The organism is Klebsiella sp. MBT K-1 (assembly GCF_002556465.1).
Classification (GTDB): domain Bacteria; phylum Pseudomonadota; class Gammaproteobacteria; order Enterobacterales; family Enterobacteriaceae; genus Klebsiella; species Klebsiella grimontii.
Window position 1 is genome coordinate 170,318 of record NZ_PDEL01000009.1, and the last position, 57,671, is coordinate 227,988.

A 57,671-nucleotide genomic window follows, 5' to 3' on the forward strand; every position below is an offset into this window, starting at 1 on the left:
CATGCCCGGGTCAGCAGCTGCAACAGGGTTGATTTACCGCAGCCTGTGCGCCCCAGAATGGCGATATGCTCCCCGGCCTTGACCTGCAATGAAATTTTCTCCAGCGCAGGGGAGGGCTGCTGAGGATAGCTGAAGCTAACCTGATTTAAGTTCAACGCGACGCGCTCCAGCTTCCGCTCTTCGCCCTGAGTGAAGGAGACTTCCGGCTCTTGCTCGGTTATTTGCGTGATGCGTTTTGCAGAAGCGATCACCTGCCCGAGATGCTGAAATGCGCCGGTAACCGGCGCCAGCGCTTCGAACGCCGCCAGCGCGCAAAAAACAAACAGCGCAATCAGCGCCCCTGGCTGAGTATCGCCGCCAACCCCCGCGGAGGCGAGCCACAGCATAGCAATAACTGCAATACCGCCAATCAGTAGCATCAGCGCCTGAGAGAGGGCGGTCAGTTCCGCCTGGCGACGCTGTGCATCCAGCCAATGCGCTTCCGTTTTTTCCATTTGCCGCCGGTAGCGATCGCTGGCGTTGAACAGCATCAGCTCCGCCTGTCCCTGCAGCCAGGAGGTCAACTGCTGGCGATACTGCCCGCGAAGCCGGGTCATGCTTTCACCAGCGGGTTTGCCGGCGCGATAGAACAGCGGCGGCATCACCAGCAGGGTGAGCAGCATAATACCGCCGAGGGTCAGGGCCAGCGTGACGTCCAGTACGCTCAGCCCCACGGTGACGACCAGGATCACCACCAGCGCCCCTACCAGCGGCGATATAACGCGCAGATAGAGATGATCCAGGGTATCGACATCGGCAACCACCCGGTTGAGCAGCTCGCCCTGACGAAAACGCGCCAGCCCGGCTGGGGAGAGCGGCAGCAGCTTGCTGAAGGTAAAGACCCGCAGGTGCTGCAGGACGCGGAAGGTGGCATCATGGCTAACCAGACGCTCAAAGTAGCGGCCTGCGGTGCGAATAATCGCCGCGCCGCGTACGCCGGCGGCAGGCAGCATATAGTTAAAGCTGTAGATGCCCGCTACGCCAACCACGGCGGATGCCGACAGGAACCAGCCCGACAGCGTTAATAGGCCAATACTGGCCAGCAGCGTCACGATCGCCAGCACGATTCCGAGCAGCAACAGCCATTTGTGTCGTTTGTAGAGCGCCAGGTAAGGCCACAACGCGCGCATTTAAATCTCCTCCTGACGATGGGCGAGTAGGGTCGCGAACGGGCCGCCTGCGGCCGCCAGTTGCGAATAACTGCCTTGCTCAACAATTTGACCATCCTGCATAACCCAGACGGCATCCCAGTTTGCCAGGCCTTCCAACTGGTGGGTAACCATTAGCGTGGTTTGCTGCGTTGACGCATTGGTCAGCGCCTGCATCACCCGCTGTTCGCTATGCGCGTCAAGGCTGGCCGCTGGCTCGTCCAATAGCAGCAGACGACAGGGCACCAGCAGCGCCCGGGCGACGGCGACGCGCTGGGCCTGCCCGACCGACAGATGACCGGCCTGATCGCCAACAGGGGTATTGATACCCTGCGGCAGAAGGGAGAGGAACTCGCTGACCCAGGCTTTATCCAGCGCAAGCTGCAGCTGGGCTTCAGTAGCATCAGGGCAGGAGAGCAGGACGTTTTCGCGCAGCGTCGCCGCGGGCAGCTGCGGATTTTGCCCAACCCAGCTCAGGAGACGGCGCCAGCGGTCGGCGTCCAGGCTCTTTAACTCAACGCCATTGACCCTGAGAGAGCCATCATAAGGAAGAAAACCGGTTAACGTATTCAGCAGCGAGCTCTTGCCCGAGCCGCTTTGCCCAACCAGCACCACACGTTCCCCGGCGCGTAAGGAAAAACTCAGCGGCCCGGCCAGCACTTTTCCTTCGGGAGACTTAATTAGCAGGTCGCGAGCTTCAATGCTTATCATTTCATTATCGCTTAATGCCTTTTCTCCACGCTCTGCCTGCGCCAGCGGCGTTTCCATAAAGGTCTTCAGGCTATCAGCGGCGCCAATAGCCTGCGCTTTAGCATGATAAAAGGTACCTAAATCGCGCAGCGGTTGGAAAAACTCGGGGGCCAGAATTAGAGCGAGGAAACCGGACATCAACGTCACCCCGGCGCCGTAATGGCCAAAGTTGAGTTCTCCCAAATAGGAGAAGCCAAAGTAAACGGCGACCAGCGCAATAGAGAGCGAGGTGAAAAATTCCAGGACCCCGGAGGAGAGAAACGCCAGGCGCAGCACTTCCATGGTCCGCTGGCGGAAATCCTGCGAGGCTTCGCGTATGTTGTCGGTCTCTGCTTCACCGCGATGAAAAATTCGCAGCGTTTCCATACCGCGCAGACGATCGAGAAAATGGCCGCTTAACCGCGCCAGAGCGAGAAAGTTGCGTCGGTTGGCATCGGCCGCGCCCATCCCAACCAGCGCCATAAACAGCGGAATAAGCGGGGCGGTGCCCAGCAAAATAAGCGCGGCAGCCCAGTTGACCGGGAAAATAGTGATGACAATCAGCAAAGGGATAGAGGCCGCCAGCGTCATCTGCGGCAAATAGCGAGCATAGTAATCATGCATATCGTCGATCTGCTCAAGGATCAGCGTGGCCCAGCTACCGGCGGGTTTCCCCTGTATCCAGGCCGGCCCCGCCTGCTGTAAGCGATCAAGAACCTGACGGCGGATCTCCAGGCGGATATGTTGACCTGCCTGAAAACCCACTCTTTCACGCAGCCAGACCACCCAGGCGCGAAGCACGAAGACCAGCACCAGTAACGTAAAGGGCAGCAGCAGCGCCGTCGCGGGGATATTTTCCATAATCATGCGGTGAAGGATCCTCGCCAGGAACCAGGCCTGAGCAACGATCAACAGGCCGCTAACGACGCCCAATACACGGGAAATCATCAACCAGCGACGGGAGATAATGCTTTGATCTTTTAACCAACGGGTTAACTCTTGTTGACGGGTTTTATTCATTGCGCGCTTAGCAGGTGTAGTTATGAGTTTTTTGGGCACGGCAATGTTACAACGGGGCAAAAATAAAGGCGACTTTTCGTCGCCTTCTTTACCTTTGTTACTGACTTGTAAAGATTATTTGCAAGCGTCGGCTAAACCATCCAGATAACGCTCTGCGTCCAGCGCCGCCATGCAGCCTGTACCGGCAGAAGTAATCGCCTGACGATAGATATGATCCATCACGTCGCCGGCGGCGAAAACGCCCGGAACGCTGGTCTGGGTGGCGTTGCCGTGGATGCCGGACTGAACTTTAATGTAGCCGTTTTCCAGCTCCAGCTGACCGGCGAAAATTGCCGTGTTCGGGCTGTGGCCGATTGCCACGAATAGCCCCGCAACTTCGAGGGATTCCACGTTGTCAGCATTTTGCGTATCGCGCAGACGCAACCCGCTCACACCCATCTGGTCGCCGGTCACTTCTTCCAGCGTACGGTGGGTGTGCAGCACGATGTTACCGCTCTCCACTTTGTCCATCAGGCGTTTGATAAGGATCTTTTCCGCGCGGAAGCTATCACGACGGTGGATCAAATGGACTTCGGAAGCGATGTTAGACAGGTACAGCGCCTCTTCTACAGCCGTATTGCCGCCGCCGATCACCGCGACCTTCTGGTTACGATAGAAGAAACCGTCGCAGGTCGCGCAGGCAGAAACGCCGCGGCCTTTAAACGCGTCTTCCGATGGCAGACCCAGATAGCGCGCTGATGCGCCGGTAGCGATAATCAGGGCATCGCAAGTGTACTCACCGCTGTCGCCAACCAGGCGGAACGGACGGTTTTGCAGATCGACGCTGTTGATATGATCGAAAATAATTTCGGTTTCAAACTTGGTGGCATGTTCGTGCATGCGCTCCATCAGCAGCGGTCCGGTCAGATCGTTAGGATCGCCTGGCCAGTTTTCCACTTCAGTGGTGGTGGTCAGCTGACCGCCTTTTTCCATTCCGGTAATCAGTACCGGCTGCAGATTTGCGCGCGCTGCGTAGACCGCAGCGGTGTATCCCGCAGGTCCAGAACCAAGAATAAGCAGTTTACTGTGTTTGGCCGTGCCCATGAGATCCTCATAATTTATTGGCATACATGAGCTGGATTGTAGGGAATTTGTTGACGTAAAAAAAGAGCGCGGCGGTTTTGTTAACGATATGTGCAATAGAAGATGCCGATTAATTGGCGATTTAACGAACGAAGAATATAACTAATTCTACTGTTAGCGGGACAATTATAAGAGGAAAACATGAGAATCAACCGGGGAGGATAATGAATATCTGGCATCTTGTACTAAAAATCGATGTTTTGCTTTGACAATCCCCTGTGCTTTTGCGAAAACATTCATGGAAGAAGAAAAGCAGTGTTTGGCGTGTGGCGAATTTTCATGCACGCAAATGCCATTTTTATCCGGGTTAGCGAAATCTACGCATGGTGTGGACAGACGCCATGCGTGATGTCGGTGGCTGCCGTCAGGCAACGGGCTTCTCACGTACCCCTGGGTTACCCAACGTCGTACGGGTGATAACAGGATGGACTCTGGCAGTGAAGGCTCAGAGTCGGAACAGGAGTAGGGAAGGAATACAGAGAGACAATAATAATGGTAGATAGCAAGAAGCGCCCTGGCAAAGATCTCGACCGCATTGATCGTAATATTTTGAATGAATTGCAAAAAGACGGGCGTATTTCCAACGTCGAGCTTTCTAAACGGGTGGGACTTTCTCCGACGCCTTGCCTTGAGCGCGTGCGTCGACTGGAAAGACAGGGTTTTATTCAGGGCTATACAGCGCTGCTCAACCCGCATTATCTGGATGCATCACTTCTGGTATTTGTTGAGATTACTCTGAATCGTGGCGCGCCGGATGTGTTTGAGCAATTTAACTCCGCTGTGCAAAAACTTGAAGAAATTCAAGAGTGTCATCTGGTTTCCGGGGATTTCGACTATCTGTTGAAAACTCGCGTGCCGGATATGTCAGCGTATCGTAAATTACTGGGCGAGACCTTGCTGCGCCTGCCGGGCGTAAATGACACCCGTACCTATGTGGTAATGGAAGAAGTCAAGCAAAGTAATCGTTTGGTAATCAAGACGCGCTAACACGGAACAGGTGCAAAATCGATGTAGTTTGATTACACTCCTGTTAATCCATACAGCAACAGTGCCGGGGAGACCCGGCACTGTTGTCCGTTTTAGCCGAAGGCAGGAAACAGCCTGATACCTGGAGAGCCTTTCTTGAGCCAGGAATACACCGAAGACAAAGAAGTCAAATTCACAAAGCTAAGTAGCGGGCGCCGACTCCTTGAGGCGTTACTCATTCTTTGCTCCCTTTTTGCCATCTGGTTGATGGCGGCCTTACTCAGCTTTAATCCCTCGGATCCTAGCTGGTCACAAACGGCGTGGCATGAGCCTATTCACAACTTAGGCGGGACGCCGGGAGCCTGGCTCGCCGATACGCTATTTTTTATTTTTGGCGTAATGGCCTATACCATTCCGGTCATCATTATCGGCGGCTGCTGGTTTGCCTGGCGTCATCAGGAAAACGACGAGTACATCGACTATTTCGCCGTCTCGCTGCGTTTGATTGGCGCGCTGGCGCTGATCCTCACGTCCTGCGGTCTGGCGGCGATTAACGCGGATGATATCTGGTACTTCGCTTCGGGCGGGGTGATCGGCAGCCTACTGAGCACGACCCTGCAACCGCTGCTGCACAGCAGCGGCGGTACAATCGCGCTGCTCTGCATCTGGGCGGCAGGACTGACGCTGTTTACCGGCTGGTCCTGGGTTAGCATTGCTGAAAAACTCGGCGGCGCGATCCTTTCTATTCTCACTTTCGCCAGCAACCGTACCCGTCGTGACGACACCTGGGTCGATGAAGGGGAATATGAAGAAGATGAAGAAGAATATGAAGACGATGAATCCACTAAACCGCAAGGTTCTCGTCGGGCGCGGATTCTACGCAGCGCCTTAGCACGCCGCCAGCGCCTGGCTGAGAAGTTTGCCAATCCGCTGGGGCGTAAGACCGATGCCGCGTTGTTCTCCGGTAAACGGATGGACGACGCCGAGGGCGAGGTTCAGTACAGCGCCAGCGGCGCGCCTGTTGCCGCAGACGATGTGCTTTTTTCTGGTTCTAGCGCAGCGCGTCAGGCGAACGCCGATGATGTTCTGTTCTCCGGAGCCAGCGCGGCGCGCCCCGGCGATTTTGACCCCTACGATCCTCTGTTGAACGGGCATAGCATTGCCGATCCGGTGGCTTTGGCCGCGCAGGATACCGCGGCGCCGCAGGCATGGTCTGAACCGCTGCCTGGGTATGACGCTCAGCCAGTTTATCAGCCTGAACCAGCTTACCCGCCGCAGCAGGCCTATCAGCCGGCGCAGGCCCCTGTTCAGCAGCCTGCTTATCAGCCTGAACCGGCTTACCCGCCGCAGCAGGCCTATCAGCCGGCGCAGGCCCCTGTTCAGCCGCCTGCTTATCAGCCTGAAGCGGCTTACCCGCCGCAGCATGCCTATCAGCCGGAGCAGGCTCCTGTTCAGCCGCCTGCTTATCAGCCTGAACCGGCCTACCCGCCGCAGCAGGCCTATCAGCCTGCGCAGGCTCCAGTTCAGCAGCCCGCTTATCAGTCTGAACCAGCTTACCCGCCGCAGCAGGCCCCTATCCAGCAGCCTGAACCTTACGTTCCTGCTTCTGCCGTAGAGCCTGAGCCAGCAGAGGAAGTGAAACCACAGCGTCCGCCGATGTACTACTTCGAAGAAGTGGAAGAGAAACGCGCGCGTGAACGCGAGCAGCTTGCCGCGTGGTATCAGCCAATTCCAGAACCGGTCAGTCCAGTTGCGACAAAACCGATCTCGCCTCCGCCTGCTCCGGCGGCTGATGTTGCCGCGGTGAGCGCGCTGGCGGCCGGCGTCCATCAGGCCACCGGGGCAAGCGCCGCGGCGGCCTCCGTCGCATCCAGCGCCGCGCCGCTGTTTAGCCCGGCGTCTGGCGGCCCGCGTGCGCAGGTAAAAGAGGGCATAGGCCCGAAATTGCCTCGTCCAAATCGCGTTCGTGTTCCAACGCGACGTGAGCTGGCATCCTATGGCATTAAGCTGCCTTCGCAGCGGTTGGCTGAAGAACGCGCGCGTCAGGCAGAACATCAGCACTATGATGATGATGCGCTGACGGACGAGGAAGTTGCAGAGTTTGAGCAGGGCGAGCTGGCGCGTCAGTTCGCGGCTGCGCAAAATCAGCGCTATGGCGATAGCTACGCTGCGGAAGAGGATAATGTAGACGAGGATTCCGCCGCTGAAGCCGAACTTGCCCGTCAGTTTGCCGCTTCCCAGCAGCAGCGTTACGCCAGCGAGCAGCCGCCGGGATCGCATCCGTTCTCTGCGGCTGATTATGAATTCTCGCCAATGAAAACGTTAGTTGATGATACGCCGAGCGAGCCTGTCTTCACGCCGATGCCGGAAGTGCAGCAGCCTGCCCCGCAGCCGACCCAGCATTCGCAGCCCGTACAGCAGCCGATGCCGCACCAGCAGATGCATCAGCAGCCGCAAAGTGCGCAGCCTCAGGCCTATCAGCCAGTACAGCAGCAGCCGGTTCAACAGCCGCAGATGCCACAGCAGGCTCCTGGCGGTTATCCGCAGCAGCAGGCTTCGCAGCAGCAGCAACCGATCCCGCAGCCGCAGGAAAGCCTGATTCACCCGCTGTTGATGCGCAATGGCGACAGTCGCCCGTTGCAGAAACCCACGACGCTGCTGCCTTCGCTTGATCTGCTCACGCCGCCGCCGGCTGAGGTTGAGCCGATCGATACCTTTGCCCTCGAGCAGATGGCGCGTTTGGTTGAAGCTCGTCTGGCCGATTTCCGCATTAAAGCCGACGTGGTGAACTACTCACCAGGCCCGGTCATCACCCGCTTTGAGCTAAACCTGGCTCCAGGGGTGAAAGCGGCGCGGATTTCCAACCTGTCGCGAGATCTGGCGCGTTCACTGTCCACGGCGGCGGTTCGTGTGGTGGAAGTTATTCCGGGTAAACCTTACGTTGGCCTGGAGTTGCCTAACAAAAAGCGCCAGACCGTTTACCTGCGCGAAGTTCTGGATAATGCGAAATTTCGCGACAATCCTTCACCGCTCACGGTGGTCCTCGGTAAAGACATCGCGGGCGAACCTGTGACCGCCGATCTGGCGAAGATGCCGCACCTGCTGGTGGCGGGTACCACCGGCTCCGGTAAGTCCGTTGGGGTCAACGCCATGATCCTCAGCATGCTCTACAAAGCGCAGCCGGAAGATGTGAAATTCATCATGATTGACCCGAAAATGCTCGAACTGTCGGTCTATGAGGGAATACCGCATCTGTTGACGGAAGTCGTGACGGATATGAAAGACGCGGCCAACGCTTTGCGCTGGAGCGTTAACGAGATGGAGCGCCGGTATAAACTCATGTCCGCGCTGGGCGTACGTAATCTCGCAGGCTATAACGAGAAGATTGCCGAAGCCGCGCGTATGGGACGACCCATTCCGGATCCTTACTGGAAGCCTGGCGACAGTATGGATGCGACGCATCCGGTACTGAAAAAAGAGCCTTATATCGTGGTGCTGGTCGACGAATTTGCCGATCTGATGATGACCGTCGGCAAGAAAGTGGAAGAGCTGATCGCGCGTCTGGCGCAGAAAGCGCGCGCCGCGGGGATCCACCTGGTGCTGGCGACCCAGCGACCGTCGGTTGACGTTATCACCGGCCTGATTAAAGCCAACATCCCGACGCGTATCGCCTTTACCGTATCGAGTAAAATTGACTCGCGGACCATCCTTGACCAGGGCGGTGCGGAGTCTCTGTTGGGAATGGGCGATATGCTCTACTCCGCGCCTAACTCCACGATCCCGGTGCGCGTGCACGGCGCTTTTGTACGCGACGAGGAAGTTCACGCCGTCGTTCAGGACTGGAAGGCGCGCGGGCGTCCGCAGTATGTCGATGGCATCACCTCCGATAGCGAAAGCGAAGGCGGCGGCGGTGGCTACGAGGGCGGTGAAGAGCTCGATCCGCTGTTCGATCAGGCCGTCAACTTTGTGACGGAGAAACGCAAGGCTTCCATATCAGGGGTGCAGCGTCAGTTCCGTATTGGCTATAACCGCGCCGCGCGTATCATTGAGCAAATGGAAGCTCAGGGTATCGTGAGCGAGCAGGGTCATAACGGTAACCGTGAGGTGCTGGCTCCGCCGCCTTTTGAGTAACCGCAAAGTTGGGTAAATAAGTGAAAATCAGCCTGTTCTGCTGTTTAACCGCCGTTGGCCGTTCTACATTAGCAGCAGATCAGGCTCCCGCGTCGGGAGTGACGCACATTAAGGAATAACAATGAAAAAACTCGCAATCACCTGTGCATTACTGTCCAGTTTTGTCGTCAGTCAGGTATGGGCGGACGCCGCCAGCGATTTAAAAAGCCGCCTTGATAAAGTGAGCAGCTTCCACTCCAGCTTTACGCAGAAAGTGACGGACGGCAGCGGCAACGCCGTGCAGGACGGGCAGGGCGACCTGTGGGTCAAACGACCAAATCTGTTCAACTGGCATATGACCCAGCCGGATGAAAGCGTGCTGGTTTCCGACGGCAAAACGCTGTGGTTCTATAACCCGTTTGTTGAGCAGGCTACCGCCACCTGGCTGAAAGATGCGACCAGCAACACGCCGTTTATGCTGATTGCCCGCAACCAGGCCAGCGACTGGCAGAACTACAATATTAAGCAAAACGGCGATGATTTTGTTCTGACCCCGAAAAACGGTAGCGGTAATCTGAAGCAGTTCACCATTAACGTGGGTCGTGACGGCACGATTCATCAGTTCAGCGCCGTGGAACAGGACGATCAACGCAGCAGCTATCAGCTGAAGTCGCAACAAAATGGCGCCGTCGACGCATCTAAGTTCACCTTTACGCCGCCGCAAGGGGTTACGGTGGACGATCAACGTAAGTAGAGGCGAACGTGAGCAATCTGTCGCTCGATTTTTCCGACAACGCGTTTCAACCCCTGGCCGCACGCATGCGGCCAGAAAATTTAGCGCAGTACATTGGCCAGCAGCATCTGCTGGCGCCGGGTAAACCCTTACCACGGGCGATTGAAGCCGGTCATCTGCACTCCATGATCCTTTGGGGGCCGCCGGGGACGGGGAAAACCACGTTGGCCGAGGTGATTGCGCGCTATGCCAGCGCCGACGTTGAACGTATTTCAGCGGTGACCTCCGGGGTGAAAGAGATCCGCGAGGCCATTGAACGCGCGCGACAAAACCGCAACGCGGGTCGCCGCACAATTCTGTTTGTCGATGAAGTTCACCGTTTCAATAAAAGCCAGCAGGATGCCTTTCTGCCGCATATCGAAGACGGAACCATCACCTTTATCGGCGCGACGACGGAAAACCCCTCCTTTGAACTCAATTCCGCACTGTTATCCCGCGCGCGCGTCTATCTGCTGAAATCGCTGACCAGCGACGACATCGAACAGGTGCTCAGCCAGGCGATGAGCGATAAAACACGCGGCTACGGCGGGCAAAATATCGTTCTGCCGGACGAGACGCGCAAGGCCATCGCCGACCTGGTCAACGGTGACGCGCGGCGGGCGCTGAATACCCTGGAAATGATGGCCGATATGGCCGAGTCCGACGCCTCCGGCAATCGCGTGCTGAAAGTTGAGCTGCTGACCGAAATCGCCGGCGAGCGCAGCGCGCGTTTCGACAACAAAGGCGATCGTTTTTACGATTTAATCTCCGCGCTGCATAAATCGGTTCGCGGTAGCGCACCGGATGCCGCCCTCTACTGGTACGCGCGGATTATTACCGCCGGCGGCGATCCGCTCTACGTCGCGCGCCGTTGTCTGGCAATCGCGTCGGAAGATGTCGGTAATGCCGATCCGCGCGCGATGCAGGTTGCGATCTCCGCCTGGGATTGCTTTACTCGTGTCGGACCGGCGGAAGGCGAGCGGGCGATTGCCCAGGCCATTGTTTATCTTGCCTGCGCGCCGAAAAGCAACGCGGTCTATACCGCGTTTAAAGCGGCGATGGCCGATGCCCGCGAACGCCCCGATTACGACGTACCAGTACATTTACGCAATGCCCCAACGAAGCTAATGAAGGAGATGGGCTACGGGCAGGAGTATCGCTATGCTCATGATGAACCAAATGCCTATGCCGCTGGAGAGCAGTACTTCCCGCAGGAAATGGCGCAAACGCGCTATTATAAGCCGACAAACCGGGGGCTGGAGGGCAAAATAGGCGAAAAGCTCGCCTGGTTAACCGAACAGGATCAAAATAGCCCGATAAAACGCTACCGATAATTGAGGCGTTGCGGTAAGGTTGTCACACTATTTCCGTGGTCGCGCTCTGCGGCCATTTTTCTTTATTAATTCGATAAGCACAGGATAAGCATGCTCGATCCCAATCTGCTGCGTACCGAGCCAGACGCAGTCGCAGAAAAACTGGCACGCCGGGGCTTTAAGCTGGATGTAGATAAACTTCGCGCTCTGGAAGAGCGTCGTAAAGTTCTGCAGGTTCAAACTGAAAACCTGCAGGCGGAGCGCAACTCCCGATCGAAATCCATTGGCCAGGCGAAAGCGCGCGGGGAAGATATTGAGCCATTACGCCTGGAAGTGAACAAACTCGGCGAGCAGCTTGATGCCGCTAAGACCGAACTGGACGCGCTGCTGGCGGAAATCCGCGATATCGCGCTGACCATCCCTAATATTCCGCACGATGACGTTCCGGCCGGCCGCGACGAAAATGACAACGTTGAAGTCAGCCGCTGGGGTACGCCGCGCGAGTTTGATTTTGACGTTCGCGATCACGTGACGCTGGGCGAAATGCACGGGGGGCTGGATTTTGCCGCCGCCGTGAAGCTGACCGGTTCTCGCTTTGTGGTCATGAAGGGCCAACTGGCGCGTCTGCACCGCGCGCTGGCGCAGTTTATGCTGGATCTGCATACTGAACAGCACGGCTACAGCGAAAACTACGTCCCGTATCTGGTTAACCAGGACACGCTGTACGGTACCGGTCAGTTGCCAAAATTCGCCGGCGACCTGTTCCATACCCGTCCGCTGGAAGAAGAAGCTGACAGCAGCAACTACGCGCTGATCCCGACGGCGGAAGTCCCGCTGACCAACCTGGTGCGCGATGAGATCATCGACGAAGACGATCTGCCGATCAAAATGACCGCGCATACGCCGTGCTTCCGTTCTGAAGCCGGATCCTATGGCCGCGATACCCGCGGCTTGATCCGTATGCATCAGTTCGACAAAGTCGAAATGGTGCAGATTGTACGTCCGGAAGATTCCATGGCGGCGCTGGAAGAGATGACCGGCCACGCCGAGAAAGTGCTGCAGCTGCTGGGTCTGCCGTATCGTAAAGTGGCTCTGTGCACGGGCGATATGGGCTTTAGCGCATGCAAAACCTACGATCTGGAAGTGTGGGTACCGGCGCAGAATACCTATCGTGAGATCTCTTCCTGCTCTAACGTCTGGGATTTCCAGGCGCGTCGTATGCAGGCGCGCTGCCGCAGCAAGTCTGACAAGAAAACTCGCCTCGTACACACGCTGAACGGTTCTGGCCTGGCGGTTGGACGTACGCTCGTCGCGGTGATGGAAAACTATCAGCAGGCGGATGGTCGCATTGCGATCCCAGAAGTCCTGCGCCCGTATATGCGCGGCCTTGAGTTTATCGGCTGATTTTTCAACACTCTTCTCAAAAGCGCCTGCGGGCGCTTTTTTTTTACCCCCTTCTTGATACCGGGCAATAATCGACTTCGCGATTACGAAGATACTCCCTTTGGATTATCCAGCATAAAAAACTAATAAAGACTAATTTCGTTGTATCAATAACTATATAACGGCTTTAAGTTCATTGTGAGCAACCGAAGCGAGTATCTATGAAAATCAAAACCCCCGATGCTTTACTGGCTGCCGAGGTGAGCCGGCGTGGTTTAATGAAAACCACGGCGATTGGCGGGCTGGTGATGGCCAGCAGCGCTTTTACCTTACCCTTCACGCGCATTGCCCATGCCGCAGACAACCTCAACCCTGTCAGCGAAACGCTCACCTGGAGCGCCTGTACGGTGAACTGCGGAAGCCGCTGCCCGCTGCGGATGCATGTGGTTGATGGTGAGATTAAATATGTTGAAACAGACAATACCGGTGACGATAACTACGACGGCTTGCACCAGGTTCGCGCCTGTCTGCGCGGTCGCTCGATGCGTCGGCGCGTCTACAACCCGGATCGCCTGAAATATCCGATGAAGCGGGTGGGCAAACGCGGAGAGGGCAAATTCGAACGCATCAGCTGGGAAGAAGCGTTCGATACTATCGCCAGCAATATGCAGCGCCTGATAAAAGAGTACGGTAATGAGTCCATCTATCTGAACTACGGAACGGGAACCCTCGGCGGAACCCTGACTCGCTCATGGCCGCCGGGGAAAACCCTGATTGCCCGTCTGATGAACTGCTGCGGCGGTTACCTCAACCATTACGGTGACTACTCCACCGCTCAAATCGCCGCGGGACTGAACTACACCTACGGCGGCTGGGCCGATGGCAATAGCCCGTCGGATATCGAAAACAGCAAGCTGGTGGTGCTGTTTGGCAATAACCCGGGGGAAACCCGGATGAGCGGCGGCGGGGTGACCTACTACCTGGAACAGGCGCGGGAGAAATCCAACGCCAGACTGATTATTATCGATCCACGCTATACCGACACCGGTGCCGGACGCGAAGATGAGTGGATCCCTATCCGCCCCGGAACCGATGCCGCGCTGGTCTCGGCGCTGGCGTGGGTGATGATTAACGAGAATCTCGTAGACCAGCCTTTCCTCGACAAGTACTGCGTAGGCTATGACGAGAAAACGCTGCCGGAAGGCGCGCCGGCCAATGGTCACTATAAGGCCTATATTCTCGGTCAGGGCAAAGACGGTATCGCGAAGACCCCAGAGTGGGCGTCGACGATTACCGGCATTCCTCAGGCGCGTATCGTGCAGCTGGCGCGTGAAATCGCCGGCGCAAAACCTGCCTATATTTCTCAGGGATGGGGCCCGCAGCGCCATGCTAACGGCGAGCTGGTTTCTCGCGCGATTTCCATGCTGGCGATCTTAACCGGCAACGTTGGAATCAACGGCGGGAATACCGGCGCGCGTGAAGGCTCTTACTCGCTGCCGTTTGAGCGCATGCCGACGCTGGATAACCCGGTTGAAACAAGTATTTCCATGTTTATGTGGACCGATGCGATTGAGCGCGGAGCGGAAATGACCGCACTACGCGACGGCGTGCGTGGTAAAGATAAGCTCGACGTCCCCATCAAAATGGTCTGGAACTATGCCGGTAACTGCTTGATTAACCAGCATTCAGAAATCAACCGTACCCATGACATCCTCCAGGATGACAAAAAGTGCGAGATGATTGTGGTCATTGATTGCCATATGACCTCGTCTGCGAAATATGCCGATATTCTGCTGCCGGATTGTACCGCCTCGGAGCAGATGGATTTTGCCCTCGATGCTTCCTGCGGCAACATGTCCTACGTGATTTTTGCCGACCAGGCCATCAAACCGCGTTTTGAGTGCAAAACCATCTATGAGATGACTACCGAGCTGGCGAAGCGCATGGGCGTTGAGCAACGCTTCACCGAAGGCCGCACTCAGGAAGAGTGGCTGCGTCACCTCTATGAGCAATCCCGTAAAGCGATCCCGGCGCTGCCGCCGTTTGATGAATTCCGCAAGCAGGGGATCTTCAAACAGCGCGATCCGCAAGGCCACCACGTTGCCTATAAGGCTTTCCGTGAAGATCCTGCCGCCAATCCGTTAACGACCCCGTCAGGGAAAATTGAAATTTACTCTGCGCAGCTGGCGGAAATCGCGGCGACCTGGGAGCTGAAAGAAGAGGATGTTATCGACCCGCTGCCGATCTACAGCCCTGGGTTTGAAAATTATGACGATCCGCTGGCTAAAAAATATCCGCTGCAGCTGACCGGCTTTCACTACAAAGCCCGCACTCACTCCACCTACGGCAACGTTGACGTACTGAAAGCCGCGTGCCGTCAGGAGATGTGGATCAACCCACTTGATGCGCAGAAGCGCGGTATCGCCAATGGCGATCGGATCCGCATTTTTAACGATCGCGGTGAAGTGCATATCGAAGCCAAAGTGACCCCGCGAATGATACCGGGCGTGGTCGCGCTGGGTGAGGGGGCCTGGTATAACCCGGACGCCGGTCGCGTGGATCAGGCTGGCAGCATTAACGTGCTGACCACCCAACGCCCATCGCCGCTGGCGAAAGGCAATCCATCGCATACCAACCTCGTCCAGGTTGAAAAGCTGTAAGGAGTGACCGATGACAACTCAATATGGATTTTTTATTGATTCCGCCCGTTGCACCGGTTGCAAAACCTGCGAACTGGCATGCAAAGACTACAAAAACCTCACGCCGGAGGTGAGTTTCCGTCGTATCTACGAATACGCGGGCGGCGACTGGCAGGAAGATAACGGTGTCTGGCAGCAGAACGTGTTTGCCTATTACCTCTCTATCGCCTGCAACCATTGTGAAGATCCGGCCTGCACCAAAGTTTGCCCGAGCGGGGCGATGCATAAACGTGAAGATGGCTTTGTCGTTGTCGATGAGGATGTCTGTATCGGCTGTCGCTATTGCCATATGGCCTGCCCGTACGGCGCGCCGCAGTACAATGCGGCAAAAGGGCATATGACCAAATGCGACGGCTGCCACGAACGCGTCGCCGAGGGCAAAAAGCCGATTTGCGTGGAGTCCTGTCCGCTCCGCGCGCTTGATTTTGGCCCGATTGAAGAGCTGCGTAAAAAACACGGCCAGCTGGCTGCCGTTGCGCCGCTGCCTTCGGCCCACTTCACTAAACCAAGTATTGTGATTAAACCTAACGCCAACAGCCGACCGTGTGGAGATACCACCGGCTATCTGGCTAACCCGAAGGAGGTGTGAGATGGGGAGTGGATGGCATGAATGGCCGCTGATTATTTTCACGGTCTTTGGTCAGTGCGTGGTGGGCGGCTTTATTGTACTGGCTCTGGTGCTCATGAAAGGCGACTTATCGCGTGAACAGCAGCAGCGCGTGGTGTGGAGCATGTTTGGCCTGTGGGTGCTGATGGGCGTGGGCTTTATTGCCTCAACCCTGCATCTTGGGTCGCCCATGCGCGCGTTTAACTCGCTCAATCGCGTAGGGGCCTCGTCGCTCAGCAATGAAATCGCCAGCGGGGCGCTTTTCTTTGCTGTCGGCGGTATTGGCTGGCTGCTGGCGGTGGTCAATAAGCTACCGGCGGGACTGCGTCATCTCTGGCTGATTATTACCATGGTGCTGGGGGTTATCTTTGTCTGGATGATGGTCCGCGTCTATAACACTATTGATACGGTACCCACCTGGTATACGGTCTGGACGCCGCTGAGTTTCTTCCTGACGATGTTTATCGGCGGTCCGCTGCTGGGATATCTGCTGCTGCGCGTTGCGGACGTTACCGGCTGGGCGATGCGCCTGCTGCCGGCGGTGACCCTGCTGGCGCTGGTGATTAGCGCGAGCGTGGGGCTAATGCAGGGAAGCGAGCTGGCGACAATCCATAGCTCCATCCAGCAAGCTTCCGCGCTGGTGCCGGACTACGGCTCGCTAATGGCCTGGCGTCTGGTTGCGCTGGCGTTGGCCCTGGTCTGCTGGATCGCTCCGCAGCTCAAAGGCTATCAGCCCGCATTGCCGATGCTGGGGCTGGCTTTTGTGCTAATGCTGGTCGGCGAGATGATCGGCCGCGGCGTCTTCTACGGCCTGCATATGACCGTAGGGATGGCAATCGCCAGCTAACCGCCCTTTATCGCGCCAGGATATTACTTTCTGGCGCGATAAAAAGTGCGGTCGATTCATGAAATATTTCTACCGATACTCCCACCTCATTTTCCTAATAAATTAATAAAAACAATGGAATAATATAAACAACTATTCTGTTGCCGATCCGCTGGATAAAAAACTTCTATCGTACGCCCGCAAACCGCGTCACGCCTGATTTCAGGTGGATTGACAATGTTTGCAGCAGTGGCATGATGCGCACGAAATCTGAACTCCATCACGGTTTATATCCATGACCATCTACACCCGGCCAGTGCAAATGTTGCTCTGTGGCCTGCTTCTGTTGACCCTGGCGATAGCGGTTTTAAATACGCTTGTCCCGCTTTGGCTCGCCCATGAAAATATGCCGACCTGGCAGGTCGGCATGGTAGGGTCGTCCTACTTTACCGGTAATCTGGTGGGGACATTGCTCGCCGGATGGGTGATTAAGCGTCTGGGTTTTAATCGTAGCTATTATCTGGCATCCATTATTTTTGCCGTGGGCTGCGTTGGGCTCGGCATTACGCTTGGCTTCTGGAGCTGGTTCAGCTGGCGCTTTATCGCGGGCGTCGGCTGCGCGATGATTTGGGTGGTGGTGGAGAGCGCGCTGGTCTGTAGCGGCACTTCGCGGAGCCGCGGTCGCCTGCTGGCGGCGTATATGATGATTTATTACGTTGGCACGGTGCTGGGCCAGTTAATGGTCAGCAAACTGCCGACGGATGTGATGAGCGTCCTGCCGTGGGTGACGGCGCTGGCTCTGGCGGCCATTCTGCCGCTGCTGTTTGCTCGCGTGGCGACTCGGGGCGATGAGCCGCACGAACCGGCGCGTATCTGGCCAATGTTAAGGCTGCGTCAGGCCCGTCACGGGGTCAACGGCTGCATTATTTCCGGTATCGTGCTCGGCTCGCTGTATGGCCTGATGCCGCTGTGGCTTAACCACCAGGGCGTCAGCGATTCCGGCATCGGCTTCTGGATGGCGGTGATGGTGAGCGCAGGCATCGTTGGGCAGTGGCCGATTGGTCGGCTCGCCGATCGCTACGGTCGCCTGCTGGTTCTACGCGTCCAGGTGTTTGTGGTGATTCTCGGCTGTCTGGCGATGTTAAGCCAGGCCGCAATGGCGCCTGCGCTGTTCGTGCTGGGCGCTTCCGGCTTCACGCTCTATCCGGTCGCTATGGCCTGGGCCTGTGAAAAAGTGGAGCGTCATCAGCTGGTGGCGATGAACCAGGCGCTGTTACTGAGCTATACCGTGGGCAGCCTGCTTGGGCCAACGCTGACCGCGATGCTGATGCAGAATTTCTCTGACAATCTGCTGTTTATCATGATAGCCAGCGTGTCCTTCATCTACCTGCTGACGCTGCTGCGCAAAGCGGGGCATCACCCTACGCCGGTTGCTCACGCCTGATTGTGGTCGAAAATAGCCAGGAGAGGCGCCCCTGGCTATCGATTAATGCGAAGCGAGAAGCGCTTCAAGCTGGGCCTGATTGTGAACCTCGGTGAATCGCCGTAGTCTGTCCTCCTCATCCAGCCAACTGACTAACCGCTGGATTGTCTGAATATGCTGTTCGCTATCGGCCGCCGCCAGTACGACTATCAGCCGAATACCGGGATGCTGCGGAAAATCAACGGCCTTGCTACAGCAAAGCAGCGAAAGCGCGCTGTTTCTGCTCAGCACTCCGGCTTCCGGTCGCGCGTGCGGTAGCGCAAACGCCGGGCTCAGTATATACCAGGGACCATCCTGCTCCGTGGCGCTGATAATAGCCCTGGCATAGCTTCCGGTGATTTTTCCCTGCTGCTCAAGCGGGCGGCAGGCGAGCTGAACGGCGCTGCGCCAGTTCAGGCTGTCGCTGGTGAACTGACAGGCGGAAAATAGCGTCTCTTCCATATATGTTCCCTTTACGCGCGAGCTGACCGGCTCGCCTGGTGGTTAGCGTAGAGCGTTAAATAGCGCTTCTCCCGAGATGCCGTATTTCGCTTTTAGCTGCCTGCTATTACCCGATTCGGTAAATGTGTCCGGCGTTCCCAGCCGAGTGAGGCGGGCCGGATGCGCCTTTTGCGCCAGGGTTTCCGCGATCAGTCCGCCGAGGCCGCCGTTTACCGTGTGATTTTCAAGCGTAGCGATAAGCGGGCAGCCTTCAACCAGCCGATAAAATGCCTGCTCGTTAAAGGGCTTGAGGGTTGCAACGTGAATAAGCTTGCCTTTTTTGCCGCTGGCGATCAGCTTTTCATAGCCATCGGTAGCCTGCTCCAGCACCGTCCCTTCAAACAGAATCGCGAAATCGGCGCCGCTATCGGCGATGGCGGCGATATCGCTGACCCGCGGAACGACGCTTTTATCGCGAACCGGCATCGGCTCGCGCGCCACGCGAATATAGACGGGGCCCTTTATTTTGGCCGCTTGCTCAAAGGCCTCGGCGATCTCCTCCGCATCTGCCGGGGTCAGAATGGTTAATCCCGGGAGGACGCGGGTCAGCGCTAAATCCTCCAGCGCATGATGCGAAGCGCCGTCCGGACCATCATCCATACCGGGGTGGCTACCGACGAGTTTAATATTGGCTTTGGCATAGCACGCCTGCCGCAGCTGGGTCCAGGCGGTGCCGGTGACGAACATGGCAAAGTTGACGTAGAAGGGCATAAAGCCCTCCAGCGCCTGGCCGACCGCGAAGCTCATGGCGGAACCTTCCGCAATGCCCATTTCGAAAAAAGCCTCTGGATAGACGGCCTGAAACTGGTCAGTACGGGTGGAGCTGGCTAAATCGCTGTCGATAACAACGACGGGATAGCCCTTTTCTTTAAGGTCAATCAGGGCATTACCGATCTCATCACGGGGCGCTTTCATCACTGTAACTCCTCCATTGCCTGCTGAAATTGTTCTTTACTCGGGGTTTTTGAGTGCCAGTCGCCGTTGTTTTCCATATAGCTGACGCCGGAGCCTTTGGTGGTGTGCGCCACGATAGCGACAGGTTTACCTTTCAGGTGGCGGGATAGCATCAGGGTATCGGCAACCTGATGCATATCATTGCCGTTATGCAGTTCCAGTACATGCCAGCCAAAGCTGCGGATTTTGTCCGCCAGCGGCTCGAGGTTAACGACTTCATTGACCGGATCGTGGGAAGAGAAGCCGTTGTAATCGATGATGGCGACCAGGTTATCCATTTTCATATGCCCGGCCTGCTGTAGCGTCTCCCAGATTTGGCCTTCATGCATTTCACCATCGCCAACGATGGCAAACACCCGGTGCGGATCGTTGCGCCGCTTTTTGGCGGCCGCCATACCCAAAGCAATCGACAGCCCCTGGCCCAGCAGGCCGGTCGTTGCATCGACCTCGGGTAGCGACTTTATGCTCGGGTGACCCTGCAGACGCGAGTTGATCTGTCGGAACGTAGAGAATTCGCTGCGATCGATCTTCCCTTTTTGGTACAGCATGGCGTACTGCGCGGCGACGGCGTGGCCTTTACTCATCACCACGCGCGAGCGGGGAGAGGCGGCCAGATCGACCTCTTGATAATAGAGCCAGGTAAGAATGTCGATTATCGATAATGCTCCGCCCGGATGGCCAATTCCGGACTCGTAAATCAGGGTGACGATCTCGCGGCGGGCGGCAAGCGCGTGGGATTTCAGTTCATCAATGTTCATGTTCTTTCCTTCTTAGGGCAGCATTTTGCCGATGTAGTACACGACCAGACCCAGCGCGACGAAGTCGGTTTCCGGGAAGCTGGTGCCTGAAAGACCGACGGACTCCATAATCGGGTAAATCAGCGCGGGGCCGATGCCGATCAGGATCCCGGTGATGAAGCTCCCGGCAATCGCGCCTTTCCAGCCGCCGGAGGCATTACCAAATACCGCTGCGGTCGCGCCGATGAAGAAGTAGGGGATGGCTACCGGGATAATCACGGTCTGGCCAAGGATCGCCAGAAAGCCCATCACCACCAGCCCGCCGACAAACGAAGAGATAAACCCCAGCACCGTGGCGGTCGGGGCGTAGGGAAAGACCACCGGACAATCAAGCGCGGGTTTGGCGTTAGGGATAAACTTTTCCGAGATGCCAAGGAAGGCCGGAACAATTTCTGACAGCAGCAGGCGTACGCCGGTAATAATGATGTACAGCGAGGCGGTAAAGGTCAGCGACTGAAAGAGCGGGTAAACCAGCCAGTGCATCCCGCCGGCCGCAGCGGTGACCGCGGCTTTCCCGGCAGCGAGCGCGGCGATGTAATAGAAAATGCTCACCGAGATCGACACTGAGACGATGTAGTCTTTAAAGATCCCCAGCCAGCCGGGGAGATTCAGCTTTTCGGTAGATTGTTTAGGATCGCCGACCTTTGAGCCGATCCAGCCGGATGCGGCGTAGGCCAGGGTGACGTAGTGCCCCATCGCGATCTCATCGTTACCGGTAATTTTTCGCATCCACGGCTGCGCAATAGCCGGATAGAGGCAGGCGGCGAGACCCAGCAGGACGGAGCCGACAATGATGGTCGTCATGTCGCTGTAGCCCAGCGCCTTCAGCGTCACGGTAAGCAGCGCGGAGAGATAAAGGTTATGTTGCCCGGTCAGAAAGATGTATTTAAACGGCGTCACGCGGGCAAAGAACAGGTTCCAGCCAAAGCCAATCACCATGATTAGCGATACGCACATGGCGAATTTGGTTTGCGCCAGTCCGGTTAGCGCTTCCGCCAGCGGCATTACGCCCTTAAGGCCAAATCCATCGCTGAATAAGGTCTGAAAATTACCCAGGGAAGTGACCGCCAGACCGGCGCCGCCGGCGAAAACCAGAAAACCGACGATGGTCTTGAAGGTGCCGGAAAGCACTTTTTCAATCGGCTTACGTTGGATTAACAGGCCGATTAATGCAATAAAGCCAACTAAAAGTGGGGTTACGCCCAGAATGTCGAATACAATAAATCTGAGGAAATCCATATTGCCTCCGGGAGAGGTTAGTTGCTTTGAACGATGTCAGTGAGCGCAGACTCCATCTCTTCACTGTTCATCAGGTCGGTAATGCCGACAGCTCTGAATCCGGCGGCTTCGACTTCATCGGTGAGATCGCGCATAGTGATGACAAAATCAATGTCTCGCCAGGTGCGTAAGCCTGAGAGGACGTCGTGTTCCAATTCGATATCCCAGCCGTGTTTGTCGATGATTTTTTGGGCTTTGATTTTGAGCATTAAGGAGCTGCCCATACCGGTACGACAGACTATGAGACCTTTCATTCGATGTTCTCCTGTGTGTAAAAATAATTATTTTTATTTGTTTATGTGAGATAATAATTATTATCTTTACCGCAGGCCGAAAGATGTGACTGTGTTTGCATTTTGAGCAAATAGGGCGAAAAATGAGCTATATAGACAACAACTTGTTGATTAGCATAAGAAATGGAGCTTCAGGGCTAAGCCCAATACTGGAGAAAGTGGGCCGTTTTATTACGGAGAATCCTGACTTTGTGATGCGTCACACGATTTCAGAACTGGCCGACTCCATTGATACCAGTGAGGGCAGCATCACCCGTTTTTGTCGGGCCTTTGGTTTTAAAGGTTTCTCGGATTTCAGAACCGCGCTGGCGATGGAGCAGGGCGCCGCGCGTTTGGAAGATAGCGGTAGCCACGAGAGCGAAGAGATTGCGCCGGTGCTGGCGAGCATTCGCGACAGTAATGCCATTGTCGATAGCCAGGAGCTGAAAGCCGCGGCTGACTGGCTTAACGCCCTGAACAGCATCGCTATCTATGCCGTGGGCACGGCGGTGCCGGTGGCGTTATTCCTGCAGATGAACCTCATCAATATGGGTAAGGCGGCAAGCTTTGTCGATCGCTCCTACCCGGCGGCGATGCCGTTGCTTTCTGATAACCAGAAAACCGGCATTATTGTGGTGCATAGCGAACAGGCGTCGGCGGATATGATGCAGGCCCTGTCGCTGGCAAAGCAGCAGGGCGTTAAAATATTGTCGCTGACCCGCGGGACGTTTGCGCCGCTGGCCCGTTTGTCTGACTGGAATCTTCAGGCGGCGGTGGCCCTACAAGGGGAAGGCGAATCGGGGTTTGCGGAAATTGCCGGGGCAATGATGGTGGCTGACCGGATACTGAGCGCGCTTGAAGAGCAGGATGAACGCTATGCGGAATATCGTAAAGCGCATCAGAAGCGGATTTTCTCAATTGAGAGCGTGGCGAATAAGCTGTCGGAATATTTTATGTCCTGATGCTTATCGCTGGAGGAGAAACCCGGTAGCGCAAGGTCTACCGGGAGATAACCTTAGTACATCACCTTATGACCGTACTGCTCGAGAATACCCTTCACGCGTTCCATGGTCTCTTTCTTCGGCGGATGGACGCCATCCAGCTTGTACTCTTCGCCCATGGCTACCCATTTGTGTTTGCCCAGCTCGTGGTACGGCAGCAGTTCAATCTTCTCGACGTTGCCCATGTCACGGGTAAACTCGCCCAGGCGATGCGCGGAATCGTCGTCGTCGGACCAGCCCGGGACCACAACGTAGCGGATCCAGACGTTGATGTTTTTGTTTGACAGGTAACGGGCAAACTCCAGCGTCCGATGGTTAGAGACGCCAACCAGATTCTGGTGAATTTCATCATTCATTTGCTTGAGATCGAGCATCACCAGATCGGTGACTTCCAGCAGTTCATCAATAACCGGGTCGTAGCGGCGCACAAAGCCGTTGGTATCGAGACAGGTATGAATACCTTCTTTCTTGCAGGCGCGGAACCAGTCGCGAACAAATTCGGCCTGCAGGATAGCCTCGCCGCCGGATGCCGTCACGCCGCCGCCGGAAGCGTTCATAAAGTGGCGATAGGTCACCACCTCTTTCATCAGCTCTTCAACGGTAATCTCTTTGCCGCCGTGGGTATCCCAGGTGTCGCGGTTGTGGCAATAGAGGCAGCGCATCAGGCAGCCCTGGAAGAAGGTGATAAAGCGGATCCCCGGGCCATCGACGGTGCCACAGGATTCAAAGGAGTGAATGCGACCAATTGTTGACATTGCGGTGATATCTCCGAATTTGGCCCATCCGGGGCCTATGTAGATGCACAGCTCAAAGGCTATGTCGAGTCTGTTTTGGCTGTTATCCATAAAGTATAGACAGCAGACAAAAGAGACTGGGGCAGGATGATATTGCTAAAAAGGCCCCACTTGCGTGGAGCCTTTATTGTACGCTTATTACTGTACGATTTCAGTCAATACCATTACATGGTCTGAGTGAAGGTACGAGTAATCACGTCCTGCTGCTGTTCTTTAGTCAGGGAGTTAAAACGTACTGCGTAGCCGGATACGCGGATGGTCAGCTGCGGATATTTTTCCGGGTTTTCCATCGCGTCGAGCAGCATCTCGCGGTTCATGACGTTGACGTTCAGATGCTGACCGCCTTCGATGGACGCTTCGTGGTGGAAGTAACCATCCATCAGGCCGGCGAGGTTAGTTTTACGCACTTCGTCGTCTTTGCCCAGCGCGTTCGGCACGATAGAGAAGGTGTAAGAAATACCATCTTTCGCGTAAGCAAACGGCAGTTTCGCAACGGAGGTCAGAGAGGCAACAGCACCTTTCTGGTCACGACCGTGCATCGGGTTAGCACCTGGTCCGAACGGAGCGCCAGCGCGACGACCGTCAGGGGTGTTACCGGTTTTCTTACCATACACAACGTTAGAGGTGATGGTCAGCACGGACTGAGTCGGGATAGCGTTGCGGTAGGTGTGCAGTTTCTGAATTTTCTTCATGAAACGTTCAACCAGGTCAACGGCCATATCATCGACGCGAGAGTCGTTGTTACCAAACTGCGGGTATTCACCTTCGATTTCGAAGTCGACAGCCAGACCGTTTTCGTCACGAATCGGTTTAACTTTCGCATATTTGATTGCGGACAGGGAGTCAGCCGCAACGGACAGACCTGCGATACCGCATGCCATGGTGCGGATAACATCACGGTCGTGCAGCGCCATCAGTGAAGCTTCGTAGCTGTACTTGTCGTGCATGTAGTGGATGATGTTCAGCGCAGTGACGTACTGTTTAGCCAGCCAGTCCATGAAGTGATCCATGCGCTCCATCACTTCGTCGAAGTTCAGGACGTCGCCTTTGATCGGTTCAGATTTAGGACCAACCTGCATTTTCAGTTTTTCATCAACGCCGCCGTTGATTGCGTACAGCATGGTTTTCGCCAGGTTAGCGCGAGCACCGAAGAACTGCATTTGCTTACCAACAACCATCGGGCTTACGCAGCAAGCGATAGCGTAGTCATCGTTGTTGAAGTCAGGACGCATCAGATCATCGTTCTCGTACTGCAGAGAAGAGGTATCGATGGACACTTTCGCAGCGTATTTTTTGAAGCTCAGCGGCAGTTTTTCAGACCACAGAATGGTGATGTTCGGCTCCGGAGACGGCCCCATGGTGTACAGGGTGTTCAGGAAACGGAAGCTGTTTTTGGTGACCAGAGTACGGCCGTCAACGCCCATACCGCCGATAGATTCGGTTGCCCAAATCGGGTCGCCAGAGAACAGTTCATCATATTCAGGAGTACGCAGGAAACGAACCATACGCAGTTTCATGACCAGGTGGTCAATCATTTCCTGTGCGTCTTGCTCGGTGATTTTACCGGCTTTCAGGTCACGTTCGATGAAGATGTCCAGGAAGCTGGAGGTACGACCGAAGGACATTGCTGCGCCGTTCTGAGATTTAACGGCAGCCAGGTAACCGAAGTAGGTCCACTGGATAGCTTCCTGAGCGGTGGTTGCAGGACCAGAGATATCGCAGCCGTATTTAGCCGCCATTTCTTTGATCTGACCCAGCGCGCGGTGCTGTTCAGAGATTTCTTCACGCAGACGGATGGTTGCTTCCAGATCTTCGCCGTTTTCCAGTTTCTCTTGCAGAGAAACGAACTGAGCGTATTTGTCTTTCATCAGGAAGTCGATACCGTACAGCGCAACGCGACGGTAGTCACCGATGATACGACCACGGCCATAGGCATCCGGCAGACCAGTCAGAACGCCAGATTTACGGCAGTTCAGGATGTCTTTGGTGTATACGTCAAACACGCCCTGGTTATGAGTTTTGCGGTATTCGGTGAAGATTTTCTTCAGCATCGGGTCCAGCTCGCGATCGTACGCTTTGCAGGAACCTTCTACCATTTTGATACCACCGAACGGGATAATCGCACGTTTCAGCGGCGCTTCAGTCTGCAGGCCAACGATTTTCTCGAGACCTTTCTCGATGTAGCCAGCGTCATGAGAAGTGATGGTGGACGCAAGGGAAGTATCAAAATCAACAGGCGCGTGAGTGCGGTTTTCCTGTTTAACGCCTTCCATTACGGTGTCCCACAGCTTGGTGGTCGCGTCAGTTGCGCCAGCCAGGAAGGACTCGTCACCTTCGTACGGGGTATAGTTTTTCTGGATGAAGTCGCGTACGTTGACTTCGTTCTGCCAGTCACCTTTCGCAAAACCTTCCCAGGCTGTGGCTAACTTTTCATTAAGCTCGGACATGTAACACCTACCTTCTTAAGTGGATTTTTTATTTACTGCCTGAAACAACCCTTAGTGATGGTCGTCGCCACGCAGGTAAATGACCCAGTATGTCAACCCAACCAGCAGACCACCGCCGATGATGTTCCCGATAGTTACCGGAATCAGGTTATCAGTGATGAAGTTCATGACGGTCAGGTGAGAGAAACTTTCCGGAGTTGAACCAACTGCGGTCCAGAATTCCGGGCTTGCAAAGTCGCGGATAACGATACCCAGCGGGATCATAAACATGTTCGCGATACTATGCTCAAACCCGCTGGCAACAAACATTGCCACCGGTAAAACCATAATCATGGCTTTATCCATCAGGCTACGGCCGGAGTAACTCATCCATACCGCAAGGCAGACCATCAGGTTTGCCAGGATACCCAGGCACACGGCTTCAACAAAAGTATGGTGCATTTTGTGGTCGGCGGTTTGCAGAACGTTAAGTCCCCATTGACCGTTGGCAGTCATATATTCGCCTGAAAGCCACATCAGCAATACAAACAGTAAGCAACCAATCAGGTTACCAACATAGACGTTGAGCCAGTTTTTCGCCAGTTGACCCCATGTGATTCTTCCGCTGGCTTTCGCGACAACGATAAGAACGGTTGAGGTAAACAGGTCGGCACCGCAAATAACGCAGAGAATCAAACCCAGTGAGAAGCAGATGCCCCCAATCAGTTTGGCAACCCCGAATGGCATCCCGGCCGTGCCGGTTGTCGCGGTAATATAGAAAACAAAAGCGATAGAGATGAAGACACCTGCGGTGATAGCCAGATAAAACGTCTTTATCGGATGTTTTGTCGCTTTATAGACGCCCGCTTCTTCGGCGACTTTCGCCATGGCAGCAGGGAGTAAAAGATCAAAAGGGTTGTCAGCTTTCACACTAACTCTCTCTTTATGTAAGTTGGCGGTGAGATACTAACAAAGCATTATAGAAGGGAATTTGATGTAGATCATATCCTACCGGAACTATAGGCCTTTTTAGTGTGTGGATTTGCTTATTTATTGAGTTAACTTTTTGTTTTTTAATAAAAAAATAAATTTTAAAATTTACAAATAATGTTGATTATTTTCATTTTGCCCCCGTTTTTCGGTTAATTAAAATGGGGTATTTTTATTAAAATTAACAATATTTGCGGCAGTATTTTATTATTTCTCACCACTAATTAACTTTATAGCTACAACATCGGCGGAAATAGTGCAAAACAGGAAAAAGGGGTCGCAGTCGACCCCCTGTTATCGTCATTTTAACGGAAGAAACGCTTTATTTCGCCCAAAATGCGGCTTTCGCGCGCTGTAGCTTTTCATAGGCCTTCAATAACGACTGATGAGCCGGGAAAGCCATCAAATCGCTGTCAACGGCCTGCAGCCCATAAAACGGTGCTTCTCCGCTGAGCGCGGCGCTGGCAGCTTCTACGGCATCGGCGCCGTACATGCGCACAAAAGCGTTCAGATACTGCAGCGGCTGACGCTCTTCTTCCTGGCTCAGTAGCAGCAGGGTTTGCAGGCAGCGGTAGTAATTGGCGCGCTCGGCGCTAAAGATGGAGGCGTTGAACTCCATCGTCCACTCGGTCCAGATCAACGCCTGCTCGAGATCGCCGCCCGCCAGCGCCAGCATTGCTTTCAGCTCGCCAATGCGCAGGGTATACCAGCCGTTGTCTTTGCCGGTCGCCAGACCCAGCAGTTCGCGCACGCGGGTGAAATCATCGAGGCCTTCATCGTCCATTTGTTCGATAAGCGCCAGATAATCTTCTTTTTCCCACTCGCTTTCCGGCAGGGAAAGAATCGTTTCCCGCAGAGGCGCGCCCATGCTGTTATTCGCCAGCCAAAGGTCTTCCGCCGGATAGATATCAGACATGCCCGGGACAATGATTCGGCAGGCGTAGACGCTCAGGTGTTCGTAATCGGCGATGTAAACTTCTTTATCTTCTTGTTTAAAGATAGCCATCAGAGTGGCGAACTCTTCATCCGTGGTCCCGGAGAAGCTCCAGTCCACGAACGGATAGTCGGCATCCTGCTTAAACATATCCCAGGAGATCAGGCCGCTGGAGTCGATAAAGTGCGTTTCAAGGTTCGCATGTTCGGCGACTTCTTCATCATCGAAGGTTGGCGGCGTGAAAACGTCGAGATCTTTCAGGCTGCGGCCCTGTAGCAGTTCGGTAACGGTACGTTCCAGCGCCACGCCGAAATCGGGATGTGCGCCGAAAGAGGCGAAACAGGTGCCGTTAGCCGGGTTAAACAGTACGACGCAGATAACCGGATATTTGCCGCCGAGCGAACCATCATATGCGAAAATCGGGAATCCTTCGGCCTCCAGCTTATTGATCGATTCTACTACGCCCGGATACCGCGCCATCACCTCCGCAGGGATCTCCGGCAGGCTGATGCTCTCGGCGATAATGCGGTTCTTAATATGGCGTTCAAACACTTCCGAAAGCCCCTGAACGCGGGCTTCGTTGCGGGTGTTGCCCGCGGACATCCCGTTAGAAACGTACAGGTTGCCGACGATATTCATCGGAATATAGATCGTTTCACCATCAGACTGACGGGTGAACGGCAGGCCACAGACGCCGCGCTCGTCATTACCAGACTGCAGATCCACCAGCATGCTGGCGGTTAACTGCTCGTCAGGATCGTAGAACGCGCGCAGGCGGGCATCCAGCAGGCCTTCCGGCACGTCGTCATCGTCGGTTAACGGGAACCATTTTTCATTAGGGTAATGGACGAAAGGGCCATTCGCGATGGTCTCGCCCAGCCAGAAATCGGCAAAGAAATAGTTAGTCAAGAGGCGCTCAAAGTACTCTCCGAGCGCGGAGGCCAGCGCGGCTTTTTTGGTGGCGCCTTTGCCGTTGGTGAAGCACAGGGCGCACTCTTTATCGCGGATATGCACTGACCAGACGTGCGGTACCGGGTTGAGCCATGAGGCCTCTTCAATATCAAATCCGAGGTCGAGCAACTTCTGCTGGAAGCGAGCGATGGAATCTTCCAGGGCGGCATCTTTGCCGGGTATAAATGTTTGAGTCATGGCGGTCACTTTTATCGTACGTAAAGCGCGCAATGATACGGGTTTTAGATGACGGGTGCTATCTCCATCGTCTGGCTATGCTTATGTCACTCAATAACTGTTCAGGCGTAAAACATGAAGACATTTGACTGGCATCGTATGGCACTGGATAAAGTGCCCGTGGAATTTCTGGCCGAGGTGGCATTACGGAGCCTCTACACCTTCGTACTGGTATTTATTTTTCTCAAGATAACCGGGCGGCGGGGCGTTCGTCAGATGTCTCTGTTCGAAGTGCTCATCATTTTGACTCTCGGTTCGGCCGCGGGCGACGTCGCATTTTACGATGACGTCCCTATGCTGCCGGTACTGGCGGTTTTTATTACGCTGGCGCTGCTGTATCGATTGATTATGTGGCTGATGGGGCATAGCGAAAAACTTGAGGATCTGCTGGAAGGCAAGCCGATTATTGTTGTGGAAAACGGCGAGCTGGCATGGGAGAAACTGCAGGCGGAAAACATGACCGAATTTGAATTTTTTATGGAGCTGAGAATCAGCGGGGTTGAACAACTGGGACAGGTGCGGCTGGCTATTCTGGAAACTAACGGCCAGATCAGCCTCTATTTCTACGAGGATGAAGATGTTAAAGCCGGACTCTCCATTCTTCCTTCCCGCTTTACCGATCGTTTTACCACTATTCCCCGGGACGACCATTATGCCTGCGTTCGCTGTAGCGCAATCCTTACGCTACGCGCCGGGGATAAACAATTATGCCCTCGCTGCGCAAATGCAGAATGGTCGAAGGTCAGCCGGGCAAAAAGAGTCACTTGACAGCAATTATGTCGGTTTTATGACGTCAAGCTGGCAGATTCTTTTGTGTGAGCGAGGCCGCATTTCCCCGACGCTCAGTTTTAGCCATTGCGGTGCGTGTCACTGAATGATAAAACCGATAGCCACAGGAATAACTTATGCCCGCGACGGTTCGCGGGTAAATAACATAGCAAGTGGTGAGGGGAAATGGCTCAGGTCTATAACTTCAGTTCAGGCCCGGCAATGCTGCCGGCGGAAGTACTCAAACTGGCGCAAAAGGAACTGTGCGACTGGAACGGTTTGGGAACGTCGGTGATGGAAATCAGCCACCGTGGCAAAGAGTTCATTAAGGTGGCTGAAGAGGCGGAACAGGATTTTCGCTCCCTGCTCAATATTCCTTCCAATTATAAAGTTTTATTCTGCCACGGCGGCGGTCGCGGACAGTTTGCCGGTATCCCGCTGAACCTGCTTGGCGATAAAACCGTTGCCGACTACGTCGATGCCGGCTACTGGGCGGCCAGCGCGGTAAAAGAAGCGCATAAATACTGCACGCCGAACGTGATCGACGCCAAAATTACCGTTGACGGCCTGCGCGCGGTTAAACCGATGAGCGAATGGCAGCTGACTCCGGGCGCTGCCTACCTGCACTACTGTCCGAACGAAACCATTGACGGTATTGCCATTGAAGAAGCGCCAAACTTTGGCGACGATGTGGTCGTCACGGCGGATTTGTCATCGACGATTTTATCCCGTGAAATTGACGTTAGCCGCTATGGCGTGATCTACGCCGGCGCGCAGAAAAACATCGGCCCTGCTGGTCTGACGCTGATTATTGTGCGCGAAGATCTGCTGGGTAAAGCCAGTGTAGCCTGCCCATCGATTCTGGATTACTCCATTCTGTCCGCCAATGACTCCATGTTTAACACGCCGCCGACATTTGCCTGGTACCTGTCAGGTCTGGTGTTTAAATGGCTGAAAGAGCAGGGCGGGGTTGCCGCTATGGATAAAATCAACCAGCAGAAAGCCGACCTGCTCTATAGCACCATCGATAACAGCGCTTTCTATCGCAACGATGTCGCTGCGGCGAACCGCTCGCGCATGAACGTGCCGTTCCAGCTGGCGGACAGTGCGCTTGATAAACTGTTCCTCGAAGAGTCCTTTGCCGCCGGTCTGCATGCGCTGAAAGGCCACCGCGTCGTGGGCGGCATGCGTGCTTCCATCTATAACGCCATGCCGCTGGCGGGCGTGAAGGCGCTGACCGACTTTATGCAGGACTTCGAACGCCGTCACGGTTAATCGCTGTCGTGTTTTTCATCCCCGCAGCCGCTCTGCGGGGTTTTTATTCTGTTTGTTTGAGAGTTGAGTTTAATGGAATCCCTGACGTTACAACCCATCGCACGCGTAGATGGCACGATTAACCTGCCCGGGTCCAAGAGTGTTTCTAACCGTGCCTTGCTGCTGGCGGCTTTGGCCCGGGGCACTACGGTGCTGACCAACCTGCTGGATAGCGACGATGTACGCCACATGCTGAATGCCCTGAGCGCGCTGGGAGTTCATTATACCCTGTCTTCCGATCGTACTCGCTGTGAAGTCACCGGCAACGGCGGCCCTCTGCAGGCGGCTGAAGCACTAGAACTGTTCCTCGGTAATGCTGGAACGGCGATGCGTCCGCTGGCGGCTGCGTTATGTTTAGGCCGTAACGATATTGTGCTGACCGGCGAACCGCGAATGAAAGAGCGGCCGATTGGCCACCTGGTTGACGCGCTGCGTCAGGGCGGAGCGCAGATTGATTACCTGGAGCAGGAAAACTACCCGCCGCTGCGCCTGCGCGGCGGTTTCAGCGGCGGCCAGGTTGAAGTGGACGGCAGCGTTTCCAGCCAGTTTCTGACCGCGCTGCTGATGGCGGCTCCGCTGGCGCCGCAGGATACCGCGATCGTGATTAAAGGCGATCTGGTTTCCAAACCTTATATCGATATCACGCTGCACCTGATGAAAACCTTTGGCGTTGAGGTTGAAAACCAGTCTTATCAGCGCTTTATCGTGCGCGGCAATCAACACTACCTCGCGCCGGGCGACTATCTGGTGGAAGGCGATGCCTCCTCGGCATCCTACTTCCTCGCCGCTGGCGCGATCAAAGGCGGTACGGTGAAGGTCACCGGTATTGGCCGCAACAGCGTACAGGGTGATATCCGTTTTGCCGATGTGCTGGAAAAAATGGGCGCAACCGTTACCTGGGGCGATGACTTTATTGCCTGCACCCATGGTGAACTGAACGCCATCGATATGGATATGAATCATATTCCGGACGCGGCGATGACGATCGCCACGGCAGCCCTGTTTGCGAAAGGCACCACGACTCTGCGCAACATCTATAACTGGCGGGTCAAAGAGACCGACCGTCTGTTTGCTATGGCCACGGAGCTACGTAAAGTGGGAGCAGAGGTTGAAGAGGGGGAGGATTACATCCGCATTACTCCACCTGCGAAGCTTCAGTTTGCTGAGATCGGCACCTGGAACGACCACCGTATGGCAATGTGCTTCTCGCTGGTGGCACTTTCCGATACGCCGGTCACCATCCTTGACCCGAAATGTACGGCGAAAACGTTCCCGGACTACTTCGAGCAGCTGGCGCGAATCAGTACGCCGGCCTGAATGACGTGAGTTTAAGGTAAAAACGCCGACCATCGTGTCGGCGTTTTTTTATGTCTGCTTGTCGGGCGGGAAACTAAATGCTAGCCTTGGCTGCTTGTAAATGCAGGATTTATAAGCATTTAATATGAAAATCAATGGATGATTGATATGAGAAATACAAAAGTAATGCTGGCTTTAGCGGTTTCCGCCACGTTGTTGGCAGGTTGTAAAAATATGCAGGGGATGGACACCAACGCCCTCGTAAGTTCAGGGATGACGGCCTACAAAGCGGCAACGCTTTCTGACGCTGAAGTCAAAGCGCTTTCCGACGATGCTTGTAAGCAAATGGATAGCGAAAATAAACAGGCCGGCGCTTCAAGTAAGTACACCAAACGTCTGAATAAAATTGCCAAAGCGCTTGGAAATAACATCAACGGTACCCCGGTAAACTATAAGGTTTATATGACGTCAGATGTCAATGCCTGGGCAATGGCCAACGGCTGCGTGCGCGTCTATAGCGGCCTGATGGACATGATGACCGATAATGAAGTTGAAGCTGTACTGGGCCATGAACTGGGTCACGTCGCGCTGGGCCACTCGCGTAAAGCGATGCAAACCGCGTATGCAACCGTCGCCGCGCGTGATGCCATTTCGGCAACCGGCAGAGCGGCTGCAAGTCTGTCAAAATCCCAGTTGGGCGACATTGGCGAGGGGATGATCAACTCAGCCTTCTCTCGTTCGCAGGAGTCGGACGCCGATGATTTCTCTTACGATTTGCTGAAGAAGCGCAAAATCAGCACCCAAGGCTTGGTGGGAAGCTTCGAAAAACTGGCCAGTCTTGACGCCGGGCGTAGCAAATCTCTGTTCGATTCACACCCACCTTCAACAGAACGCGCGCAGCATATTCGCGACCGTATCGCCGCAGATAAACAGTAAAACGACATCATCTTCCGGGCTGTTGCTCTGACAGCCCGCTATAATTGCACAATTCTTCCGCAGGAGATTTCCTGTTATCCGTAATTTACAAGCAATGCTCACTTTCTGTCGTAGAGATGCGTATAATGCGCGGCGTTTATATATTGATGCGCCCTGCTGAAGGAGAAAAAGATGACGGCAACAGTTCCGGTAATCACCATTGATGGGCCTGGCGGTGCGGGCAAAGGCACCTTATGCAAGGCAATGGCAGAAACGCTGGGCTGGCATCTGCTCGATTCTGGGGCGATTTATCGCGTGCTTGCTCTCGCGGCCCTACATCATCATGTGGATGTTGAATCCGAAGAGGCGCTGGTGCCGCTGGCTGCGCACCTGGATGTGCGTTTTGTCTCCACTGACGGTAGCCTGGAAGTGGTTCTGGAGGGGGAGGATGTTAGCGCTGAAATTCGCACTCAGGATGTTGCCAACACGGCATCTAAAGTGGCTGCTTTTCCTCGCGTGCGTGAAGCATTGCTCCGCCGCCAGCGAGCCTTTCGCGAATTGCCGGGCCTGATCGCCGACGGACGCGATATGGGCACCGTCGTATTCCCTGATGCGCCGGTGAAAATTTTCCTTGACGCTTCCGCGGAAGAACGTGCTCATCGCCGCATGCTCCAGTTGCAGGAAAAGGGCTTTAGTGTTAACTTTGATCGCCTTTTATCCGAGATAAAAGAGCGCGACGATCGCGATCGCAATCGTACAGTCGCGCCGCTGATCCCGGCTGCCGATGCCTTAGTTCTTGATTCAACAGAACTAAACATTGAGCAAGTGATTGAAAAAGCGCTACAATATGCGCGCGAAAAACTGGCTTCCGCTTAATCGTCTTATCGAAAAAGCACAAGAGCCTCCGAATTTTAGCAGTACCCCCGCAGCAATGGAGTGTTAGCGGGTATGTTAAACAACCCCATCCGGCATGGAGCCAGGTGGACGTTAAATATGAAACCTGAAGATTAAACATGACTGAATCTTTTGCTCAACTATTTGAAGAATCCTTAAAAACAATCGAAACCCGTCCGGGTTCCATCGTTCGTGGTGTTGTTGTTGCTATCGACAAAGACGTAGTACTGGTTGACGCCGGTCTGAAATCTGAGTCTGCCATTCCGGCAGAGCAGTTCAAAAACGCCCAGGGCGAGCTGGAAATCCAGGTTGGTGACGAAGTTGACGTTGCTCTGGATGCAGTAGAAGACGGCTTCGGTGAAACCCTGCTGTCCCGTGAGAAAGCTAAACGTCACGAAGCTTGGATCACGCTGGAAAAAGCTTACGAAGACGCTGAAACTGTAGTCGGTATTATCAACGGCAAAGTTAAAGGTGGCTTCACTGTTGAGCTGAATGGTATTCGTGCGTTCCTGCCGGGCTCCCTGGTAGACGTTCGTCCGGTGCGCGACACGCTGCACCTGGAAGGCAAAGAGCTTGAATTCAAAGTCATCAAGCTGGACCAGAAACGTAACAACGTTGTTGTTTCTCGTCGTGCCGTTATCGAATCCGAAAACAGCGCAGAGCGCGATCAGCTGCTGGAAAACCTGCAGGAAGGCATGGAAGTTAAAGGTATCGTTAAGAACCTCACTGACTACGGTGCATTCGTTGATCTGGGCGGCGTTGACGGCCTGCTGCACATTACCGATATGGCATGGAAACGCGTTAAGCATCCGAGCGAAATCGTAAACGTTGGCGACGAAATCACTGTTAAAGTGCTGAAGTTCGACCGCGAACGTACTCGTGTATCTCTGGGCCTGAAACAGCTGGGCGAAGATCCGTGGGTAGCTATCGCTAAACGTTATCCGGAAGGTACCAAACTGACCGGTCGCGTGACCAACCTGACCGACTACGGCTGCTTCGTTGAAATCGAAGAAGGCGTTGAAGGCCTGGTTCACGTTTCCGAAATGGACTGGACCAACAAAAACATCCACCCGTCCAAAGTTGTTAACGTTGGCGATGTAGTGGAAGTTATGGTTCTGGATATCGACGAAGAACGTCGTCGTATCTCCCTGGGCCTGAAGCAGTGCAAAAACAACCCATGGCAGCAGTTTGCGGAAACCCACAACAAGGGTGACCGTGTTGAAGGTAAAATCAAGTCTATCACTGACTTCGGTATCTTCATCGGCCTGGACGGCGGCATCGACGGCCTGGTTCACCTGTCTGACATCTCCTGGAACGTTGCAGGCGAAGAAGCAGTTCGTGAATACAAAAAAGGCGACGAAATCGCAGCAGTTGTTCTGCAGGTTGACGCAGAGCGTGAGCGTATCTCTCTGGGCGTTAAACAGCTCGCAGAAGATCCGTTCAACAACTGGGTTGCACTGAACAAGAAAGGCGCAATCGTAAACGGTAAAGTGACTGCAGTTGACGCTAAAGGCGCAACCGTAGAGCTGGCTGACGGCGTTGAAGGTTACCTGCGCGCTTCTGAAGCTTCCCGTGACCGCGTTGAAGATGCAACTCTGGTTCTGAGCGTTGGCGACGACGTTGAAGCTAAATTCACCGGCGTTGATCGTAAAAACCGCGCAATCAGCCTGTCTGTTCGTGCGAAAGACGAAGCTGACGAGAAAGATGCAATCGCAACTGTTAACAAACAGGAAGATGCAAACTTCTCTAACAACGCAATGGCTGAAGCTTTCAAAGCAGCTAAAGGCGAGTAATCTTAGTCTTTCGGGTGACAACAACCTGAATTACGACGAGTTTACTTGACAGATTGCGGGATTCGTCCTGTAATCAAGCACAAAGGGCGGCTACGGCCGCCCTTGTTTAAGCTGTTAGCTAATTTTGCCTTGAAGGAAACCGGAGGAATAATGACCAAGTCAGAATTGATAGAAAGACTTGCCAGCCAGCAATCTCACATTCCTGCGAAAGCAGTGGAAGATGCTGTTAAAGAAATGCTGGAGCATATGGCCTCAACGCTTGCTCAAGGCGAGCGCATTGAAATCCGCGGTTTCGGCAGCTTCTCTCTGCATTATCGAGCACCCCGCACCGGGCGTAACCCAAAAACTGGCGATAAAGTTGAACTGGAAGGTAAATACGTTCCGCACTTTAAGCCGGGCAAAGAATTACGCGACCGCGCCAATATTTACGAAGAGTAAGTTTCGCCGATCGGCGACAACATACTTAAACGTTAAAAAAGCACCCTCGGGTGCTTTTTTTATGACTTTTAATCTCTCTTTGAAGCTACCTCGCAAAACGCAGGTTCTGTTGCACCAGAAAAGTAAATTCTCTGGATAGCGCGATGCAGTTTCTCTCCGTCCTCAGAGACAGCCTGCCTGTTTAGCGTAACACTCCCTCTGACAGGGAGGTGCTCATGCGTTTACCACAACTTGCGGGCTGCGTGATTATCGGTATCCTGCCGCTACTCTGGTTGCCCGTTCTGCCCGGGCGGTGGGTTACCTGGGGGTTAATGGTCCTGGCGCTACTCATTGCGCAATGTCGGCGCAGACCTGCGCAATACGCGGCATTGATAACGCTGTTTTTTGTCTGGGGAGTGCTCAGCGCTCGCCAGACGCTATGGCCGACAGAGAGGTTAACGGACAAGAATCAGCGGGTTGAAGTTGAGCTGACCGCAACGGACGGGCAGACAACGCATCAGGGCAAAATTATTCGTCTGGATGGGCGTCGGCTGTTTCCTGCTCCGGGGATTAGCCTCTACGGCAACTATCTGCCAGAAACGCCCTGCGCAGGCCAGGTTTGGGCCATGACGCTGCGGGCGCGTCCAGTCCACGGTCAGCTCAACGATGGCGGTTTCGATAGCCAACGCTATGCATTAGCGCAGCATCGTCCGTTAACCGGGCGCTTTATCACGGCTGAAATCCGGGAGCGAAACTGCAGTTTGCGAGCGCGTTATCTGGCTTCGCTGAATCACACGCTGGCCGCGTTGCCGTGGCAATCGGTGATGCTAGGGTTAGGCATGGGGGAGCGTCTGGCGATACCTCGCGAGATAAAATCCCTGATGCAGGAAACCGGCATATCGCACCTGATGGCGATTTCTGGCTTACATATCGCGCTGGGGGCTTCTCTGGGCTGGTTGCTGCTCAGGGGCGCGCAATTCTTTCTCCCGTGCCGCTGGCTTGGCTGGCGGGCGCCGCTGCTTATGGGCCTGGCGAGCGCGATATTTTACGCTGGGCTAACCGGCATGCAGCCGCCGGCGCTGCGCACCTGCGTCGCGCTGGCTGCGGGGGGCGCGCTGAGGCTATCCGGAAAACGCTGGTCGCCATGGCAGCTATGGGTCTGCTGCATTGGCGCAATACTGTTTGCCGATCCGCTGGCAATGTTATCCGAAAGCCTGTGGCTATCAGCGTTCGCCGTAGCGGCGCTTATTTTATGGTATCAACTGGCGCCGATGCCGGCCGGCAAAAAGAACTGGCTACTGCGTCAAAGCCTTGCGTTATGCCACCTGCAGATCGGATTGATGTTCCTGCTCGCTCCTCTACAGATCGCTCTGTTTCACGGTATAAGCTTAACGTCCGTGGTCGCCAACTTTATCGCCGTGCCTCTGGTGGCCTTTGTCGTCGTCCCGTTGATCCTGGCAGCCATGTTTTTACACCTCTGCGCGCCGTCTATCATTGAGATGGCGGTCTGGCAATCAGCGGACAGGATCCTGGCTATCTTATTCTGGTTATTACGCCAGCTGCCGCCCGGCTGGCTGGGGCTTGACGCTCGCTGGCTTGGGATAAGCATTGTACCGTGGCTGGCGCTGATCGTCTGGCGCTTTCACGCCTGGCGGACGGCGCCCGCATTTTGCTTGACCTGCCTCGTGCTGCTGAGCAGGCCGTTCTGGCGAAGCGCCTCAGTTGACGAATGGCGAGCCACTATGCTGGACGTAGGGCAGGGGCTGGCGGTGGTCATTGAACGTCAGGGCGCGGCGTTTCTCTATGACACCGGGCTTGCCTGGCCTGATGGCGACAGCGGCCAGCAGATTATTATCCCGTGGCTACGCTGGCACCATTTGCAGCTGGAGGGGATCGTTCTCAGCCACGAGCATCTCGATCACCGCGGTGGGCTCAACTCAGTGTTAAAAGCATGGCCGCAGACAGCGGTGCGCAGCCCGCTGGGCTGGGCTGGTCATTTAGCGTGCCGACGCGGAGAAACCTGGCAGTGGCGAGGCTTAACCTTTCGCGCGCTTTGGCCGCTGCCTGGGGCGACAAAAGCGGGAAATAATCGCTCTTGCGTGGTGCGAATTGACGATGGGCAGTACAGTATTCTGCTGACCGGGGATATTGAAACGCCGGCGGAGCTGGCGATGATTAGCCACTACTGGCAGCATCTTGCGTCTACACTTATCCAGGTTCCGCACCACGGCAGTAATACCTCGTCAGGGATAGCCCTGCTGCGGAGCGTTGGCGGCAAGGCGGCGCTTGCTTCCGCTTCTCGCTATAACGCCTGGCGTATGCCATCAGCGAAAGTGATTCAGCGCTACCGGAATCAGCGTTATCAATGGTTCGATACGCCGCATCAGGGGCAAATTACGGTCGTTTTTTCCCCGGACGGCTGGCAAATCCATGGCTTACGGGATCAAGTTTTACCTCGTTGGTATCATCAGTGGTTTGGCGGGAAGGCGTAGAACGGGTAGAATATGCGGCTATTTCAACACAAGCTGGTTTATTGAATGCAGAACGATAAAGATCTCTCCACGTGGCAGACCTTCCGCCGACTCTGGCCGATTATAGCGCCGTTTAAACCCGGGCTAATCGTTGCAGCGGTAGCGTTAGTGCTTAACGCGGCTAGTGATACCTTCATGCTATCGCTTCTTAAACCGTTATTGGATGATGGTTTTGGTAAAACGGATCGCTCCGTGCTGATATGGATGCCGCTGGTGGTGATCGGGTTAATGATTCTGCGCGGCATTACCAGCTACGTTTCAAGCTACTGTATCTCCTGGGTGTCCGGCAAAGTCGTGATGACGATGCGCCGTCGTTTATTCAGCCATATGATGGGGATGCCGGTTGCCTTCTTTGACAAACAGTCCACCGGGACGCTGTTATCGCGTATTACCTATGATTCTGAGCAGGTCGCGTCCTCTTCCTCCAGCGCGCTGATTACCGTTGTGCGTGAAGGCGCATCGATTATTGGCCTGTTCGTTATGATGTTCTACTACAGCTGGCAACTGTCAGTGATTCTGATCGTGCTGGCGCCGATCGTGTCTATTGCTATTCGCGTGGTCTCGAAGCGTTTCCGTAATATCAGCAAGAATATGCAGAACACCATGGGACAGGTGACGACCAGCGCAGAGCAGATGCTGAAAGGGCACAAAGAAGTGCTGATGTTTGGCGGCCAGGCCGTCGAAACCAAACGTTTTGATAAAGTCAGCAATAAGATGCGTCTGCAGGGGATGAAAATGGTCTCCGCGTCGTCAATTTCTGATCCGATTATCCAGCTGATCGCCTCTCTGGCTCTGGCTTTCGTGCTCTATGCTGCCAGCTTCCCGAGCGTGATGGAGACGCTGACGGCCGGGACCATCACCGTTGTTTTCTCCTCGATGATCGCGCTGATGCGCCCGCTGAAATCGCTGACTAACGTCAACGCGCAGTTCCAGCGCGGGATGGCCGCCTGTCAGACCCTTTTCGCCATTCTTGATTCCGAGCAGGAGAAGGATGAAGGCACGCGGGTTATCGAACGCGCGAAGGGCAACCTCGAATTTAAAAACGTCACCTTCAGATACCCAGGACGCGAAGTCGCCGCCCTGCGCAATATCGACCTGAATATTCCGGAAGGGAAAACCGTGGCGCTGGTCGGGCGCTCGGGCTCGGGCAAGTCGACCATCGCCAGCCTTATTACGCGTTTCTACGATGTTGATGATGGACAGATCTTGCTGGACGGCCACGACCTGCGTGAATACACCCTGAGCTCCCTGCGCGATCAGGTTGCGCTGGTGTCGCAAAACGTCCATCTCTTTAACGATACCGTAGCGAATAACATCGCCTATGCGCGTACCGAAGAGTACAGCCGCGAGCAGATTGAGGAAGCGGCGCGTATGGCTTATGCCATGGATTTTATCAACAAAATGGACAATGGCCTGGATACGATTATCGGTGAAAACGGCGTGATGCTTTCCGGCGGCCAGCGTCAGCGTATCGCAATCGCTCGCGCCCTGCTGCGTAACAGCCCGATCCTGATCCTCGACGAAGCCACATCGGCGCTGGATACCGAATCCGAACGCGCGATTCAGGCCGCGCTGGACGAACTGCAGAAAAACCGCACCTCGCTGGTTATTGCCCACCGTCTGTCGACGATTGAGCAGGCTGATGAGATCGTGGTGGTGGAAGATGGTCAGATCGTTGAGCGCGGCAGCCATACCGATCTGCTTGAGCACAAGGGCGTCTACGCTCAGCTGCATAAGATGCAGTTCGGCGCATGATTGCTCGTATCTGGTCCGGTGAGTCGCCCTTATGGCGGCTGCTGCTTCCGCTCTCCTGGCTCTATGGCCTGGTGAGCGGGTTGATACGGCTTAGCTATAAACTGGGCTGGCGAAAAGCCTGGCGAGCGCCGGTGCCGGTCGTGGTGGTGGGTAACCTGACCGCAGGCGGCAATGGTAAAACGCCGGTTGTCGTCTGGCTGGTGGAACAGCTCCAGCAGCGCGGTATTCGCGTTGGTGTCGTTTCACGCGGCTACGGCGGTAAAGCAGCGAGCTATCCGCTGCTGCTTAATCCGGATACCCGCACCGGGGAAGCGGGGGATGAGCCGGTACTGATTTACCAGCGTACCGGCGCGCCGGTTGCCGTCTCGCCGGTACGCAGCGATGCGGTACAGGCCCTGCTTGCCGCCAAGGATCTTCAGCTTATCGTCACTGATGATGGCCTGCAGCACTATAAGCTGGCGCGCGACAAAGAAATTGTGGTGATTGACGGCGTGCGCCGTTTTGGCAACGGCTGGTGGCTGCCCGCCGGGCCTATGCGTGAGCGCGCTTCGCGTTTACGCAGCGTGGATGCGGTTATTGTTAACGGGGGCCTCGCCCGCCCGGGAGAAATTCCGATGCAGCTTCGCCCCGGACTGGCGGTGAATCTGCTGACCGGTGAACGCCGGGATGTCGCGGCGTTTGACAACGTGGTGGCGATGGCCGGAATCGGCCACCCTCCGCGTTTCTTCGCCACTCTTGAAAGCTGCGGCGTACAGCCGGTCAAAACCGTTGCCCTGGCCGATCATCAGGCATTGACGCAGAGCGCTGTCGCCGCCCTGGCGACAGCGCGGCAAACTCTGCTGATGACCGAAAAAGACGCGGTGAAGTGCCGCGAGTTTGCGCAGGCAAACTGGTGGTATCTCCCGGTCGACGCGATAATGACTGATGAACGCGCGCAGCGGTTGCTCACTGACTTAATTACGCTGGCGCAACGCTGATTTTGTCCATCACCGCTTGCGCCTGAACCCTTAACGGAGTAGCTGCATGCCGGTATTGTCCCTCTCGCTTAAAGATGCCCGCCATCTCCACCTCGCCGCGCAGGGGCTGCTGAAAAAGCCCCGTCGTCGCGCCAGGCCCGAGGACATTCTACAGACCATCAGGCAGATGTCCCTGCTGCAAATCGATACCATCAACGTGGTTGCCCGCAGTCCTTACCTGGTGCTTTTTAGCCGCCTTGGCCGCTATCCTCAGGGCTGGCTGGACGAGGCGCTCCGCGCCGGCGAGCTGATGGAGTACTGGGCGCACGAAGCCTGCTTTTTACCGCGCAGCGACTTTTCGCTGGTGCGTCACCGCATGTTGGCGCCGGATAAAATGGGCTGGAAATATCACAAAGCGTGGATGACCGAGCACGCCGCAGGCATTCAGGAGTTGCTGGCCCATATTGCTGAAAATGGCCCGGTGCGCTCGGCCGACTTCGAGCATCCGCGCAAAGGCGCCAGCGGCTGGTGGGAGTGGAAACCGCATAAGCGCCATCTTGAAGGTTTATTTACCGCCGGTGAAGTGATGGTTATCGAGCGGCGTAATTTTCAGCGCGTTTACGACCTGACCCATCGGGTGATGCCGAACTGGGACGATGCGCGAGATGGGCTCTCTCAGGAGCAGGCTGAAGCCATTATGTTACGCAATAGCGCTCGTAGCCTGGGGATTTTTCGCGCGCAGTGGCTGGCGGATTATTATCGTCTGCGTCAGCCCCCGCTGCCGCTGCTGCTGGCGAGTTGGCAGGATGAGGGGCTGGTGGTGCCGGTTAACGTTGAGACGCTGGGCGAAATGTGGCTTCACCGTGATGCCCTGACGCTGCTGGAGTCCTCTCCCGGCGGCAGGCTCGCCGCCAGCCACAGCGCCGTGCTCTCGCCTTTCGATCCGGTCGTATGGGATCGCAAACGAGCGGAACAGCTGTTTAGCTTTACCTACCGCCTGGAGTGCTACACTCCCGCGCCGAAACGGCAGTACGGCTATTTTGTGTTACCGCTGCTGCACCAGGGGAGACTGGTTGGCAGAATGGACAGCAAAATGCACCGTAAAACCGGCGTGCTGGAAATTATCGCCCTGTGGCTGGAAGAGGGGGTAAAGGTGACGTCCGGGCTGGAGAGCGGGCTAAAACGCGCCATTGATGATTTTGCCCTCTGGCAGGGCGCCGCGCGAGTGACCTGCGGACGGCTACCTCCGGCGCTTTTTGCCGGCCTGCAGCAGGGTTGGGAAATTGACGCCGCCTGAGCCCACGTGTGATATGCTGCTGAAGAATCTATTCGGTCCATCTGGAGGAATCATGGATCACCGTTTACTTGAAATTATCGCCTGTCCGGTTTGTAACGGTAAGCTGTATTACAGCCAGGATAAGCAAGAACTGATCTGCAAACTTGATCGCCTGGCTTTTCCGCTGCGTGAAGGCATTCCCGTACTGCTGGAAACCGAAGCGCGCCCGCTTCCTGTAGAAGAGAGCCAGTCATGAGTTTCGTGGTTATCATCCCCGCGCGCTTTGCTTCTACCCGCCTGCCAGGGAAACCGCTCCAGGATATCAACGGCAAGCCGATGATTGTCCACGTTCTGGAACGCGCGCGCGAATCCGGTGCCGAGCGTATCATCGTTGCTACCGACCATCCGGACGTGGCCCGTGCGGTGGAAGCCGCCGGTGGCGAAGTCTGCATGACGCGTGAAGATCATCAATCTGGTACCGAACGCCTTGCCGAAGTGGTCGAAAAATGCGCCTTCAGCGATGACACCATCATCGTTAACATTCAGGGCGACGAGCCGATGATCCCGCCAGCCATCGTGCGGCAGGTGGCCGAAAATCTGGCGGCAAGCACGAGCGGTATGGCGACCTTAGCGGTGCCAATCCACGATGCGGAAGAAGCGTTTAATCCGAATGCGGTGAAGGTCGTGATGGATGCTGAGGGCTATGCGCTCTACTTCTCACGCGCCACCATTCCGTGGGATCGCGATCGTTTCGCCAAATCCCGCGAGGCTGTTGGCGATTCGCTGCTGCGCCATATTGGGATTTATGGCTATCGCGCCGGATTTATCCGCCGCTATGTTAGCTGGGCACCGAGCCCGCTGGAGCAAATAGAGATGCTCGAGCAGCTGCGCGTGCTGTGGTACGGCGAGAAAATCCATGTCGCGGTGGCGGAAGTGGTTCCCGGTACGGGTGTCGATACACCGGAAGATCTGGAGCGCGTTCGCGCGGAGCTGCGTTAATCCCTCCGTCCCCTCCGCCAGGAGGGGATATCCCCAGGCCGTTATTCCATACTTTTTTACGTCAATTTTGATCTCACCCGATGACAACCCCGGCGCAGGCGCTCATTATGAATCCGGTAGTATTCATAGGGGTAATCAGAAATGGAACAGTTGCGTACCGAGCTGAGCCACCTGCTGGGTGAAAAACTAAGCCGCGTGGAGTGCGTCAGCGAGAAACCCTCGTCGGCGCTGTGGTCGCTATATGATGCACAGGGAAACCCAATGCCGCTGCTGGCGCGCAGCTTTACGACGCCGGGGGTGGCGCGCCAGCTGGCGTGGAAAATATCGACCCTCGCGCGAAGCGGCACCGTGCGTATGCCGGTTGTCTACGGCGTAATGACGCATGAAGAGCATCCCGGCCCCGATGTTCTGCTGATCGAACGGCTGCGCGGCGTCTCGGTTGAAGCCCCCGCCCGCACGCCGGAGCGCTGGGAGCAGCTGCAGGAGCAGATCGTTGAAGCGCTGCTGGCCTGGCACCGGCAGGACAGCGGCGGCTGCGTCGGGATGGTCGATAGTACTCAGGAAAACCTCTGGCCGTACTGGTATCGCCAGCGCGTGGAGGTGCTATGGAGCACGCTGAATCTTTATCATGATACCGGCCTGACGATGCAGGATAAACGCATTCTGTTCCGCACCCGCGAATGCCTTATGGATTTGTTTAAAGATTTCAATGATAACTGCGTGCTGGTACACGGTAGCTTCACGCTGCGCAGCATGCTTAAAGATCCGCGCAGCGATCAGCTGCTGGCGATGGTCGGGCCGGGTATGATGCTCTGGGCGCCGAGGGAATATGAGCTATTCCGTCTGGCCGATAGCGGTCAGGAGGAGGAGCTGCTGTGGCACTATCTCCGGCGGGCGCCGGTGGCGGAAGCGTTTCTCTGGCGGTGCTGGCTGTATCTGCTGTGGGACGAAGTGGATAATCTGGTGAATACCGGGCGCTTTGACCGCACCCGGTTTGATCTGGCGGCTAAATCAATCCTGCCCTGGATCGCCTGAGGATCCTTTCAGCCATTGCCAGATGCGGCCTAGCGTTTCGTAACCCACCCGATCGCTATGCATGAGCCAAACGGGCGAAGGAATTGCTCGCTCCCATGGGTTGAGCGGTGACTCAATCGCCAACTGGTTGGCCGGCGCGGGCAGGGGGGTTAGCCCGGCGCGGCGAAAGAAAATCATCGCCCGCGGCAGATGCGAGGCGGAGGTAACCAGCAGGAACGGCGCATCGCCTATCGCCTCCTTCACCGCGGCGGCTTCTTCTTCGGTGTCTTTGGGTTTATCCAGAACGATGATTTCGCTGCGCGGTATCCCCAGACTCTCGGCAACTCTGGCCCCGGCTTCCGCCGTGCTGACTGGATTCGTTTTTGCCGCGGCGCCGGTAAAAATGAGTTTCGAGCCCGGGTTTTCATACCACAGGCGGATCCCCTCCGTCAGCCGCGGCAGGCTGTTGTTGATGAGATTTGAGCTGGGGGCCCAGTTCGGATTCCAGGTGTAGCCGCCGCCAAGTACGACGACATACTGCACGCGCTTTTCATCTCTCCACGTCGGGTATTTATCTTCAATCGGCTTTAGCAGGCTATCGGCTACGGGTTGCAGGCTCAACAGCAGTAACAGTAGCCAGCCGAGGCTGACGCAGAGCTTGCCGGTGCGCTGGAAACGGCTAAACCACAGCAGTGCGATCCCGAGCGCAATCAGCAACAGCAGCAGGGGAAGCGGCAGCATCATGCCGCCTAAAACCTTTTTCAGCGTAAAAAGCATGCCGTACGGTTCCTTTTTTAACCATCTAACCAAAGATATACCCGGATCTTACAACAGATCGCTTCATTCTCCGCGCGGGTATGACAAAATAGCGGCTTTGTGTTGGCGTGTGGAGTCACCCGTGCAGGATCGTAATTTCGATGATATTGCTGAAAAGTTTTCGCGCAATATATATGGCACCACCAAAGGCCAGCTGCGGCAGGCGATCCTCTGGCAGGATCTGCAACCGCTGCTGAACCAGCTGGGGCCTGGGCCATTGCGAGTTCTTGACGCGGGCGGCGGCGAGGGACAGACGGCGATCAAAGTGGCGGAAATGGGCCATCACGTCACGTTATGCGATCTTTCCGGTGAAATGGTGGCTCGCGCCAGGCAGGCGGCTGCCGATAAAGGTGTGATCGACAACATGCATTTTGTACAATGCGCGGCTCAGGATATTGAGCAGCATTTGGAAAGTCCGGTCGATCTGATACTGTTTCATGCGGTGCTGGAATGGGTAGCCGAACCTCAGGCGATGTTGCGTACGCTGTGGGCGATGCTGCGTCCCGGCGGCGCGTTGTCGCTGATGTTCTACAATGCTAACGGTCTGTTGATGCACAATATGGTCGCCGGAAATCTCGACTATGTGCAAATCGGCATGCCGAAAAAGAAAAAACGCACGCTGTCGCCGGACTATCCGCGCGATCCGCAGCAGGTTTACGGCTGGCTGAAAGAGATTGGCTGGCAGATTACCGGTAAGACAGGCGTACGGGTGTTTCATGATTATCTGCGTGAAAAACACCAACAGCACGACAAATTTGCGGCGCTGCTGGAGCTGGAAACGCGCTACTGTCGCCAGGAGCCGTATATTAGCTTAGGCCGTTATATTCACGTCACCGCGCTTAAGCCGCAGATGCAAGGATAAACTATGAGTGAATTTTCCCAGACAGTCCCCGAACTGGTTGCCTGGGCCAGGAAAAATGATTTTTCTATTTCGCTGCCGGTCGACAGACTCTCTTTTCTGCTGGCGATCGCCACGCTGAACGGCGAGCGGATGGAAGGGGAAATGACCGAGGGAGAACTGGTGGACGCGTTCCGCCACGTGAGTGATGCGTTTGAGCAGACCAGCGAAACCATCAGCCAGCGCGCCAATAATGCCATTAACGATATGGTGCGCCAGCGTCTGCTGAACCGCTTTACCAGCGAAATCACCGAGGGTAATGCTATTTATCGCCTGACGCCGCTGGGCATCGGGATCACCGACTACTATATTCGCCAGCGTGAGTTCTCCACCTTGCGCCTGTCGATGCAGCTCTCCATCGTTGCCGGCGAACTCAAGCGCGCCGCCGACTCGGCAGAAGAGGGCGGCGATGAGTTCCACTGGCATCGTAACGTTTTCGCCCCGCTGAAGTACTCGGTAGCGGAAATTTTTGACAGCATCGACCTGACTCAGCGGATCATGGATGAACAGCAGCAGTTGGTGAAAGATGATATTGCCCAACTGCTGAACAAGGACTGGCGAGCGGCGATCTCCAGCTGTGAGCTGCTGCTGTCGGAAACCTCCGGCACCCTGCGCGAACTGCAGGATACGCTGGACGCGGCGGGCGATAAGCTGCAGGCAAACCTACTGCGTATCCAGGACTCGACCATGGCGCGCGACGATTTGAATTTTATCGATCGTCTGGTGTTCGATCTGCAAAGCAAGCTGGACCGCATCGTCAGCTGGGGCCAGCAGGCGATTGACCTGTGGATCGGCTACGATCGCCACGTGCATAAATTTATCCGTACCGCCATCGATATGGATAAAAACCGCGTCTTCGCGCAGCGTCTGCGTCAGTCGGTGCAAACCTACTTCGACGCTCCGTGGGCGCTCACCCACGCGAATGCCGATCGACTGCTTGATATGCGCGATGAAGAGATGGCGCTGCATGATGAAGAGGTCACCGGGGAACTTCCGGCGGATCTGGAGTACGAAGAGTTTAACGAAATTCGCGAACAGCTGGCGGCGCTGATTGAAGGACAGCTGGTGGTCTATAAAGAGAAGGGACTGCCGCTGGATCTTGGCCTGGTGGTTCGCGAATATCTGTCGCAGTATCCGCGCGCACGCCACTTTGATGTCGCGCGCATTGTGGTCGACCAGGCGGTACGTTTGGGCGTAGCGCAAGCAGATTTCACCGGACTGCCGGCAAAATGGCAGCCGATTAATGATTACGGAGCCAAGGTACAGGCGCATGTCATCGACAAATATTGAACAAGTGATGCCGGTTAAACTGGCGCAAGCGTTGGCTAATCCGTTATTTCCGGCGCTGGATAGCGCCCTGCGCGCGGGCCGCCATATCGGCCTCGACGAGCTGGATAATCACGCATTTTTAATGGATTTTCAGGATTACCTGGAAGAATTTTATGCTCGCTACAACGTCGAGCTGATTCGCGCCCCGGAAGGATTTTTCTATCTGCGTCCGCGGTCGACCACGCTGATCCCGCGCTCGGTGCTCTCCGAGCTGGATATGATGGTGGGCAAAATTCTCTGCTATCTCTACCTCAGCCCGGAGCGCCTGGCGAATGAAGGCATCTTCACCCAGCAGGAGCTTTACGACGAGCTGCTGACTCTGGCGGATGAAGCCAAGCTGCTGAAGCTGGTCAATAACCGTTCTACCGGCTCCGACCTTGATCGCCAGAAACTGCAGGAAAAAATGCGCGCTTCGCTCAACCGCCTGCGCCGTCTCGGCATGGTGTGGTTTATGGGCCACGACAGCAGCAAATTCCGCATCACCGAATCGGTATTTCGCTTCGGCGCCGATGTGCGCGCCGGTGACGATCCGCGCGAAGCCCAGCTGCGTATGATCCGCGACGGTGAAGCGATGGCGCTGGAAAATCGCCTGCAGCTTAATGATGAGAATGAAGAGAATCAGCCGGATAGCGGGGAGGAAGAGTAATGATTGAACGCGGTAAATTTCGCTCGCTAACGCTGGTTAACTGGAACGGCTTTTTTGCCCGGACTTTTGATCTTGATGAATTAGTGACCACGCTTTCCGGTGGTAACGGGGCCGGTAAATCCACGACCATGGCCGCCTTCGTCACCGCGCTGATCCCGGACCTGACGCTGCTGCACTTCCGTAACACCACGGAAGCGGGGGCCACCAGCGGCTCGCGCGATAAAGGCCTGCACGGTAAGCTGCGCGCTGGCGTCTGCTACTCGGTGCTGGACGTGATCAACTCCCGCCACCAGCGCGTGGTGGTCGGCGTTCGCCTACAGCAGGTGGCCGGTCGCGATCGTAAAGTCGATATCAAGCCGTTTGCGATCCAGGGCCTGCCAACCTCCATCCAGCCAACCCAGCTGCTGACCGAAACCCTTAACGAGCGCCAGGCGCGCGTGGTGACGCTCAACGAGCTGAAAGATAAGCTCGAAGCGATGGAAGGGGTGCAGTTTAAGCAGTTTAACTCTATTACCGAATATCACTCGCTGATGTTTGACCTGGGCGTGGTGGCCCGTCGCCTGCGTTCGGCTTCGGACCGTAGCAAATACTATCGCCTGATCGAAGCCTCGCTGTACGGCGGTATTTCGAGCACCATTACCCGCTCGCTGCGCGACTACCTGTTGCCGGAAAACAGCGGCGTGCGTAAGGCGTTCCAGGATATGGAAGCGGCGCTGCGTGAAAACCGCATGACGCTGGAAGCTATCCGCGTGACGCAGTCGGACCGCGATCTCTTCAAGCATCTGATCAGCGAAGCCACCAACTACGTTGCCGCCGACTATATGCGTCACGCCAATGAACGGCGCATTCATCTCGATAAAGCGCTGGAATATCGCCGGGATCTGTTCACCTCCCGCGCTCAGCTCGCGGCGGAACAGTATAAGCACGTCGATATGGCCCGCGAACTGCAGGAACATAACGGCGCGGAAGGCGATCTGGAAGCCGATTACCAGGCCGCCAGCGACCATCTGAACCTGGTACAGACCGCGCTGCGCCAGCAGGAAAAAATCGAGCGCTATGAAGCGGATCTTGATGAACTGCAGATTCGCCTCGAAGAGCAAAATGAAGTCGTCGCGGAAGCGGTTGATCTACAGGAAGAGAACGAAGCCCGCGCCGAAGCCGCCGAGCTGGAAGTGGATGAGCTGAAAAACCAGCTTGCCGACTACCAGCAGGCGCTGGACGTGCAGCAGACCCGCGCGATTCAGTACACCCAGGCGCTGCAGGCGCTGGAGCGGGCAAAAACCCTCTGCCATCTGCCGGACTTAACCCCGGAAAGCGCCGACGAGTGGCTGGAAACGTTCCAGGCGAAAGAGCAGGAAGCGACGGAAAAAATGCTGTCGCTGGAACAGAAAATGAGCGTGGCGCAAACCGCGCACAGCCAGTTTGAACAGGCATACCAGCTGGTGGCGGAGATCAACGGCCCGCTGGCGCGTAATGAAGCCTGGAACGTAGCGCGCGAGCTGCTGCGCGAAGGCGTTAATCAACGCCATCAGGCTGAACAGGCGCACGGGCTGCGCAGCCGCCTGACCGAGCTCGAACAGCGCCTGCGTGAACAGCAGGACGCCGAACGCCAGCTCAATGAATTCTGTAAGCGGCAGGGCAAACGCTACGATATCGATGAGCTGGAAGCTCTGCATCAGGAGCTGGAAGCCCGCATCGCGTCGCTTTCCGACAGCGTCTCCTCCGCCAGCGAACGGCGGATGACCCTACGCCAGGAGCTGGAACAGCTGCAGTCGCGGACGCAAACGCTGATGCGCCGCGCGCCCATCTGGCTGGCGGCGCAGAACAGCCTTAACCAGCTGTGCGAGCAGAGCGGCGAGCAGTTTGAGTCCAGCCAGGAAGTCACCGAATATCTCCAGCAGCTGCTGGAGCGTGAACGCGAAGCTATCGTGGAGCGCGATGAAGTCGGCGCCCGCAAGCGCGCTATCGATGATGAAATTGAGCGTCTTAGCCAGCCGGGCGGTTCGGAAGATCAGCGCCTGAACGCGCTGGCGGAACGTTTTGGCGGCGTACTGCTGTCGGAAATCTACGATGACGTGAGTCTCGATGATGCGCCTTATTACTCCGCGCTCTACGGTCCTTCCCGCCACGCCATCGTGGTACCGGATCTGTCGCTGATTGCCGATCAGCTCGAAGGTCTTGAAGATTGTCCCGAAGATCTCTACCTGATCGAAGGCGATCCGCAGTCGTTTGATGACAGCGTATTCAGCGTCGATGAGCTGGAAAAAGCGGTGGTCGTGAAGATTGCCGATCGCCAGTGGCGCTATTCACGCTTCCCGACGCTGCCGCTGTTTGGCCGCGCGGCCCGCGAAAGCCGTGTTGAAACCCTGCACGCCGAGCGCGAAAGCCTGTCCGAGCGTTTTGCGACGCTGTCGTTTGATGTGCAGAAAACCCAGCGCCTGCATCAGGCGTTCAGCCGCTTTATCGGCAACCATCTGGCGGTGGCCTTTGAGGACGACCCGGAAGAGGAAATCCGCAAACTGAATACGCGTCGCGGCGAACTGGAGCGGGCGCTGACTGCCCATGAGAGCGATAACCAGCAGAACCGGGCGCAGTATGAGCAGGCCAAAGAGGGGGTATCCGCCCTCAACCGCCTGCTGCCGCGTCTGAATCTACTGGCCGACGACTCGCTGGCCGATCGCGTGGATGAAATCCAGGAACGCCTTGACGAAGCGCAGGAAGCCGCGCGCTTCGTACAGCAGCACGGCAATCAGCTGGCAAAGCTGGAGCCGATCGTTTCCGTTCTTCAGAGCGACCCGGAGCAGTTTGAACAGCTGAAAGAAGACTATGCGTATTCGCAGCAGACCCAGCGCGACGCGCGTCAGCAGGCGTTTGCGCTGACCGAAGTGGTGCAGCGTCGCGCCCACTTTAGCTACTCTGATTCCGCAGAGATGCTCAGCGGTAATAGCGATCTGAACGAGAAGCTGCGCCATCGCCTGGAGCAGGCGGAAGCGGAACGTGCCCGCACCCGCGACGCGCTGCGTACCCACGCCGCGCAGCTCAATCAGTACCATCAGGTGCTGGCATCGCTGAAAAGTTCGTATGACACCAAAAAAGAGCTGCTCAACGACCTGCATAAAGAGCTTAAGGATATTGGCGTACGCGCCGACGCCGGCGCCGAAGAGCGCGCCCGTCTGCGCCGCGATGAGCTCCACGCTCAGCTCAGCAACAACCGCGCGCGCCGCAATCAACTTGAGAAAGCGTTGACCTTCTGCGAAGCGGAAATGGATAACCTGACCCGCAGACTGCGCAAGCTGGAGCGCGATTACTGCGAAATGCGCGAACAGGTGGTCAGCGCCAAAGCGGGCTGGTGCGCGGTCATGCGCCTGGTGAAAGACAACGGCGTGGAGCGTCGCCTGCATCGTCGCGAGCTGGCTTACCTGTCCGCAGATGAGCTGCGCTCCATGTCGGATAAGGCGCTCGGCGCGCTGCGTCTGGCGGTCTCGGATAACGAACATCTGCGCGATGTGCTGCGTATTTCTGAAGATCCGAAACGCCCGGAACGCAAAATCCAGTTCTTTGTCGCCGTGTATCAGCATCTGCGCGAGCGTATCCGCCAGGATATCATCCGCACCGACGATCCGGTGGAAGCGATTGAGCAGATGGAGATCGAACTCAGCCGTCTGACGGAAGAGCTGACCAACCGCGAGCAGAAGCTGGCCATCAGCTCCCGCAGCGTGGCCAATATTATCCGCAAGACTATCCAGCGCGAGCAAAACCGTATTCGCATGCTCAACCAGGGGCTGCAGAGCGTCTCCTTCGGCCAGGTTAACAGCGTGCGTCTGAACGTCAACGTGCGGGAAACCCACTCGATGCTGCTGGACGTGCTGTCTGAACAGCATGAACAGCATCAGGATCTGTTCAACAGCAATCGTCTGACCTTCTCGGAAGCGCTGGCGAAGCTGTATCAGCGCCTGAATCCGCAGATTGATATGGGGCAGCGTACGCCGCAGACCATCGGCGAAGAGCTGCTGGACTACCGCAACTATCTGGAGATGGAAGTGGAAGTTAACCGTGGTTCCGACGGCTGGCTGCGCGCGGAATCCGGTGCGCTATCGACCGGTGAGGCTATCGGTACCGGGATGTCGATCCTGGTGATGGTGGTACAGAGCTGGGAAGATGAATCTTCGCGCCTGCGCGGTAAGGACATTTCGCCGTGTCGTCTGCTGTTCCTTGATGAAGCGGCGCGTCTGGATGCCCGCTCTATCGCGACGCTGTTCGAGCTCTGCGATCGTCTGGAGATGCAGCTGATTATCGCGGCGCCGGAAAATATCAGTCCGGAAAAAGGCACCACCTATAAGCTTGTGCGTAAGGTCGTGAATAATCACGAGCACGTGCACGTCGTCGGTCTGCGTGGCTTCGCGCCGCAGCTGCCCGAAACGCTGCCGGGAACGGCAAATGCTTCATAGGGTGGTATAATAACCAGCCAAAGGGCGACGCGATGTCGCCCTTTTTGTTATCCGTTCCTGTATTTTAGGATTGTATAATCTTTTAACTTCTTTACATTTGGGAAGGCAAAAGCGTTTTCGTCTTCATATACTGAAAGTAAGCCCCAATTTAGCGGGCAGCAATGTGTTAACAGGGGGCAAGGGATGTTGCTAAAGAAACGGTATGGTCGTCAATTGTCCGCGCTCAGTCTGAGCCTGGCTTTTGCATTTGCTCCACTGTTCAATGTCCAGGCCGAAGAGCCTGAAGTGGTACCATCGGATAGCGCTACCGCCATCAGCGAGCTTTCTTCTGCGCTGAGCCAAAGCGCAAACCAATCTGCGGCGGTCGCCAAAATGGCCGGCGAGCAGGCGCTTCCAGCCGAGGCGGCGGCAAAAAGCCGTGCCGATATTCAGGCGGTGCTGCCGACCGGTTATCAACCCGTATTTATGAATCCGCTGGTATCGCTGTATGCGGCCAGGGATATGAAACCGATGTGGGATAACCGCGAGGCGGTGCAGGCGTTTCAACAGCAGCTGGCTGAAGTGGCTATCGCCGGTTTCCAGCCGCAGTTCACCACCTGGGTTGAGCTGTTGACCGACCCGGCAGTGAACGGTCTGGCGCGGGATGTTGTTCTTTCTGACGCCATGATGGGCTATCTGCATTTTATTAGCGGTATTCCGACTCAGGGCAACCGCTGGCTGTACGGCACCAAACCGTATGCGATGTCGACGCCGCCTCTGTCGGTCATTAACCAGTGGCAGGTGGCGCTGGATAACGGTTCGCTGCCGCAGTTTATTGCCGGGCTCGCCCCGCAGCATCCGCAGTATGCCGCAATGCATCAGGCGCTATTAGCGCAGGTTGCCGATTCCCGTCCATGGCCGCAGCTTACCAGCAAGACGTCGCTGCGCCCGGGCGAATGGAGCAATGATGCCGGCGCGCTGCGCGAAATTTTACAGCGCACCGGTATGCTGGATGAATCGGCAAAGATTGCTTTGCCGGGCGATGAGGTGGTGAGCCCATCTGCCGGGAAAAAGGCCAAAAGCAGCGGCCGCGGCGTTTACGATCGCCAGTTAGTCGAGGGCGTTAAGCGCTTCCAGGCCTGGCAGGGGCTGGGCGCTGACGGTGTGATTGGTCAGGCGACCCGCGACTGGCTCAACGTTTCTCCCGCGCAGCGCGCCGGCGTGCTGGCATTGAATATTCAGCGTTTGCGCCTGCTGCCGGGTAATCTGGCGACCGGCATCATGGTGAATATTCCCGCCTTTTCGCTGGTCTATTACCAGGACGGTAGCCAGGTGCTGGCATCGCGGGTTATTGTTGGTCGCCCGGACCGTAAAACGCCGATGATGAGCAGCGCCCTGAACAATGTCGTGGTCAACCCGCCGTGGAACGTGCCGCCGACGCTGGCGCGCAACGATATTCTGCCGAAGGTGCGCAATAACCCAGGCTACCTTGAGCAGCACGGCTATACGATGATGCGCGGCTGGAATAGCAAAGAGACAATCGACCCTTATCAGGTCGATTGGGAAACGATAACCGCATCGAATCTGCCGTTCCGCTTCCAGCAGGCTCCCGGCGCGCGCAATTCGCTGGGGCGCTATAAATTCAATATGCCAAGCTCGGACGCTATCTATTTGCACGATACGCCAAATCACAATCTGTTCCAGCGGGATGGGCGTGCGTTGAGCTCCGGATGCGTACGCGTCAATAAAGCCTCTGAGCTGGCGAATATGCTACTGCAGGATGCTGGCTGGAATGACGCGCGTATTTCAGATGCGCTTAAACAGGGAAACACCCGCTACGTTAATATTCGCCAGAATATCCCGGTTAATCTCTATTATTTGACCGCGTTTGTCGGCGCTGATGGACGTACACAATATCGAACAGATATTTACAATTACGATCTCACCGCGCGATCCAGCGCACAAATATTGCCTAAAGCTGAACAATTAATCAGATAAATGAAGTAGTTCAACGGATTTGGTTGTCCTATCTGTGTGTGAAAACGGGCCTGGCATGCTGCAAGGCCCGAGTTTACTGGGGTTAGGCTACCTTGACGTTGGCAATAATGCCCGGTAAGGTGCCTTTCGTGCGCCAGAAGTGCATATACATATAATCCTGCAAAGGCGTTGTGGCGGTAAGCAGCCCATTCTCCATAGCTGATATTGATTAGCCTTAGGGGAGCGAGCGCGCGCTGGCGGCTAACGGGCGGATTGCGGGAAAAGTATATTACGATTCATTTACCTGTAGACCTGATTATCATGGACAAATTTGACGCTAATCGCCGCAAACTGCTGGCGTTAGGTGGAGCCGCGCTCGGTGCTGCTGCCATTCTGCCTGCGCCGGCATTTGCCACCCTCTCGACCCCCCGACCGCGTATTTTGACGCTGAACAACCTGCATACTGGTGAATCACTCAAGGCGGAGTTTTTCGATGGCAGAGGCTATATTCAGGATGAATTAGCAAGACTTAATCATTTTTTCCGCGACTATCGCGCGAATAAGATTAAATCCATCGATCCCGGTTTGTTCGATCAACTCTATCGTTTGCAGGGATTACTTGGCACCAACAAGCCTGTCCAGCTTATTTCCGGTTATCGTTCTGTTGATACCAATAATGAGCTTCGCGCCCGCAGCCGAGGGGTGGCGAAACACAGCTACCACACTAAAGGCCAGGCGATGGATTTCCATATTGAAGGCATTTCGTTAAGCAATGTTCGCAAAGCGGCGTTATCTATGCGCACAGGTGGTGTAGGATACTACCCACGTAGCAACTTTGTGCATATTGATACCGGGCCGGTACGGCACTGGTAACGAAAGGAGCCTCATGAACTATCGTATTATTCCGGTTACCGCGTTCGCGCAGAACTGTTCTTTAATCTGGTGTGAACAAACCAAACTGGCGGCGCTGGTCGATCCCGGCGGTGACGCTGAGCGAATCAAACAGGAAGTCGCGGCGGCAGGCGTTAGCCTGATGCAGATTCTGCTCACGCACGGTCATCTCGATCATGTTGGCGCGGCGGCGGAGCTGGCGCAGCATTATGGCGTGCCGATTATTGGTCCGGAAAAAGAAGATGAGTTCTGGCTGGAAGGATTGCCGGCGCAGAGCCGGATGTTTGGTCTTGAAGACTGTCAGCCGCTGCAGCCCGATCGCTGGCTGAACGAAGGCGATGCGGTTAGCGTGGGGAATATTTCCCTGCAGGTGCTGCACTGTCCTGGCCATACGCCGGGGCACGTAGTCTTCTTTGATCCGGCTTGCCGACTGCTGATTTCCGGCGATGTGATTTTTAAAGGCGGAGTAGGGCGTAGCGACTTCCCTCGCGGCGACCATAATCAACTGATCGATGCGATTAAACGCAAACTATTGCCGCTGGGCGATGACGTGTCGTTTATTCCTGGCCATGGCCCTATGTCGACGCTTGGCTATGAGCGTCTGCATAACCCTTTCCTGCAGGATGAAATGCCGGTCTGGTGACCGGAGCCAGAATGTAAAAAAGGCCGCAAATGCGGCCTTTTGTTTGTCCTGAGCTTGAGGTTACAGCACGGCGACAATCGCTTCGCATAGCGGCGCCATGTTGTCAGGCGTCATACCAGCGACGTTTATACGTCCGGACGCCACCGCGTAAATCCCGAACTCTTCACGCAGACGCAATACCTGCTCTTTGGTCAGACCGCTGAACGAGAACATCCCGTTTTGCTGAATGATGAAAGAGAAATCGCGGCTGGCGCCTTTTTCCTGCAGGGTATTCACGAACAGCAGGCGCATACGCTGGATGCGTTGACGCATGTCGGTCAACTCTTGTTCCCAGATAGCGCGCAGCGCGTCATTGCTGAGAATCGTCGCCACTACCGAGGCGCCGTGAGCCGGTGGGTTAGAGTAGTTAGCGCGAATGACGGACTTCATCTGGCTGAACGCGCGGTCTACCGTTTCCTGGTCCGCGGCAACCAGCGTACAGGCGCCTACGCGTTCGTTGTACAGGCCAAAGTTCTTCGAGTAGGAGCTGGAAACCAGCAGCTCTTTATGCAGCGCAGCGAAAGCGCGCAGGCCTTCCGCGTCTTCTTCCAGACCGCGGGCAAAGCCCTGATAGGCGAAGTCAAACAGCGGCAGCCAGCCTTTCTCTACCGACAGCTGCGCCAGCTGTTGCCACTGCTCAAGCGTCGGATCGATACCGGTAGGGTTGTGGCAGCAGCCGTGGAACAGCACCACGTCGCCGGCCTGGGCTTCGTTCAGGCTGGCCAGCAGACCGTCGAAGTCGAGTT

At 55.8% G+C, this 57,671-nt stretch carries 44 protein-coding genes and 1 pseudogene (2 of these 45 running past the window's edge); 31 read left to right on the plus strand and 14 right to left on the minus strand.

Features of this window, described 5'->3' with window-relative positions:
- From cydC to trxB, 3 genes are all read right to left on the minus strand, one after another.
- Positions 1–1,169 carry the 5' portion of a cysteine/glutathione ABC transporter ATP-binding protein/permease CydC gene (gene cydC / locus CMQ96_RS15470; RefSeq protein ID WP_049090037.1) on the minus strand. It extends 553 nt beyond the left edge of the window, so 1,169 of the gene's 1,722 nt are visible here — the first part of the coding sequence; it begins with the start codon at positions 1,167–1,169; the stop codon falls past the left edge of the window.
- Positions 1,170–2,936: a cysteine/glutathione ABC transporter permease/ATP-binding protein CydD gene (gene cydD / locus CMQ96_RS15475; RefSeq protein WP_049090036.1), complete on the minus strand. Its 1,767-nt coding sequence runs from the start codon at positions 2,934–2,936 to the stop codon at positions 1,170–1,172.
- Between the two features lie 114 nt (positions 2,937–3,050).
- Entirely contained in the window at positions 3,051–4,019 is a 969-nt protein-coding gene (trxB, locus tag CMQ96_RS15480) for a thioredoxin-disulfide reductase (protein ID WP_004871710.1), read from the minus strand.
- Between the two features lie 531 nt (positions 4,020–4,550).
- Between trxB and lrp the strand changes: the two genes are divergently transcribed.
- The 9 genes from lrp (at position 4,551) to CMQ96_RS15530 (ending at position 18,178) form a co-directional block, all read left to right on the plus strand.
- Positions 4,551–5,045, plus strand: a complete 495-nt coding sequence (gene lrp, locus CMQ96_RS15490; RefSeq protein ID WP_002439523.1) for a leucine-responsive transcriptional regulator Lrp — start codon at positions 4,551–4,553, stop codon at positions 5,043–5,045.
- Positions 5,046–5,180: 135 nt separating this feature from the next.
- Positions 5,181–9,155, plus strand: a complete 3,975-nt coding sequence (gene ftsK / locus CMQ96_RS15495) for a DNA translocase FtsK (protein WP_098066995.1) — start codon at positions 5,181–5,183, stop codon at positions 9,153–9,155.
- Positions 9,156–9,276: 121 nt separating this feature from the next.
- Positions 9,277–9,888: an outer membrane lipoprotein chaperone LolA gene (gene lolA, locus CMQ96_RS15500; protein ID WP_004130911.1), complete on the plus strand. Its 612-nt coding sequence runs from the start codon at positions 9,277–9,279 to the stop codon at positions 9,886–9,888.
- 8 nt (positions 9,889–9,896) lie between these two features.
- Positions 9,897–11,240, plus strand: a complete 1,344-nt coding sequence (gene rarA / locus CMQ96_RS15505; RefSeq protein WP_004871703.1) for a replication-associated recombination protein RarA — start codon at positions 9,897–9,899, stop codon at positions 11,238–11,240.
- A gap of 90 nt (positions 11,241–11,330) precedes the next feature.
- Complete coding sequence (gene serS / locus CMQ96_RS15510; protein WP_004871699.1) at positions 11,331–12,623, plus strand: serine--tRNA ligase; 1,293 nt, start codon at positions 11,331–11,333, stop codon at positions 12,621–12,623.
- A 200-nt stretch (positions 12,624–12,823) separates the two neighbouring features.
- Positions 12,824–15,262, plus strand: a complete 2,439-nt coding sequence (gene dmsA, locus CMQ96_RS15515; protein ID WP_064410962.1) for a dimethylsulfoxide reductase subunit A — start codon at positions 12,824–12,826, stop codon at positions 15,260–15,262.
- Between the two features lie 10 nt (positions 15,263–15,272).
- A complete protein-coding gene (locus tag CMQ96_RS15520) occupies positions 15,273–15,890 on the plus strand; it encodes a DMSO/selenate family reductase complex B subunit (RefSeq protein WP_004871693.1) in 618 nt (205 codons plus the stop codon).
- 1 nt (position 15,891) lies between these two features.
- Entirely contained in the window at positions 15,892–16,755 is an 864-nt protein-coding gene (locus tag CMQ96_RS15525) for a dimethyl sulfoxide reductase anchor subunit family protein (protein ID WP_098066996.1), read from the plus strand.
- Between the two features lie 274 nt (positions 16,756–17,029).
- Positions 17,030–18,178: an MFS transporter gene (locus CMQ96_RS15530; RefSeq protein WP_098066997.1), complete on the plus strand. Its 1,149-nt coding sequence runs from the start codon at positions 17,030–17,032 to the stop codon at positions 18,176–18,178.
- Between the two features lie 42 nt (positions 18,179–18,220).
- Here CMQ96_RS15530 and CMQ96_RS15535 read toward each other — a convergent pair whose 3' ends face one another.
- The 5 genes from CMQ96_RS15535 to CMQ96_RS15555 are packed head-to-tail and all read right to left on the minus strand — an operon-like array spanning position 18,221 to position 21,980.
- Positions 18,221–18,658, minus strand: coding sequence for a PTS sugar transporter subunit IIA (locus CMQ96_RS15535; protein WP_098066998.1), 438 nt, complete (start codon positions 18,656–18,658; stop codon positions 18,221–18,223).
- 42 nt (positions 18,659–18,700) lie between these two features.
- Entirely contained in the window at positions 18,701–19,612 is a 912-nt protein-coding gene (locus CMQ96_RS15540; RefSeq protein WP_024360083.1) for a transketolase family protein, read from the minus strand.
- Positions 19,612–20,409: a transketolase gene (locus tag CMQ96_RS15545; RefSeq protein WP_004871681.1), complete on the minus strand. Its 798-nt coding sequence runs from the start codon at positions 20,407–20,409 to the stop codon at positions 19,612–19,614. The genes CMQ96_RS15540 and CMQ96_RS15545 overlap by 1 nt, the downstream gene beginning before the upstream one ends.
- A 12-nt stretch (positions 20,410–20,421) precedes the next feature.
- Positions 20,422–21,687: a PTS ascorbate transporter subunit IIC gene (locus tag CMQ96_RS15550; RefSeq protein WP_004871676.1), complete on the minus strand. Its 1,266-nt coding sequence runs from the start codon at positions 21,685–21,687 to the stop codon at positions 20,422–20,424.
- Positions 21,688–21,704: 17 nt separating this feature from the next.
- Positions 21,705–21,980, minus strand: coding sequence for a PTS sugar transporter subunit IIB (locus CMQ96_RS15555; RefSeq protein WP_004100672.1), 276 nt, complete (start codon positions 21,978–21,980; stop codon positions 21,705–21,707).
- A 122-nt stretch (positions 21,981–22,102) separates the two neighbouring features.
- Between CMQ96_RS15555 and CMQ96_RS15560 the strand changes: the two genes are divergently transcribed.
- On the plus strand, positions 22,103–22,960 hold the full coding sequence (locus tag CMQ96_RS15560; RefSeq protein WP_098066999.1) for a MurR/RpiR family transcriptional regulator: 858 nt from the start codon (positions 22,103–22,105) through the stop codon (positions 22,958–22,960).
- A gap of 53 nt (positions 22,961–23,013) precedes the next feature.
- On the opposite strand, the gene pflA is transcribed toward CMQ96_RS15560, so the two are convergent.
- The 4 genes from pflA to ycaO form a co-directional block, all read right to left on the minus strand.
- A complete protein-coding gene (pflA, locus tag CMQ96_RS15565) occupies positions 23,014–23,754 on the minus strand; it encodes a pyruvate formate lyase 1-activating protein (RefSeq protein ID WP_004871674.1) in 741 nt (246 codons plus the stop codon).
- Between the two features lie 203 nt (positions 23,755–23,957).
- On the minus strand, positions 23,958–26,240 hold the full coding sequence (gene pflB / locus CMQ96_RS15570; RefSeq protein WP_024360081.1) for a formate C-acetyltransferase: 2,283 nt from the start codon (positions 26,238–26,240) through the stop codon (positions 23,958–23,960).
- Between the two features lie 51 nt (positions 26,241–26,291).
- On the minus strand, positions 26,292–27,149 hold the full coding sequence (gene focA / locus CMQ96_RS15575) for a formate transporter FocA (protein WP_004849465.1): 858 nt from the start codon (positions 27,147–27,149) through the stop codon (positions 26,292–26,294).
- A 382-nt stretch (positions 27,150–27,531) separates the two neighbouring features.
- Positions 27,532–29,292 carry a 30S ribosomal protein S12 methylthiotransferase accessory factor YcaO gene (ycaO, locus tag CMQ96_RS15580; RefSeq protein ID WP_098067011.1) on the minus strand — a complete coding sequence of 587 codons (1,761 nt, stop codon included), beginning with the start codon at positions 29,290–29,292 and terminating at the stop codon, positions 27,532–27,534.
- A gap of 114 nt (positions 29,293–29,406) precedes the next feature.
- Here ycaO and CMQ96_RS15585 point away from each other — a divergent pair, with 114 nt between their 5' ends.
- From CMQ96_RS15585 to CMQ96_RS15655, 14 genes are all read left to right on the plus strand, one after another.
- A complete protein-coding gene (locus CMQ96_RS15585) occupies positions 29,407–30,099 on the plus strand; it encodes a DUF421 domain-containing protein (protein ID WP_024360079.1) in 693 nt (230 codons plus the stop codon).
- 186 nt (positions 30,100–30,285) lie between these two features.
- Positions 30,286–31,374: a 3-phosphoserine/phosphohydroxythreonine transaminase gene (gene serC, locus CMQ96_RS15590; protein ID WP_024360078.1), complete on the plus strand. Its 1,089-nt coding sequence runs from the start codon at positions 30,286–30,288 to the stop codon at positions 31,372–31,374.
- Between the two features lie 72 nt (positions 31,375–31,446).
- Positions 31,447–32,730 (plus strand): 3-phosphoshikimate 1-carboxyvinyltransferase, encoded by a 1,284-nt coding sequence (aroA, locus tag CMQ96_RS15595; RefSeq protein WP_024360077.1) that lies wholly within the window; start codon positions 31,447–31,449, stop codon positions 32,728–32,730.
- 147 nt (positions 32,731–32,877) lie between these two features.
- Positions 32,878–33,645: a M48 family metallopeptidase gene (locus CMQ96_RS15600; RefSeq protein WP_098067012.1), complete on the plus strand. Its 768-nt coding sequence runs from the start codon at positions 32,878–32,880 to the stop codon at positions 33,643–33,645.
- A 171-nt stretch (positions 33,646–33,816) separates the two neighbouring features.
- A complete protein-coding gene (gene cmk, locus CMQ96_RS15610; protein ID WP_024360075.1) occupies positions 33,817–34,500 on the plus strand; it encodes a (d)CMP kinase in 684 nt (227 codons plus the stop codon).
- Positions 34,501–34,637: 137 nt separating this feature from the next.
- Positions 34,638–36,311, plus strand: coding sequence for a 30S ribosomal protein S1 (gene rpsA, locus CMQ96_RS15615; RefSeq protein ID WP_004100702.1), 1,674 nt, complete (start codon positions 34,638–34,640; stop codon positions 36,309–36,311).
- Positions 36,312–36,461: 150 nt separating this feature from the next.
- Positions 36,462–36,749 carry an integration host factor subunit beta gene (gene ihfB, locus CMQ96_RS15620; protein WP_004100704.1) on the plus strand — a complete coding sequence of 96 codons (288 nt, stop codon included), beginning with the start codon at positions 36,462–36,464 and terminating at the stop codon, positions 36,747–36,749.
- A 215-nt stretch (positions 36,750–36,964) separates the two neighbouring features.
- Entirely contained in the window at positions 36,965–39,220 is a 2,256-nt protein-coding gene (locus CMQ96_RS15625) for a ComEC family protein (protein ID WP_098067000.1), read from the plus strand.
- A gap of 45 nt (positions 39,221–39,265) precedes the next feature.
- Positions 39,266–41,014 (plus strand): lipid A ABC transporter ATP-binding protein/permease MsbA, encoded by a 1,749-nt coding sequence (gene msbA / locus CMQ96_RS15630; RefSeq protein WP_024360073.1) that lies wholly within the window; start codon positions 39,266–39,268, stop codon positions 41,012–41,014.
- On the plus strand, positions 41,011–41,991 hold the full coding sequence (gene lpxK, locus CMQ96_RS15635) for a tetraacyldisaccharide 4'-kinase (RefSeq protein ID WP_024360072.1): 981 nt from the start codon (positions 41,011–41,013) through the stop codon (positions 41,989–41,991). The genes msbA and lpxK overlap by 4 nt, the downstream gene beginning before the upstream one ends.
- A 46-nt stretch (positions 41,992–42,037) precedes the next feature.
- Positions 42,038–43,267: a winged helix-turn-helix domain-containing protein gene (locus tag CMQ96_RS15640; RefSeq protein ID WP_098067001.1), complete on the plus strand. Its 1,230-nt coding sequence runs from the start codon at positions 42,038–42,040 to the stop codon at positions 43,265–43,267.
- Positions 43,268–43,319: 52 nt separating this feature from the next.
- Entirely contained in the window at positions 43,320–43,502 is a 183-nt protein-coding gene (ycaR, locus tag CMQ96_RS15645; RefSeq protein ID WP_004130952.1) for a protein YcaR, read from the plus strand.
- A complete protein-coding gene (gene kdsB / locus CMQ96_RS15650) occupies positions 43,499–44,245 on the plus strand; it encodes a 3-deoxy-manno-octulosonate cytidylyltransferase (protein WP_024360070.1) in 747 nt (248 codons plus the stop codon). Before ycaR ends, kdsB begins: the two co-directional genes overlap by 4 nt.
- A 141-nt stretch (positions 44,246–44,386) precedes the next feature.
- Complete coding sequence (locus CMQ96_RS15655; RefSeq protein WP_098067002.1) at positions 44,387–45,280, plus strand: YcbJ family phosphotransferase; 894 nt, start codon at positions 44,387–44,389, stop codon at positions 45,278–45,280.
- Here the strand turns inward: CMQ96_RS15655 and elyC are convergent.
- On the minus strand, positions 45,257–46,036 hold the full coding sequence (elyC, locus tag CMQ96_RS15660) for an envelope biogenesis factor ElyC (RefSeq protein ID WP_004871635.1): 780 nt from the start codon (positions 46,034–46,036) through the stop codon (positions 45,257–45,259). The two genes, CMQ96_RS15655 and elyC, sit on opposite strands and share 24 nt — an antisense overlap.
- A 121-nt stretch (positions 46,037–46,157) precedes the next feature.
- On the opposite strand from elyC, the pseudogene cmoM reads away from it, so the two are divergent.
- The 7 genes and pseudogenes from cmoM to CMQ96_RS15700 all read left to right on the plus strand — a co-directional run bounded on the left by cmoM (position 46,158) and on the right by CMQ96_RS15700 (position 56,886).
- A pseudogene (gene cmoM, locus CMQ96_RS15665) lies at positions 46,158–46,944 on the plus strand (tRNA uridine 5-oxyacetic acid(34) methyltransferase CmoM).
- Positions 46,941–48,263, plus strand: a complete 1,323-nt coding sequence (gene mukF / locus CMQ96_RS15670; RefSeq protein WP_024360066.1) for a chromosome partition protein MukF — start codon at positions 46,941–46,943, stop codon at positions 48,261–48,263. The pseudogene cmoM and the gene mukF overlap by 4 nt, the downstream one beginning before the upstream one ends.
- Positions 48,244–48,948 (plus strand): chromosome partition protein MukE, encoded by a 705-nt coding sequence (mukE, locus tag CMQ96_RS15675; protein ID WP_004100725.1) that lies wholly within the window; start codon positions 48,244–48,246, stop codon positions 48,946–48,948. Before mukF ends, mukE begins: the two co-directional genes overlap by 20 nt.
- Entirely contained in the window at positions 48,948–53,396 is a 4,449-nt protein-coding gene (gene mukB, locus CMQ96_RS15680) for a chromosome partition protein MukB (protein WP_024360065.1), read from the plus strand. Before mukE ends, mukB begins: the two co-directional genes overlap by 1 nt.
- A 183-nt stretch (positions 53,397–53,579) precedes the next feature.
- Positions 53,580–55,373, plus strand: coding sequence for a L,D-transpeptidase (ldtD, locus tag CMQ96_RS15685; protein ID WP_024360064.1), 1,794 nt, complete (start codon positions 53,580–53,582; stop codon positions 55,371–55,373).
- A 300-nt stretch (positions 55,374–55,673) separates the two neighbouring features.
- A complete protein-coding gene (locus CMQ96_RS15695) occupies positions 55,674–56,225 on the plus strand; it encodes a YcbK family protein (protein ID WP_004130967.1) in 552 nt (183 codons plus the stop codon).
- A gap of 13 nt (positions 56,226–56,238) precedes the next feature.
- Entirely contained in the window at positions 56,239–56,886 is a 648-nt protein-coding gene (locus tag CMQ96_RS15700; RefSeq protein WP_004871622.1) for an MBL fold metallo-hydrolase, read from the plus strand.
- A 60-nt stretch (positions 56,887–56,946) separates the two neighbouring features.
- Here CMQ96_RS15700 and CMQ96_RS15705 read toward each other — a convergent pair whose 3' ends face one another.
- On the minus strand, positions 56,947–57,671 hold the 3' portion of the coding sequence (locus CMQ96_RS15705; protein ID WP_004137615.1) for an amino acid aminotransferase. Its footprint extends 466 nt past the window's final position; 725 of the gene's 1,191 nt are visible here — the last part of the coding sequence; its start codon lies off the right edge, out of view; its stop codon occupies positions 56,947–56,949.

Bases quoted from the DNA above. Each gene is read 5' to 3' on its own strand.
- cydD (WP_049090036.1), bottom strand. From the start codon at position 2,936: ATGAATAAAACCCGTCAACAAGAGTTAACCCGTTGGTTAAAAGATCAA.
- trxB (WP_004871710.1), bottom strand. From the start codon at position 4,019: ATGGGCACGGCCAAACACAGTAAACTGCTTATTCTTGGTTCTGGACCT.
- lrp (WP_002439523.1), top strand. From the start codon at position 4,551: ATGGTAGATAGCAAGAAGCGCCCTGGCAAAGATCTCGACCGCATTGAT.
- lolA (WP_004130911.1), top strand. From the start codon at position 9,277: ATGAAAAAACTCGCAATCACCTGTGCATTACTGTCCAGTTTTGTCGTC.
- serS (WP_004871699.1), top strand. From the start codon at position 11,331: ATGCTCGATCCCAATCTGCTGCGTACCGAGCCAGACGCAGTCGCAGAA.
- dmsA (WP_064410962.1), top strand. From the start codon at position 12,824: ATGAAAATCAAAACCCCCGATGCTTTACTGGCTGCCGAGGTGAGCCGG.
- CMQ96_RS15520 (WP_004871693.1), top strand. From the start codon at position 15,273: ATGACAACTCAATATGGATTTTTTATTGATTCCGCCCGTTGCACCGGT.
- CMQ96_RS15525 (WP_098066996.1), top strand. From the start codon at position 15,892: ATGGGGAGTGGATGGCATGAATGGCCGCTGATTATTTTCACGGTCTTT.
- CMQ96_RS15530 (WP_098066997.1), top strand. From the start codon at position 17,030: ATGACCATCTACACCCGGCCAGTGCAAATGTTGCTCTGTGGCCTGCTT.
- CMQ96_RS15535 (WP_098066998.1), bottom strand. From the start codon at position 18,658: ATGGAAGAGACGCTATTTTCCGCCTGTCAGTTCACCAGCGACAGCCTG.
- CMQ96_RS15540 (WP_024360083.1), bottom strand. From the start codon at position 19,612: ATGAAAGCGCCCCGTGATGAGATCGGTAATGCCCTGATTGACCTTAAA.
- CMQ96_RS15545 (WP_004871681.1), bottom strand. From the start codon at position 20,409: ATGAACATTGATGAACTGAAATCCCACGCGCTTGCCGCCCGCCGCGAG.
- CMQ96_RS15550 (WP_004871676.1), bottom strand. From the start codon at position 21,687: ATGGATTTCCTCAGATTTATTGTATTCGACATTCTGGGCGTAACCCCA.
- CMQ96_RS15555 (WP_004100672.1), bottom strand. From the start codon at position 21,980: ATGAAAGGTCTCATAGTCTGTCGTACCGGTATGGGCAGCTCCTTAATG.
- CMQ96_RS15560 (WP_098066999.1), top strand. From the start codon at position 22,103: ATGAGCTATATAGACAACAACTTGTTGATTAGCATAAGAAATGGAGCT.
- pflA (WP_004871674.1), bottom strand. From the start codon at position 23,754: ATGTCAACAATTGGTCGCATTCACTCCTTTGAATCCTGTGGCACCGTC.
- pflB (WP_024360081.1), bottom strand. From the start codon at position 26,240: ATGTCCGAGCTTAATGAAAAGTTAGCCACAGCCTGGGAAGGTTTTGCG.
- ycaO (WP_098067011.1), bottom strand. From the start codon at position 29,292: ATGACTCAAACATTTATACCCGGCAAAGATGCCGCCCTGGAAGATTCC.
- CMQ96_RS15585 (WP_024360079.1), top strand. From the start codon at position 29,407: ATGAAGACATTTGACTGGCATCGTATGGCACTGGATAAAGTGCCCGTG.
- serC (WP_024360078.1), top strand. From the start codon at position 30,286: ATGGCTCAGGTCTATAACTTCAGTTCAGGCCCGGCAATGCTGCCGGCG.
- aroA (WP_024360077.1), top strand. From the start codon at position 31,447: ATGGAATCCCTGACGTTACAACCCATCGCACGCGTAGATGGCACGATT.
- CMQ96_RS15600 (WP_098067012.1), top strand. From the start codon at position 32,878: ATGAGAAATACAAAAGTAATGCTGGCTTTAGCGGTTTCCGCCACGTTG.
- cmk (WP_024360075.1), top strand. From the start codon at position 33,817: ATGACGGCAACAGTTCCGGTAATCACCATTGATGGGCCTGGCGGTGCG.
- rpsA (WP_004100702.1), top strand. From the start codon at position 34,638: ATGACTGAATCTTTTGCTCAACTATTTGAAGAATCCTTAAAAACAATC.
- ihfB (WP_004100704.1), top strand. From the start codon at position 36,462: ATGACCAAGTCAGAATTGATAGAAAGACTTGCCAGCCAGCAATCTCAC.
- CMQ96_RS15625 (WP_098067000.1), top strand. From the start codon at position 36,965: ATGCGTTTACCACAACTTGCGGGCTGCGTGATTATCGGTATCCTGCCG.
- msbA (WP_024360073.1), top strand. From the start codon at position 39,266: ATGCAGAACGATAAAGATCTCTCCACGTGGCAGACCTTCCGCCGACTC.
- lpxK (WP_024360072.1), top strand. From the start codon at position 41,011: ATGATTGCTCGTATCTGGTCCGGTGAGTCGCCCTTATGGCGGCTGCTG.
- CMQ96_RS15640 (WP_098067001.1), top strand. From the start codon at position 42,038: ATGCCGGTATTGTCCCTCTCGCTTAAAGATGCCCGCCATCTCCACCTC.
- ycaR (WP_004130952.1), top strand. From the start codon at position 43,320: ATGGATCACCGTTTACTTGAAATTATCGCCTGTCCGGTTTGTAACGGT.
- kdsB (WP_024360070.1), top strand. From the start codon at position 43,499: ATGAGTTTCGTGGTTATCATCCCCGCGCGCTTTGCTTCTACCCGCCTG.
- CMQ96_RS15655 (WP_098067002.1), top strand. From the start codon at position 44,387: ATGGAACAGTTGCGTACCGAGCTGAGCCACCTGCTGGGTGAAAAACTA.
- elyC (WP_004871635.1), bottom strand. From the start codon at position 46,036: ATGCTTTTTACGCTGAAAAAGGTTTTAGGCGGCATGATGCTGCCGCTT.
- mukF (WP_024360066.1), top strand. From the start codon at position 46,941: ATGAGTGAATTTTCCCAGACAGTCCCCGAACTGGTTGCCTGGGCCAGG.
- mukE (WP_004100725.1), top strand. From the start codon at position 48,244: ATGTCATCGACAAATATTGAACAAGTGATGCCGGTTAAACTGGCGCAA.
- mukB (WP_024360065.1), top strand. From the start codon at position 48,948: ATGATTGAACGCGGTAAATTTCGCTCGCTAACGCTGGTTAACTGGAAC.
- ldtD (WP_024360064.1), top strand. From the start codon at position 53,580: ATGTTGCTAAAGAAACGGTATGGTCGTCAATTGTCCGCGCTCAGTCTG.
- CMQ96_RS15695 (WP_004130967.1), top strand. From the start codon at position 55,674: ATGGACAAATTTGACGCTAATCGCCGCAAACTGCTGGCGTTAGGTGGA.
- CMQ96_RS15700 (WP_004871622.1), top strand. From the start codon at position 56,239: ATGAACTATCGTATTATTCCGGTTACCGCGTTCGCGCAGAACTGTTCT.